Annotated in this window: 49 protein-coding genes, 1 other RNA gene and 1 pseudogene (2 of these 51 running past the window's edge); 30 read left to right on the plus strand and 21 right to left on the minus strand. The window is 41.8% G+C overall.

Features of this window, described 5'->3' with window-relative positions; genetic code table 11:
* Together V7L01_RS08550 and pstS are read left to right on the plus strand one after the other, a co-directional pair.
* A protein-coding gene (locus V7L01_RS08550) for a cytochrome c biogenesis protein (protein ID WP_335033712.1) crosses the window boundary here: on the plus strand, positions 1–1,176 show its 3' portion. Its footprint begins 222 nt before the window's first position; the window shows 1,176 of its 1,398 coding nt (coding positions 223–1,398); its start codon lies off the left edge, out of view; it ends in the stop codon at positions 1,174–1,176.
* Positions 1,177–1,332: 156 nt separating this feature from the next.
* On the plus strand, positions 1,333–2,412 hold the full coding sequence (pstS, locus tag V7L01_RS08555; protein WP_335033714.1) for a phosphate ABC transporter substrate-binding protein PstS: 1,080 nt from the start codon (positions 1,333–1,335) through the stop codon (positions 2,410–2,412).
* A 37-nt stretch (positions 2,413–2,449) separates the two neighbouring features.
* On the opposite strand, the gene queF is transcribed toward pstS, so the two are convergent.
* The 5 genes from queF to V7L01_RS08580 all read right to left on the minus strand — a co-directional run bounded on the left by queF (position 2,450) and on the right by V7L01_RS08580 (position 4,298).
* A complete protein-coding gene (queF, locus tag V7L01_RS08560; protein ID WP_335033716.1) occupies positions 2,450–2,863 on the minus strand; it encodes a preQ(1) synthase in 414 nt (137 codons plus the stop codon).
* Positions 2,864–2,928: 65 nt separating this feature from the next.
* On the minus strand, positions 2,929–3,327 hold the full coding sequence (locus V7L01_RS08565; RefSeq protein ID WP_335033718.1) for a hypothetical protein: 399 nt from the start codon (positions 3,325–3,327) through the stop codon (positions 2,929–2,931).
* A 158-nt stretch (positions 3,328–3,485) separates the two neighbouring features.
* Positions 3,486–3,872, minus strand: a complete 387-nt coding sequence (locus V7L01_RS08570; protein ID WP_335033719.1) for a phasin family protein — start codon at positions 3,870–3,872, stop codon at positions 3,486–3,488.
* A 25-nt stretch (positions 3,873–3,897) separates the two neighbouring features.
* Positions 3,898–3,994: signal recognition particle sRNA small type (ffs, locus tag V7L01_RS08575), an RNA gene on the minus strand.
* Positions 3,995–4,031: 37 nt separating this feature from the next.
* Entirely contained in the window at positions 4,032–4,298 is a 267-nt protein-coding gene (locus tag V7L01_RS08580; RefSeq protein WP_335033721.1) for a YciI family protein, read from the minus strand.
* 118 nt (positions 4,299–4,416) lie between these two features.
* On the opposite strand from V7L01_RS08580, the gene V7L01_RS08585 reads away from it, so the two are divergent.
* The 5 genes from V7L01_RS08585 (at position 4,417) to V7L01_RS08605 (ending at position 12,324) form a co-directional block, all read left to right on the plus strand.
* Positions 4,417–4,968: a 2'-5' RNA ligase family protein gene (locus tag V7L01_RS08585; protein WP_335033723.1), complete on the plus strand. Its 552-nt coding sequence runs from the start codon at positions 4,417–4,419 to the stop codon at positions 4,966–4,968.
* Between the two features lie 510 nt (positions 4,969–5,478).
* On the plus strand, positions 5,479–5,877 hold the full coding sequence (locus tag V7L01_RS08590) for a hypothetical protein (RefSeq protein ID WP_335033725.1): 399 nt from the start codon (positions 5,479–5,481) through the stop codon (positions 5,875–5,877).
* A 469-nt stretch (positions 5,878–6,346) separates the two neighbouring features.
* Positions 6,347–7,078 carry a peptidoglycan-binding domain-containing protein gene (locus V7L01_RS08595; RefSeq protein ID WP_335033727.1) on the plus strand — a complete coding sequence of 244 codons (732 nt, stop codon included), beginning with the start codon at positions 6,347–6,349 and terminating at the stop codon, positions 7,076–7,078.
* Positions 7,079–7,573: 495 nt separating this feature from the next.
* Positions 7,574–8,761: a TRC40/GET3/ArsA family transport-energizing ATPase gene (locus V7L01_RS08600; RefSeq protein WP_335033729.1), complete on the plus strand. Its 1,188-nt coding sequence runs from the start codon at positions 7,574–7,576 to the stop codon at positions 8,759–8,761.
* A 254-nt stretch (positions 8,762–9,015) separates the two neighbouring features.
* A complete protein-coding gene (locus tag V7L01_RS08605) occupies positions 9,016–12,324 on the plus strand; it encodes a GAF domain-containing protein (RefSeq protein ID WP_335033731.1) in 3,309 nt (1,102 codons plus the stop codon).
* A gap of 139 nt (positions 12,325–12,463) precedes the next feature.
* Here the strand turns inward: V7L01_RS08605 and dnaN are convergent, their stop codons facing one another.
* On the minus strand, positions 12,464–13,627 hold the full coding sequence (dnaN, locus tag V7L01_RS08610) for a DNA polymerase III subunit beta (RefSeq protein WP_335033733.1): 1,164 nt from the start codon (positions 13,625–13,627) through the stop codon (positions 12,464–12,466).
* 696 nt (positions 13,628–14,323) lie between these two features.
* Between dnaN and V7L01_RS08615 the strand changes: the two genes are divergently transcribed.
* From V7L01_RS08615 to V7L01_RS08625, 3 genes are all read left to right on the plus strand, one after another.
* Positions 14,324–14,761 (plus strand): hypothetical protein, encoded by a 438-nt coding sequence (locus tag V7L01_RS08615; RefSeq protein WP_335033735.1) that lies wholly within the window; start codon positions 14,324–14,326, stop codon positions 14,759–14,761.
* A 275-nt stretch (positions 14,762–15,036) separates the two neighbouring features.
* The gene (locus V7L01_RS08620; RefSeq protein WP_335033737.1) at positions 15,037–15,276 is read left to right on the plus strand and encodes a hypothetical protein; all 240 of its coding nucleotides are present in this window, start codon (positions 15,037–15,039) and stop codon (positions 15,274–15,276) included.
* Positions 15,277–15,284: 8 nt separating this feature from the next.
* Positions 15,285–15,728, plus strand: a complete 444-nt coding sequence (locus V7L01_RS08625) for a type II toxin-antitoxin system VapC family toxin (protein ID WP_335033739.1) — start codon at positions 15,285–15,287, stop codon at positions 15,726–15,728.
* 321 nt (positions 15,729–16,049) lie between these two features.
* Here the strand turns inward: V7L01_RS08625 and dnaA are convergent, their stop codons facing one another.
* Positions 16,050–17,432, minus strand: a complete 1,383-nt coding sequence (dnaA, locus tag V7L01_RS08630; RefSeq protein WP_335033741.1) for a chromosomal replication initiator protein DnaA — start codon at positions 17,430–17,432, stop codon at positions 16,050–16,052.
* 164 nt (positions 17,433–17,596) lie between these two features.
* On the opposite strand from dnaA, the gene V7L01_RS08635 reads away from it, so the two are divergent.
* The 3 genes from V7L01_RS08635 (at position 17,597) to V7L01_RS08645 (ending at position 19,764) form a co-directional block, all read left to right on the plus strand.
* On the plus strand, positions 17,597–18,862 hold the full coding sequence (locus V7L01_RS08635) for an HhoA/HhoB/HtrA family serine endopeptidase (protein WP_335033743.1): 1,266 nt from the start codon (positions 17,597–17,599) through the stop codon (positions 18,860–18,862).
* Between the two features lie 187 nt (positions 18,863–19,049).
* Positions 19,050–19,580 carry a peptide deformylase gene (gene def / locus V7L01_RS08640; protein ID WP_335033745.1) on the plus strand — a complete coding sequence of 177 codons (531 nt, stop codon included), beginning with the start codon at positions 19,050–19,052 and terminating at the stop codon, positions 19,578–19,580.
* 46 nt (positions 19,581–19,626) lie between these two features.
* Entirely contained in the window at positions 19,627–19,764 is a 138-nt protein-coding gene (locus V7L01_RS08645; RefSeq protein ID WP_335033747.1) for a hypothetical protein, read from the plus strand.
* A gap of 117 nt (positions 19,765–19,881) precedes the next feature.
* On the opposite strand, the gene V7L01_RS08650 is transcribed toward V7L01_RS08645, so the two are convergent.
* Entirely contained in the window at positions 19,882–21,573 is a 1,692-nt protein-coding gene (locus tag V7L01_RS08650) for an NAD-binding protein (RefSeq protein WP_335033749.1), read from the minus strand.
* 270 nt (positions 21,574–21,843) lie between these two features.
* On the opposite strand from V7L01_RS08650, the gene V7L01_RS08655 reads away from it, so the two are divergent.
* The 5 genes from V7L01_RS08655 (at position 21,844) to V7L01_RS08675 (ending at position 28,739) form a co-directional block, all read left to right on the plus strand.
* Entirely contained in the window at positions 21,844–23,736 is a 1,893-nt protein-coding gene (locus tag V7L01_RS08655; RefSeq protein ID WP_335033751.1) for an iron uptake porin, read from the plus strand.
* A gap of 150 nt (positions 23,737–23,886) precedes the next feature.
* Positions 23,887–25,092, plus strand: coding sequence for a hypothetical protein (locus tag V7L01_RS08660; protein ID WP_335033753.1), 1,206 nt, complete (start codon positions 23,887–23,889; stop codon positions 25,090–25,092).
* A 718-nt stretch (positions 25,093–25,810) separates the two neighbouring features.
* Positions 25,811–26,467, plus strand: a complete 657-nt coding sequence (locus tag V7L01_RS08665) for a DUF1361 domain-containing protein (RefSeq protein WP_335033754.1) — start codon at positions 25,811–25,813, stop codon at positions 26,465–26,467.
* A 230-nt stretch (positions 26,468–26,697) separates the two neighbouring features.
* Positions 26,698–27,870, plus strand: coding sequence for a baeRF3 domain-containing protein (locus V7L01_RS08670; RefSeq protein ID WP_335033756.1), 1,173 nt, complete (start codon positions 26,698–26,700; stop codon positions 27,868–27,870).
* Between the two features lie 50 nt (positions 27,871–27,920).
* Entirely contained in the window at positions 27,921–28,739 is an 819-nt protein-coding gene (locus V7L01_RS08675; protein ID WP_335033758.1) for a hypothetical protein, read from the plus strand.
* On the opposite strand, the gene V7L01_RS08680 is transcribed toward V7L01_RS08675, so the two are convergent.
* The gene (locus V7L01_RS08680; RefSeq protein WP_335033760.1) at positions 28,732–31,110 is read right to left on the minus strand and encodes a putative PEP-binding protein; all 2,379 of its coding nucleotides are present in this window, start codon (positions 31,108–31,110) and stop codon (positions 28,732–28,734) included. The genes V7L01_RS08675 and V7L01_RS08680 overlap by 8 nt on opposite strands.
* A 749-nt stretch (positions 31,111–31,859) precedes the next feature.
* Here V7L01_RS08680 and V7L01_RS08685 point away from each other — a divergent pair.
* A complete protein-coding gene (locus tag V7L01_RS08685; protein WP_335033762.1) occupies positions 31,860–32,318 on the plus strand; it encodes an MgtC/SapB family protein in 459 nt (152 codons plus the stop codon).
* A gap of 251 nt (positions 32,319–32,569) precedes the next feature.
* Here the strand turns inward: V7L01_RS08685 and V7L01_RS08690 are convergent, their stop codons facing one another.
* The 3 genes from V7L01_RS08690 to V7L01_RS08700 form a co-directional block, all read right to left on the minus strand.
* Complete coding sequence (locus V7L01_RS08690) at positions 32,570–33,685, minus strand: acyltransferase family protein (RefSeq protein ID WP_335033764.1); 1,116 nt, start codon at positions 33,683–33,685, stop codon at positions 32,570–32,572.
* Positions 33,686–34,225: 540 nt separating this feature from the next.
* Positions 34,226–35,389, minus strand: coding sequence for a DNA replication/repair protein RecF (gene recF / locus V7L01_RS08695; protein WP_335033765.1), 1,164 nt, complete (start codon positions 35,387–35,389; stop codon positions 34,226–34,228).
* A gap of 76 nt (positions 35,390–35,465) precedes the next feature.
* Positions 35,466–38,324, minus strand: coding sequence for a cation-translocating P-type ATPase (locus tag V7L01_RS08700; RefSeq protein ID WP_335033767.1), 2,859 nt, complete (start codon positions 38,322–38,324; stop codon positions 35,466–35,468).
* Between the two features lie 505 nt (positions 38,325–38,829).
* Between V7L01_RS08700 and V7L01_RS08705 the strand changes: the two genes are divergently transcribed.
* Entirely contained in the window at positions 38,830–40,500 is a 1,671-nt protein-coding gene (locus V7L01_RS08705; protein WP_335033769.1) for a transglutaminase family protein, read from the plus strand.
* Positions 40,501–40,587: 87 nt separating this feature from the next.
* Here V7L01_RS08705 and V7L01_RS08710 read toward each other — a convergent pair whose 3' ends face one another.
* The 4 genes from V7L01_RS08710 to V7L01_RS08725 form a co-directional block, all read right to left on the minus strand.
* Positions 40,588–41,280, minus strand: a complete 693-nt coding sequence (locus tag V7L01_RS08710; protein WP_335033770.1) for a hypothetical protein — start codon at positions 41,278–41,280, stop codon at positions 40,588–40,590.
* Positions 41,281–41,356: 76 nt separating this feature from the next.
* The gene (locus V7L01_RS08715; protein ID WP_335033772.1) at positions 41,357–42,055 is read right to left on the minus strand and encodes a hypothetical protein; all 699 of its coding nucleotides are present in this window, start codon (positions 42,053–42,055) and stop codon (positions 41,357–41,359) included.
* Between the two features lie 64 nt (positions 42,056–42,119).
* The gene (locus V7L01_RS08720; protein WP_335033774.1) at positions 42,120–42,788 is read right to left on the minus strand and encodes a hypothetical protein; all 669 of its coding nucleotides are present in this window, start codon (positions 42,786–42,788) and stop codon (positions 42,120–42,122) included.
* 145 nt (positions 42,789–42,933) lie between these two features.
* Entirely contained in the window at positions 42,934–43,791 is an 858-nt protein-coding gene (locus V7L01_RS08725) for a PD-(D/E)XK nuclease family protein (protein ID WP_335033776.1), read from the minus strand.
* A 145-nt stretch (positions 43,792–43,936) separates the two neighbouring features.
* On the opposite strand from V7L01_RS08725, the gene V7L01_RS08730 reads away from it, so the two are divergent.
* The 4 genes and pseudogenes from V7L01_RS08730 (at position 43,937) to V7L01_RS08745 (ending at position 46,052) form a co-directional block, all read left to right on the plus strand.
* Positions 43,937–45,361 carry a phosphoglucomutase/phosphomannomutase family protein gene (locus V7L01_RS08730; protein WP_335033778.1) on the plus strand — a complete coding sequence of 475 codons (1,425 nt, stop codon included), beginning with the start codon at positions 43,937–43,939 and terminating at the stop codon, positions 45,359–45,361.
* A gap of 59 nt (positions 45,362–45,420) precedes the next feature.
* Entirely contained in the window at positions 45,421–45,696 is a 276-nt protein-coding gene (locus V7L01_RS08735) for a LapA family protein (protein ID WP_069068625.1), read from the plus strand.
* 13 nt (positions 45,697–45,709) lie between these two features.
* Positions 45,710–45,912: pseudogene (locus tag V7L01_RS08740) on the plus strand (DUF433 domain-containing protein).
* 5 nt (positions 45,913–45,917) lie between these two features.
* The gene (locus V7L01_RS08745) at positions 45,918–46,052 is read left to right on the plus strand and encodes a DUF29 family protein (protein ID WP_335033780.1); all 135 of its coding nucleotides are present in this window, start codon (positions 45,918–45,920) and stop codon (positions 46,050–46,052) included.
* 61 nt (positions 46,053–46,113) lie between these two features.
* Here V7L01_RS08745 and V7L01_RS08750 read toward each other — a convergent pair whose 3' ends face one another.
* Positions 46,114–46,605, minus strand: a complete 492-nt coding sequence (locus V7L01_RS08750; RefSeq protein ID WP_335033781.1) for a hypothetical protein — start codon at positions 46,603–46,605, stop codon at positions 46,114–46,116.
* 2 nt (positions 46,606–46,607) lie between these two features.
* Entirely contained in the window at positions 46,608–47,579 is a 972-nt protein-coding gene (locus V7L01_RS08755; protein ID WP_335033782.1) for a hypothetical protein, read from the minus strand.
* A 360-nt stretch (positions 47,580–47,939) separates the two neighbouring features.
* Here V7L01_RS08755 and V7L01_RS08760 point away from each other — a divergent pair, with 360 nt between their 5' ends.
* Entirely contained in the window at positions 47,940–48,161 is a 222-nt protein-coding gene (locus V7L01_RS08760) for a hypothetical protein (RefSeq protein ID WP_335033783.1), read from the plus strand.
* Positions 48,161–48,529 carry a type II toxin-antitoxin system PemK/MazF family toxin gene (locus tag V7L01_RS08765; protein ID WP_335033785.1) on the plus strand — a complete coding sequence of 123 codons (369 nt, stop codon included), beginning with the start codon at positions 48,161–48,163 and terminating at the stop codon, positions 48,527–48,529. The genes V7L01_RS08760 and V7L01_RS08765 overlap by 1 nt, the downstream gene beginning before the upstream one ends.
* A gap of 244 nt (positions 48,530–48,773) precedes the next feature.
* Here the strand turns inward: V7L01_RS08765 and V7L01_RS08770 are convergent, their stop codons facing one another.
* Complete coding sequence (locus V7L01_RS08770) at positions 48,774–49,481, minus strand: hypothetical protein (protein ID WP_335034173.1); 708 nt, start codon at positions 49,479–49,481, stop codon at positions 48,774–48,776.
* 150 nt (positions 49,482–49,631) lie between these two features.
* Positions 49,632–50,354 (minus strand): Uma2 family endonuclease, encoded by a 723-nt coding sequence (locus V7L01_RS08775; protein WP_335033787.1) that lies wholly within the window; start codon positions 50,352–50,354, stop codon positions 49,632–49,634.
* Positions 50,355–50,775: 421 nt separating this feature from the next.
* Here V7L01_RS08775 and V7L01_RS08780 point away from each other — a divergent pair, with 421 nt between their 5' ends.
* From V7L01_RS08780 to V7L01_RS08790, 3 genes are all read left to right on the plus strand, one after another.
* Positions 50,776–53,343: an ATP-binding protein gene (locus tag V7L01_RS08780; protein ID WP_335033789.1), complete on the plus strand. Its 2,568-nt coding sequence runs from the start codon at positions 50,776–50,778 to the stop codon at positions 53,341–53,343.
* 254 nt (positions 53,344–53,597) lie between these two features.
* Positions 53,598–54,608, plus strand: a complete 1,011-nt coding sequence (locus tag V7L01_RS08785; RefSeq protein ID WP_335033791.1) for a DUF4351 domain-containing protein — start codon at positions 53,598–53,600, stop codon at positions 54,606–54,608.
* Positions 54,609–54,859: 251 nt separating this feature from the next.
* Positions 54,860–55,321 (plus strand): hypothetical protein, encoded by a 462-nt coding sequence (locus V7L01_RS08790; RefSeq protein ID WP_335033792.1) that lies wholly within the window; start codon positions 54,860–54,862, stop codon positions 55,319–55,321.
* Between the two features lie 87 nt (positions 55,322–55,408).
* Here the strand turns inward: V7L01_RS08790 and V7L01_RS08795 are convergent, their stop codons facing one another.
* Positions 55,409–56,986 (minus strand): NAD(P)H-quinone oxidoreductase subunit 4, encoded by a 1,578-nt coding sequence (locus tag V7L01_RS08795; protein WP_335033794.1) that lies wholly within the window; start codon positions 56,984–56,986, stop codon positions 55,409–55,411.
* A gap of 463 nt (positions 56,987–57,449) precedes the next feature.
* Between V7L01_RS08795 and V7L01_RS08800 the strand changes: the two genes are divergently transcribed.
* A protein-coding gene (locus V7L01_RS08800; RefSeq protein WP_335033796.1) for a hypothetical protein crosses the window boundary here: on the plus strand, positions 57,450–57,671 show its 5' portion. It continues 42 nt past the right edge of the window; the window shows 222 of its 264 coding nt (coding positions 1–222); the start codon lies at positions 57,450–57,452; the stop codon falls past the right edge of the window.

The raw sequence follows: 57,671 nt of genomic DNA on the forward strand, positions 1-57,671 counted from the left end.
TTAACTTGGAAGGTAATTCAGGTAGTTGGGTTAGACCACGTATATCGTACCTGGTGGTTTTTGGCATTACTCATCTTATTTGGTACTAGCTTAACAGCTTGTTCTTTTACCCGTCAGTTACCAGCCTTAAAAGCTGCCCAGCGCTGGAAATATTACGAAGAACCACGACAATTTCAAAAGTTAGCTTTAAGTGCAGAACTAGATACAGGTTCCCTAGATTCTTTAAATCAGATATTACAGAAACGCCGCTATAAAATTTTTCTAGATCGAGAAAAAGAAAATCTTCTCTACGCCCGCAAGGGAATAGTCGGACGCATCGGCCCAATTATCGTTCATATTGGCATCGTCGCTATTCTGATCGGGGGAATTTGGGGGGCGATGACTGGTTTTTTAGCACAGGAAATGGTTGCCAGTGGCGATACATTTCAAGTGACAAATATTGTCGATGCTGGCCCTTTAGCAGCAAAAATTCCGAAAGATTGGTCTGTGCGCGTCAATCGTTTTTGGATTGACTACACTCCATCTGGCGGCATCGATCAATTTTATTCGGATATGTCTGTCTTGAATAAGCAGGGAGAGGAAATTGACCACAAAAAGATTTTTGTCAACGAGCCTCTGCGCTATCATGGCATCACTTTCTATCAAACTGATTGGGGAATTGCGGGTGTTCGCGTCCAATTTAACAACAGCCCGATTTTTCAGCTACCGATGGCGCAATTGAACACCAACGGTAACGGGCGCATTTGGGGAACCTGGGTTCCGACTAAACCGGATTTAAGTGAGGGTGTCTCCCTGTTAGCCAAAGACTTGCAAGGGATGGTATTAATTTACGATCCCACTGGCAAACTCGTTAATACTGTGCGTGCGGGGATGTCCACCCAAGTCAATGGTGTGAAGCTGAAAATTCTGGATTTAGTTGGCAGCACTGGCTTACAAATTAAAGCCGATCCAGGTATACCAATTGTTTATTCAGGGTTTGCCTTGCTAATGCTGGGTGTGGTGATGAGTTACTTCTCGCACTCGCAAATATGGGCATTGCAAAAAGGCGATCGCTTGTATGTTGGTGGCAAAACTAATCGCGCCCAAGTTGCTTTTGAACAAGAGGTTTTGGAGATTTTAGATCGGCTGAGTTCACAGCCAAAAGGTGAGGAGAAAGAAGCGGCGATTGAAGTTTAAACGCAGAGGTAAGCAAAGAAAATCGCAGAGGTACGCAGAGGATTACTTTGCGTACCTTGCGTTTTAAAGTTATTTATAACTAATTACGCCATTTCCACGGTTACAAAATTGCAAATTACTAGAGGTATTTATTCAACATTGGAACAAAAAATTTCTATGTCTGCTCAAGTTCAATTCAAGGGACGCGTTTACCTTCTACCCCTAATCGCTATCTTATTAAGTATCGCTTCTTGCGCTGCCAATAATCGAAACATCAAACATGTTTCTCTTGTTGGTGCTGGGGCAAGTTTTCCCGCGCCTTTGTACGAACGCTGGCTTTCAGATTATAACCAGCAAAATCCCGATGTGGAAATTAACTATCAAGCTATAGGGAGCAGTGCTGGAGTGCAGCAACTCATTGAAGGTACTGTGGACTTTGCAGCTAGTGATGTGGGAATTACAAATGAACAAGCAGCCAAGATAAAACGGGGAGTGATTGCTTTACCCATAACTGCCGGTTCTATTGTACTGGCTTATAACCTCACACCAGCCGCCCGCCAGTCGCCTCAAGTCAATGCGCCAAATGGTTTAAAGCTATCACGCCAAGTTTATGTAGATATCTTTCTCGGAAAAATTACGAATTGGAATCATCCTAAAATAGCCGCAGCTAATCCAGGAGTAAGTTTGCCCAATTTACCGATTCAGGTAGTACACCGAACTGATGGTAGTGGGACTACGAGTGTGTTGACGCAACACCTAAGTGCTATCAGTCCAGAATGGAAAAGCAAAGTTGGGGCTGGTAAAGCTATAGCATGGCGAGTAGGAATTGGTGGAAAGGGTAACGAAGGTGTTACCGCCCTGATTCAACAGATACCTGGAGCTATTGGCTATGTAGAATACGTTTACGCCAAACAAAATAAACTTCCTATGGCAGCTTTAGAAAATAAATCTGGTAATTATATTACGCCGACACCAGAATCTGTAGCTCAAACTTTAGAGACAGTAAAATTACCCGCCAATAACTTGATTGCTTTTATCACCGATCCTACAGGTGCTCAGTCTTATCCTATCGTCACTTACACCTGGTTTTTAACTTATCACCAATATCCAAACCGAGTCAAAGCTCAAGTGCTGAAAAACTTTCTTGATTGGGCTGTGATTGAAGGGCAAAAATCCAGTTTGGAACTCGGATATATTCCTTTATCTAAAAAAGTTGTGCTTCAAGTGCAATCTGCCGTCGAGAAAATTGGTAAATAAAGCCAATTAATGCCATCTGCGTTAATCAGCGATGATATTACTTTTGGTGACGCACTTCAACCACAGTATGTACATTACCGCGAGGCGTGAAATCTGCTTTCACCGTGACTTCTAACGGATCGCAAGCAGCCACAAAATCATCCAAAATTTGATTGGCAGATTCTTCGTGGGAAATGTAGCGATCGCGGTAACTGTTAATGTAAAGCTTAAGCGCCTTCAATTCCACTACCCGTTCATCAGGCACATAGCTAACGTAAATTGTCGCAAAGTCAGGATAGCCGGAAAACGGACATTTACAAGTAAATTCCGGCAAAGTAATGTTAATGTCATATCGCCTCCCCACACGCGGATTCGGAAAGGTAATTAGTTTACCTTCGGCTATGTCGCGTTCGCCATACTTCATTTCTTGGCTTGTCTGGGATACACTTTCAGGTAAATTTTTATTAGTCATTAGTCATTAGTTATTAGTCATTGGTTAAGAGTTAGAAATTCTCCCCCTGCTTCCCCTGCTCCTCTTCAATACTCTTCCTTCTCCCAGTCTGGACAATTCTCATCTTCACAACCGTGGGGATGCATAGCACAAACTAACAAATTACCATTATAAACTTGACCGTGGTAGTGACTACAACCGATACAGGCAGGATTTTTTTCGGCTGTAGGTTCAACTGAATAAGGAAAACCCGGATCTATATCTGTTACGATATCTTCCAGCTCCCAGTAAGCTTCAAACATTGGTTCAGTTAAATCTTGTAAATACTGATCGACACCAATGACAATGTTAGGGGCTTGCTCCGTGATTTCTTCCGTTAGCTCAAAAAAAGCGTCTACCATTTCACTCATTCCCAGGAAGAAACGCTCTACTTCATCAGCCACTGTTTCGACCATTTCTACTAAATCTTTTTGCCACTGTTCCATAAACTTGACGCCCTTAGAGGCTATAAACAGGACGGTTTGTGCTATCTGGCTTGAAGCACTAGAGTACACACTAGGCAATGTATCTTATCAAATTTATATCTGAAGTGTCATGTCAAAATGCCACTTTATTAATAAATATTTCTATCAAACAATGCTTTTTAACGATCGCGTTGCAATCGTTTTAACTCGTCTTGCAGGTCTAGCACTTCCTGACGTAATTTATCCACGTTCTCATCATTTGATTCTTCTTTCACCGTTAGTTCTTCATCTTCCTCTAAAATTTCAATGCGGCGAGGTTCAGAAGAGGGTGGTTTCTCAGAGGTTTCACCAGATACTGGGGCTTGTTGGGCTTGCTTCATCATATCTTCAACGAAGCGGCGGGCTTCTTCTGTGTTCATTTCGCCCTTTGCCACCATTTCATCTGCCAGTTTTTGGACTTGCGATCGCACTTCCGCTAATTTTCCCCCCGCTTTCTCACCTGCGTAAGAAGCTAATCCAACACCGAGGTAAAAAGCTTTTTGAACAATATCTCCAAAACCAGGCATTGTTGCTGAACGCTCCTAAAAATAGGGCGACCCGGAGACTACGCCTATCACAAGCCTCCCGTGTTGCTGCTACCTTCCGGTTCTGACAAGATTTGGGTGTTGCAATCGCATAGATCCAGGTCTTCTAAAAGCATAACATTAAAATTCAGTAAGTGTGTGTTATTCCATAACAATTCGCCATTCATAAAGCTGATAGGTGACGCAGCCGTTTTGCACCAAGGGATCATCAGCTACAATTGCTTCTGCTTCATCCTTTGAGGCTGCCTCAAACAGCAACATCCCGCCTCTTTGCTCTGCCCAATAGCCTGTTCGCGCTTTGTGCCCTTTAGCAATCAAGTCCTGAATGTAGGCTTTGTGGGCAGGTACATATTGGTCAAAGGTAGGTTTATCGACTTTGCCTTCTTCAATCTTTACAAACCAAGGCATTTGCTTACAACCTCTCAAATTTTTGTATCGTAATATAGTTGTAATATTTTCTCGGCGTTAGCGATCGCGGCTTAGGAGTTAGGAGTCAAAATAAAAATAATTAATATAGATGAGCTAGATGAGCCGTTTTTTTGTCGCCCTCTTACCACCGCAAGATATTCAAGACTACGCCAACCAGATTAAGCAGTACTTTGCCGATCGCTATGCTAGTAGCGGGGCGCTAAAGTCTCCGCCTCATATTACCCTGCAACCGCCTTTTGAATGGGTAGATGCTAACTTGCCACAGCTAGAAGCATCCTTGAAGGAGTTTGCTAGTGGACGACAGCCAGTAGCAATTACACTCAAAGGGTTTGATGCCTTTGTGCCTCGTGTTATATACATTAATGTAGTCAGAAGTCAAGAACTTTTTACTTTGCAAGCTGATTTAATGGCTTATATAGAAAGTAACTTGGGAATTGTTGACAAGGTTTCTAAAAGCCGCCCTTATGCGCCCCATATGACGGTTGCATTTCGGGATTTAACAAAGCAAAACTTTAAAGTTGCTTGGCCAGAGTTTGAAAAGCGTCAGTTGCATTTTGAGTTTACTGCCAATAAATTAACGCTACTCCTTCACGACGGTAAGCGCTGGAATATTAAATCGCAGTTTGGTTTTTTAGCTACCGAGCAATGAATAACGTCTAAGCTGTATGGTTACGATGGGAGCGTAAAAAAAGAAGTAACAATAACTAGCGATCGCAGCAGTTCTTAAAATAACAGCGCCTACAGCAGGCTACACCTATGCAAAAAATTTAATTAGTATCAGCTTACAAGTTCTCACTATGCCAAAAACTGTTATCAGAAAAATTTAAGCTTTTGTTACTAGCGCTTAAGCTGTGTTTATGAATGCTGAAGCTGTGATTATTATACCAAAAACTGTTATCGGAAAAATTTAAGCTTTTGTTACTAGTGCTTAAGCTGTATTTATGAATATTGCAGTTGTTGTTACTAACTCTTAAGGTGTTGTTATAAACGCTGAAATTGTCGTTACTAAAACTCGATCTGCCGTTAAACTGAAAAGAAACTACGAGAATTAGCCATTATTTATGTAATCAAAAATACGATATTTTGCGGATTATGCTGAACCCATATCCAGTTACAGTAACGCAAACTAGCCTTATAAGCTTTTGGCACAAGTAAATTTATGTCGCGTAAAAAACTAATATCCCGCATTCTAGAAAAGGCTGAGTTAAGAGCCTGTGGACTGAAGGCGATCGATCCAACCATAGATTTTGGGGATGGTTGCAACTTAAACAACATGACACAACTAATTGAGCAGTTACGTACCAAAATTGATGGGTATAACGACGCTCTAGCCGTGATTGATTCTTCCCGAACTGAGATTGAAGAGTTGGAAACAAGTTTGAGTCATCTTACTGGGAAAATGTTGATGGTAGTTGCCTTAAAGTACGGTAACGATAGCCGCGAATATGAGATGGCGGGTGGTGTTCGCCAAAGCGATCGCATCCGCAAAAGCAGGATAACCCGCTTGAAAGGTGGCGGAAAGCAAACATCAAAAAAGAACGCTCAAAGCGCTAAGTAAATAGTCGGACGGAATTAATTACATAAGATCGTTGCGAGTGTAACGAATTGAAACGTACTCCTACGGAAAGCAAGCTACGCCTAGCGTCTTGTAGAGTTGCAATTGGCTTGCGGTTTGGGATTGCTTTATTTCGTTGGTAATGACTGTAAATATTTTTGTCGAGCTACTTATGATTACAGCAGGAGTTAGGAGTTAGGACTAACTTGAAATCTGCTGTAATAGATGCGATCGCTATTTGGAAGCAACCCGAAGCGATCGCCCACCAAGACTTAAAACCACCTTTCTTTTTACCAGTCTGTAGTTACCTACGCTGAACGTCTCAAAGAGTTGTACCTTGGTGTCACATATTACTTAACTTTTGGAACGCCTTGCAAATTAAGACATGTTAGATTTATTTCTTTCTACTTACATAATTTTTGTAAAGCAAGATACATTAAATGGTAGTTTAATCGCAAAGGAACCAAAAAGTATGGCTGTTAGTAGCCCTGAAGTCATCCGTCATATATTGATTGGACTGGGATATTTAGCTCCTGAGATAGACCCTAAGCCGGATCTGACTAAATTTGCTCCCTGGAAGCGCAATAACAACTCCTTGACAGACGATCCTACCGAAGAAGCGATCAAAAAGCTTCAGAAACAGTACCCACAAAAACTTGTGGTTAATGGTAACGCTGATTCCGAGACTCGAAAGGTAATGGAAGATACAGTCATCGGACTTCAGAATAGATTGAAGTTTCACGGTTTCGCAACCAATGCCGAAATTCCAAAAGACTTGCCTTTTTATGGGCCGGCCACTTATACAGCAGTCAAGAAATTTCAGAAATCTCAGGGTTTAACTGAAAATGGCATTGCCACTATTGAACAGCGTCAAATTCTACAGCAACCTACTTTAACAAATAAGCCCCAGACCCAGATCAAGCTGATAGATTTGTGCTTCCAATTCAAAAAGAATCCTCAAAATCCTTCTTACATCGCAGCCTTAAATAACTTACAACAAAATCTACCCAAGGACGTTTTACACAAAGTTACTAACAAATGGAGAGGGACAAACGATCAAAATCCTGAGATTGTCAAGCTGACAAATGTCTTCACTTATTATGATGACAACAATCAAAACCATCGTGATGCACTAACTCACTTACAAAGTCAGATCACCCCAGCCATCTATAAAGAATTTATTAGTCTCTGGAATAAAAAGTGAAGTACTCACCACTGACTTGCGTTGCATTAGTGGTGACTTCGCGTTTAATTTGCCCTTGTCTCTTAAGTGAGTTCGGCGAACCTCCCCCTGCCTGTCCCTCTCCTAATCGGAACGGGACAGGTTTTGCGTAGTAAAACCTGTTAAAGGTTTTTTATTCGTGTGACCCGTTCCAATACTGCTCGGGTTTTGGTGCATAGTCATCGGAGATCCCCCTTAGTCCCCCTTAAAAAGGGGGAAAATAAGGCATTTTGAGCAAGCCTTTTGAAGGGGGGTTGGGGGTATCGACTCTTAACCGAGCAGTATTGTGACCCGTTGAACTCACGTTATCTTAGAAGAGGTGATAAATCATCGCGCCCTTGGTTAAAAAAGACCGCAATGACTGATGAACAACTCAAACTGTTAACGCCTAAACATAGTGAAACAGCATTTATTTTCTTTAAACAGTCGATAATGTAAATAAATGTAATAAAATCCTCAGGCAGGACAGAAGCATCTATGCGTGTAATTTTAATGACCGGTAAAGGCGGCGTGGGCAAAACTTCCGTTGCTGCTGCAACCGGACTCCGTTGTGCAGAACTAGGCTATCAGACGTTGGTTTTAAGCACAGATCCCGCTCATTCCTTGGCAGACAGTTTTGACATGGAATTGGGACATGCACCCCAAAAAATTCGCCCAAATCTGTGGGGTGCAGAACTGGATGCGCTGCAAGAACTGGAGGGAAACTGGGGTGCTGTAAAACGTTACATTACCCAAGTTTTACAGGCAAGGGGTTTAGACGGCATACAGGCAGAAGAATTGGCAATTTTACCAGGCATGGATGAGATTTTTGGCTTGGTAAGGATGAAACGCCATTACGATGAAGGTGAGTTTGATGTTTTAATTATCGACTCAGCCCCCACGGGCACTGCACTGCGCTTGCTGAGTTTACCTGAAGTCGGTGGCTGGTATATGCGCCGTTTTTACAAACCATTCCAAAACATCTCCGTGGCACTTCGCCCTCTGGTTGAACCTTTTTTTAGACCAATTGCTGGTTTTTCGCTACCAGATAAAGAGGTGATGGATGCACCTTATGAGTTTTATGAACAAATTGAAGCTCTGGAAAAAGTATTAACAGACAATACTCAAACCTCAGTGCGTCTGGTAACTAATCCCGAAAAGATGGTGATTAAAGAGTCTCTGCGTGCCCATGCCTATCTGAGTTTGTATAATGTTGCAACAGATTTAATAGTGGCTAATCGAATTATTCCTAGTATTGTCCAAGACCCATTTTTCCAACGTTGGAAGGAAAGTCAGGAGCAATATCGCCAGGAAATTCATGATAATTTCCACCCTTTACCTGTGAAAGAAGTGCCACTATTTTCTGAGGAAATGTGCGGTTTAGCTGCTTTAGAACGCCTGAAAGAAACGCTCTATAAAGATGAAGATCCGACTCAGGTTTATTACAAAGAAACAACTATGAGAGTCGTGCAAGAGGAAAACCAATACAGCTTAGAAATTTATCTACCTGGGATTCCGAAAAACCAAGTTCAACTGAGTAAGAGTGGGGACGAATTAAACATTACTATTGGCAACCACCGTCGGAACTTAGTTTTGCCACAAGCCTTAGCAGCACTACAACCAGGAGGAGCAAAGATGGAAGAGGACTATCTTAAAATCCGTTTTACTGACAATATAAAAGTTTAAGTTTGTTGCTACGGCAATGCTCGACAAAATTCAAAACCAAAAAACAAGATTTTTTCTTGTAGCTAGTACAGACGCAATTTTTTAGCGTCTGTTTTTGTGATGTTTTAATAAACTTTGATAAAGGCTAAATAAATATTTTTATTTAATGATTTGCCCGTAGTTTTACTGAAGACAATTTGATTAAATAAATCTGAAAATGGCTTTAGCTCTAATTATGTCTCTTTGCAAATTATTTATTGATTTTGCTATAAGCAATGACCTCCAACCCCGAACAAAATTTGCCCTTATGTCGCCATGAAGAAAGCTTACTGCGCCGCATTACAAACCGTATCCGGCGAAGCTTAGAGTTTGAAGAAATTATCACAGTGACAACGGCAGAGGTGCGATCGCTACTAAAAACTGACCGAGTGATGATTTACAAATTTCATGCCGATGGCAGCGGTCAGGTCATTGCTGAGTCAATTTACAACAATCGTTTACCGTCACTACTGGGGCTGAATTTCCCTGCTGATGATATTCCACTAACCGCCCGCGAACTATTTATCAAGTCACGGGTGCGTTCTGTTGTGAATGTTGATACTCAAGAAATTGGTCAAATTCACCTGCGTGACTTGGATAATGGAGAAACTAAATCAGAGGAGATCCGTTACCGCTCTGTAGACACCTGCCATATTGAATATTTGACGGCAATGGGGGTAAAGTCCTCTGTAGTAGCGCCTATTCTCTATCAAGATCGACTTTGGGGGCTACTGGTGTCTCATAATTCTGAAGCAAGTTCGATTTCAGAATATGAATTAGAAGCAGTACAGATGGTAGTCGAGCAACTGTCAGTAGCGATCGCTCAAAGTACCCTCCTCACTCAAGTCCGCAAATCAGCCGAACGGGAAGCGATCGTTAACCGCATTGCTACCTTACTACATTCACTGCCGACGATTGTATTACAACCAGCCCTAGAAGCGGCTGTTGCTGCCTTTAATGGTGTTGGTGGTCGGCTTTGCATTAGAAATGAAGCTTTTGATTTCCACAATGGCAACGTGACCAGCTTAACAGAATGCTTAATACCAGGAAATACTTGTATCAAGCTTTATATCTGTGGACAGCAACCTGTAATGCCAGAACAAACTATATATCCACTAATAGAGCAGTATAGTGTCTGGCAAGAACACCACAAGTCTAGTAACTATGATGTTTGGGCGATTTTAGATATATATAACACTCCCGGTTTGCGAAGTTTGCAACCTGCTTTTCAACCAACTAAAATTCGCAGCATGTTGATGATTCCGCTCCAGTATCGTCAGCAGTTGCTGGGCTACTTAACTATTTTCCGCAACGAAGTAGATACAGAAACTTTATGGGCGGGGCAGTATGACAGCGATCGAAGGCAGCTGTATCCCCGGCGATCGTTTGAGGTTTGGCGCGAATCTAAAAAAGCACAAGCTCAAAAATGGACGGTTGAAGAAATTGAACTGGCTAGAAACCTCGGTAAACACTTTGCTTCAGCAGTTCAGCAGTATGAATTACACCAACAAGTACAAGTTTTCAATGAAAATTTAGAAAAACAAGTTAAAAAACGCACAGTTGAATTACAACGTACATCTGAACAAGAACAGGCTGTGTTTAAAGTTATTGCCGAGATTCGGGAATCTCTAGACACAGATACTATTTTTCAAACTACTACTAAAGAGGTTTGTCAACTAATCAAAGCCGATCGCGTTTCTGTTTATCGTTTTGATTCTAATTGGGGTGGTGAATTTGTCGGGGATTTTGAGGCTGCTAGTCCATACTGGTCGAATGAGTCTGAACTAGGTATTAATACAATTTGGAATGACACCTACTTACAAGACACACAGGGAGGACGTTATCGCTACAATGAAACATTTGCAGTCGATGACATCTACAAGATGGGGTTTGCTCGATGCCATATCGACAATCTAGAGCAGTTTCAAATTCACGCTTTTGTGCTTGCTCCGATTTTTATTGGGCAAAAACTTTGGGGTTTGTTGGCAACTTATCAACACACTGGCCCCCGGCAATGGAAAGCTTCTGAAATTAATTTTCTCAGTCAGATTGCTGCCCAAATGGGGGTAGCACTCCAGCAAGCTGAATTACTGGCTCAGACACGACAACAGACATTAAATTTGCAACAAGCAGCAGAACAACAACGGGTATTGTTTGAAGTTGTGGCGAAAGTTAGAGAATCTCTTGACCTAGATGCGATTTTTCAGACAACTACCCAAGAAATCTGTAAATCATTACAAGCGGAGCGAGTTGCAGTCTTCCAATTCCAGGCTGATTGGAGTGGTGAATACATTGCCGAGTTTGTGGGCGATCGTTGGGTAAAGCTAGTAAGCTCTGATACTAAGACAGTTTGGCAAGATAGCTATTTGCAAGAAACTCAAGGTGGGCGATATCGCCACAATGAAACCTTTGCAGTTGATGACATCTATGAAGCTGGCCACTCTCAATGCCACGTTGCGGTTCTAGAGCAAATTCAAGCAAGGGCCTATGCGATCGCACCCATATTTATTGGGCAGCAGCTATGGGGCTTGTTAGCAGCTTACCAGAATTCTGCACCCCGTCATTGGGAAGCTTCGGAAATTAAGTTTATTACTCAAATTGCTAATCAGCTTGGGGTTGCACTCCAACAAGCCCAATTACATAATCAAACCAAAGAGCAGACTCAAAAGCTAGCTCAAGCTTTGCATGATTTACAGCAAACTCAAACCCAACTGATCCAAACTGAGAAAATGTCCTCATTAGGTCAACTGGTAGCTGGTGTTGCCCACGAAATCAATAATCCTGTGAACTTCATTTATGGCAACATCAATCATGTTAACGATTACGCCGAAGATTTACTCAGTATATTAGACCTCTATTTGCAAGACTGCCCTAATCCTAGCCCTGAGATTCGCGATCGCGCCTTCGAGATAGACTTAGATTTTCTCATGGAAGATTTGCCCAAAACTCTAACTTCTATGAAAGTTGGCATCGATCGCATCCGTCAGATTGTCTTAGGTTTGCGGAATTTCTCCCGCCTCGATCAGGCAGAAAAAAAACCAGTTGATATTCATGAGGGCATTGATAGCACCTTGCTAATTTTGCAGCATCGCTTGAAAGCAAAACCAGAAAGTCCGGCTATTAAATTAGTCAAAGAATACAGCGATCTTCCCTTAGTAGAGTGCTATGCCGGGCCACTAAATCAGGTATTCATGAATGTTTTAAGCAATGCGATCGATGCTTTAGAAGATTACAGAGAATCTCAATCAAATCCTGATACCAGTCAAATTACCATCAGGACTACTCCTGGAGAGCTTGAAGGCAATATCAAGAGCGTAGTAATTCGCATTGCAGACAATGGCCCAGGAATACCGGAGCCTATAAAAGCAAGAATCTGCGACCCATTTTTCACTACTAAGCCAGTGGGAAAAGGCACTGGTTTGGGGTTGTCAATTAGTTACCAGATTGTCGTAGAGAAACACGGTGGTGTGTTTAAATGTGATTCTCAGCCGGGGTTAGGTACAGAATTTTGGATTGAAATTCCGATTAGACAAATTCGTCATTAGTCATTGGTCATTTGTCATTAGGCGTAGGTTGGGTTGAGTGACAGCGAAACCCAACCTACTATTCTTCTTAACTGAACCGTATTGGGGTTAAATGACATTTAATCCTACATTAATTAGATTTTTTCTTGATAAATAACCTCTAACTTCTAAGTTGCACCGGCATAGCTAAATAAGTCATTTTCAAACCCCCCAATGGTGTAAAAATTACTGGAGTTAGGCTTTGATTTAAATGCATTTGAATTTCAGAAGATGGTAACTCTTTCAAACCTTCCATCAAATATTTAATGTTAAAGGCAATTTCTATATTTTCCCCAGAAATTTGCGCCGGCATTGACTCTCTACCACTGCCCACATCTTGAGCTTCACAAGATAAAGTAATTTCCTGAGCTTCGCTGTCAATACTGAGCTTGACAATATTATTTTTCTGATCGGCTAGCACAGCAATCCGCTCTAAAGTGCTGACGAATTGTCGCCGTTCAATTGTCACTTGTCGCTCAAATTGGCGCGGAATTAATTGTCGATAAGCAGGATATTGCCCTTCTAATGTGCGACTAGTCAAGCGTTGATTTTGCCATGAAAATACAACTTGACCTTGATCGAAATATAAAGCTACAGGCTCATCTGATGAGGCGTTATGAGCTAACATTCGTTGTAGTTCGCGTAATGCTCTAGCTGGTACTGTCACTTCTAGTTGACTAGTTCCGCCTAAAGGACGCTCGTTGCTGGTTTCTACCACTGCGAGGCGATGTCCGTCGGTAGCTGCAAATTCTAGGGTGTCTTGTTTAACTGTTAAATGCACACCTGTGAGTACTTGCTTGGTTTCATCAGCACTGGTAGCAAACAATGAACCCCGTAATCCCTCAATTAATGCGGTGGTGGTAAGATGGATTACTTCTGTATTTTCAATTATAGGTAGTTCGGGAAATTCTTCAGGCCCCATTGCTCTGACTTGGTAATGTCCACTCTTGGGTGTGAGTGTGACAATTAAACCTTCTCCACCAGGTGTTGCACCTGTGAGGGCTGATTCATCATCTAAAGTGATTTCGCCTTCTGGAAGACGAGAGGTGATGTCTACAAGTAACTTAGCAGGAAGTGCGATCGCACCACTTTGCCATACCTCTGCGTTAAAGCTGGTGCGGATTCCTAAGCTGAGATCGAAGGCTGTTAAGCTTACTTGGTTAGTTTCAGCATCCGCTTGCAGCAGCACATTGGCAAGTACTGGATGAGTTGGTCGTGAAGGTACTGCACGACTAACGAGTGAGAGGTTTGTACTGAGATCGCTTTGGGAGCAAACTAATTTCATAAGTCAGATTCAGCTGGTGAAAGATATCCTAACACCCTTATTGTTTAGGGACTTGCAAAAAATAAATTATCCCAAATTATTTGTATATTTGTAGGGGCGCAAGGCCTTGCGCCCCTACAATGGGATATTTTTTTAACTGGAAGTCCCTTATAAGCGATCGCTGTTTTCTGGTTAGTGTGTAGGCTAGGTAAAACCGCAGGTATCACTCCTATGCTTGAGATAAGTTTCTGGTTCCATTAAATAAGATGGTGCCATTCGGCTAAAGCCGTAGTGCACCCGATTTCTATCTGTCAAAATTTAAACCTTTGCAACTAGGATCGCTTAATTTATAAGAAACGCTTAATTCATTGCAGCAAATGTATAAGCAATTACTACAAGCGCTTGATACTTTGCAACAATTACTATTTTTTGTATAAGAAACGCTTAATTCATTGCAGCGAAGGTATAAGCAATTGCTCCAAGCGCTTAATACTTTGCAACAATTGCTATTTTCTGTATAAGAAATGCTTAATTCATTGCAGCAATTGTTGTAATGAGCTTATAAAACTATTTGCTACCTGAAATGTAAAAATCATCTCAGTGAAATTAATTAAACTTTTTAAAATGCGATCGCAACATATTTGCAGTATTTTCCCATGACAATCGAATGTATTTTTGTATAAAAAAGTACTATAACCTTAGTAGCAGAGATGCATTATGGCACGTCGTAAAAGAAATTCCAGCGTTTTAGAACGAGCCGATCGCCGGATTGAAAGTTTACAATCTATCAGCGTAGAACTTGACTTTGGCGAAGGACTCACTATACAAGCTTATAATACAACAATTAACGATCTCCGGTCTAAGCTTGCTGCCTACAACACTGCTTTATCTTCCATTGACAAACTCACAGATGACGTAAAGAACGCAGAACAGGTTGTAATAGCAATGTCAGAAAAAATGTTACTAGGAGTTGGCAGCCGTTACGGTAAAAACAGTCAGGAATACGAGATGGCGGGTGGTGCGCGGCGAGGTAATACCAAGAAGAAGCGAGGCGTACTAGGCAATTCCAAAGTCAGCAATCCTTTAGCAGCCGATTCTGTTCAGCCTTCTTCTGTAAATGGATCTATGAATGGGGTGTCGGGTGCGATCGTTTAGTTAGCTAAGATCCAACAGGAAATTTAAGTTGTCAAAAGCCTTAAAGATAATGATAATCAAATAAAGTAGGATGAGGCGAGAAACTCTTGCCTCCTCCCACGTCCTTATGCACGATTATCATTATTATTAAAACTATTTTGAGTATTTTAATTGATGAACCTCCATCGCATCATGCCATAGTCCCATGCAGTTGGATAAGGGTGTTGGTATTGGGATGAGATATATCCAAGAGTTAAAGACGCTAAAATTTACAGCAGTTGATAGGGGTTAAGTTGATGAGTCCGTCACTTGAAAAAATTTTAAGCGAGATTGAGCAATTAACTCCAGAGGAGCAATTGACGGTGATGGGGCATTTGGTGGAGCGTGTAAAGAAACATATCACTCAAGCACAACCAAAACGCAAGTGGAGCGATTTGAAGGGTATGGCATCCTATCCGCTATTGGGTGAGGATGCTCAGGAATGGGTTTCGCGGACTCGACGGGAAGGAGATGAGCATCAAGAACGGTTGTTCTGAGGAGAGGAATGAGAATTAGTGATGCGTTAGCTGGAGTTTCTCGTTTATTTCTTGATACAGCACCCGTAATTTATTTTGTAGAACGCAATCCGCAGTTTGTGGATTTAGTAGATCCAATTTTTGATCGGTTAGAAGCTGACATTGCAGCAGTAGCATCTGCAATAACTTTATCAGAGTGTTTGGTGGGCGCTATACGTCTGGGGTTAGTGGATTTAGAGCAGGCTTTTGTCGATGTGTTGCAACAAGAACAAGTAGTTTTTGTGGAGATTAATGCTAGTCTTGCGCGAGAAGCTGCGAGAATTCGGGTGCGTTATAACCTTCAGTTACCCGATGCGTTGCAGGTGGCGGCGGCAATAATTGCTGGTTGTGAGGCGTTTTTAACCAATGATACAGCTTTGAAGCGAGTGATAGAGTTGAGGGTTTTGGTACTGGGTGAGTTGTCGGTAGAGTGAGTAGAGTATTTGCAATAGCGATGCCAGGAAATTACAGAAAACCTGCCACAATTTCTGTTGAAATCATAAGTTAGGCAAGTTTACATCTGTGGAAAACTTGTGGAAAACTCTCTGATTTTTTCCACAAGGTAATTATACTTAATTAGCTTTTTCCAACAAAATATCAAGTTTTCCACAGATTTTTCCACAAAAAGTAAGATTTTTTCCACAATCTAAGTTAAATTTAATCAATTTTTATACGTTACTTAATATTTTCGACTAATTATTCAGGCGTCAATGCTAACGATAAAAGTGCAGGTTGTGGAAAACTTAAATTTATCATCAAGATGGTTTTTGAGAACGGCTAGTCATATTGATGCGATCGCTCAGTTGGCGGATGGTTTGTGCTAAGGTGCGATCGCTCTCTTGGAGTTGAGTAATTTTATCGCAACTGTAGATCACCGTTGTATGATCTTTACCACCAAATTCTTCTCCAATTCTCGGCAAACTCAGAGGCGTGTGTTGGCGCATGAGATACATTCCTATTTGACGCGCCCAGCTAATCTCTCTTCGTCGTGAGTTACTTTTGAGGTCGTCTATTGAAACATCAAAATTATCCGCCACAACCTTTAAAATTGCTTCTGGGGTAGCTGCCATTTTTTCGTTAGGCGGTTCTAAAACTGGTGTGATATTTTCTACCGTCATCGGTAATCCCCAAATGGAAATATAAGCCACTGCCCGAATTAAAGCTCCTTCTAATTCTCTAATATTAGAAGTATAGTTAGAAGCAATATACTCAATCACATCGCGGGGAAGACGAATATTTTCATCCTCGGCTTTTTTCTGCAAAATTGCCATTCTAGTTTCTAAATCTGGCTTTTGGATATCTGCAATTAACCCCATAGAAAACCGAGAACAAAGCCGTTCTTGCAAGCTAGGAATCTGGTTCGGAGGACGGTCGGAAGCAATGACAACTTGTTTACCAGCTTCATGTAAAGTATTAAAAGTATAAAAGAATTCTTCTTGGGTGTATTCCTTCCCTTCAAGAAACTGAATATCATCAACTAATAAAACATCAGCGGCTCGGTAATGTTCTCGAAAACTTTGCATACTATCCTTACGAATCGCTGTAATTAAATCATTAGTAAACTGCTCAGTAGAAACATAAAATATTTTACAATTAGGAGAAATTTCCCAACGATAATGACCAATAGCCTGCATGAGGTGAGTTTTACCTAAACCTACGCCACCGCATAAAAATAAAGGATTAAACTCCCTACCTGGAGATTCTGCAACAGCCAAAGAAGCAGCGTGAGCCATCCGATTATTGGCACCAACTACAAACCGCGAAAAGACATATTTAGAGTTTAATTCAGTAGTTTTTTGATTGCGATCGGGAACAGCTTCAGAAATATTGCTAGGATTTGATGATTCCCAAGAAACCTCTCGTTCGCTAAAATGAGAAACTTCATCACCTTGAGCAACGGTAATGTAAATTCCTACGGGATGACCGAGAATATCTTGTACTACATGAGCAATGGTGTTGATGTAATACTTTTGTAACCAATTACGAGCAAATGGGTTAGGAGTGCGGATCACTAAGCAATTATTTTCTAATCGCTCCGCACTAGCAGTTTTGATCCAAGTTTCAAAGGTAGGCCGGGATAGTTCAAGCTTTAGGCGCTCTAGTACCTGACTCCACAGATTTTCTATGGAAATTTCCATTATCCACCACCTTTGCTGCTAATCGTCACAATAGAAGAGAAAGCACCAATTTAGCATTGAGACACGCTAGACCTAAAATAAGCTTTTAAGTTGTAATCATTTTGGGACATACCCAGTAGGCAAGATCCTAACACCCACTGACTGACACGGAGAAGCAACGACACATGAAGACAACAAACCATCACTCAGCGCCCAAAAATATTCATCCCAGGCGTTTGCGCCACAGATGGGGGGTAGATAATATTCTAGGGATGCTCTCATCCGGGGTAGCAGTGGTGTTCCTGGGAAGCTGCTCTCTTCTACCTGCTAAAACTTTTGAGACTCGACAAAGCGATACTCAAGCCCAAAGGCAAAGGACAATAGAACCTAATCCAAATATTGTCCCGCCGCCGATTTTCTCTTCGTCTGGAGATCCTAATTTTGTGGTGAAAGTAGTGCAACAGGTGGGGCCTGCGGTAGTTCGCATTGATTCTTCCCGAACAATCACTTCTCGCGTACCAGACGAATTTAACGATCCATTTTTCCGGCGGTTTTTTGGAGAAGCAGCGCCACAGCCTAGACAACGCGTAGAGCGGGGTAGTGGCTCTGGATTTATCATTAATTCTTCAGGTCAAATTGTCACCAATTCCCATGTGGTAGATGGTGCTGATAGAGTGACTGTCACACTCAAAGATGGCCGGACTTTTGACGGTAAAGTGTTGGGTGAAGATCCAGTTACGGATGTGGCTACGATCAAAATTGATGCTAATAATCTGCCAACTCTATCTGTGGGTAACTCCGATGCCTTGCAACCAGGAGAAGCAGTAATTGCCATCGGTAACCCGTTAGGCTTGAATAATACCGTCACTTCTGGAATTATTAGTGCTACAGGTCGTTCTAGTAGCGACATCGGTGCTAGCGACAAGCGAGTTGATTATATCCAAACGGATGCAGCGATTAACCCTGGTAATTCCGGTGGGCCATTGCTAAATGCTCGCGGCCAGGTAATTGCGATGAACACAGCTATTATTCGAGGCGCTCAAGGTTTGGGATTTGCTATCCCGATTAATACTGTGCAAAAAATTGCCCAGCAATTAATTGCTACAGGCAAGGTAGATCATCCTTATTTGGGCGTTCAGATGGTGACATTGACACCAGAAAATAAAGAAAGGATCAAAAATGTAGCTGGCGATCGCTTAAATATTACAGCAGATGACGGCGTTTTGCTGGTTGAGATTGTGCCGCGATCGCCTGCATCTGTAGCTGGACTAAGAGTTGGTGATGTAATTAAAAGCATTAATAGCCAGCCTGTTACTAAAATTGAAGATGTACAAAAGCTAGTAGAAAATAGCAAAATCGGTACTAAATTACCAATAGAAGTGGAACGCAATGGGCAAACTGTCCAAGTAGCAGTCCAACCTGCTCCTTTGCCCATGAGAAGTGAAGGATGATGTTAGTCATTAGTCATTAGTCATTAGTCATTAGTCATTAGTCATTCTTTCCTTACCTCCCCTGCTTCCCCTGCCTCCCCTGCTCCCCCTGCCTCCCCTGCTCCCCCTGCCTCCCCTGCTCCCCCTGCCTCCCCTGCTCCCCCTGCCTCCCCATTTCCCATTCCCCATTACTTAAAGGAGTTTTATCATGACTGAGTTAGCGCCAATAATTCAATTAGGTAATCCAACATTGCGTCAAAAAGCTGCTTGGGTTGAGAATATTCAAGATGAGCATATCCAAAAATTAATTGAAGACTTAATCGCCACTGTTGCTAAGGCTAACGGCGTGGGAATTGCTGCGCCTCAAGTAGCACAATCCTATCGTTTATTTATTGTGGCTTCCCGTCCTAATGCCAGGTATCCTAACGCTCCAGAAATGGAACCTACTGCGATGATTAATCCCAAAATCATTGCTCATTCAAGTGAAGTTGTCAAAGATTGGGAAGGTTGTTTAAGTGTTCCAGGAATTCGGGGGTTAGTTCCTCGATATCAAGCTATTGAAGTGGAATACACTGACTCTCAAGGCAACTTACAAAAGCAAGAATTAACCGATTTTATCGCTCGGATTTTTCAACACGAGTACGATCATCTCGACGGTATCGTATTTGTAGATCGCCTAGAAAACACTCTCGACATGATTACTGAGCAAGAATATCAACAACGAGTAGTTAACAAATAAGTGGGAGTGGGAAGTAGGGAAAATACGGTTTGGTTAAAGTTTTTTGATGAAAATTTTAGATCGTAAAGACGCGATAAATCATCACAAAGACGCGATAAATCGCCGTCTCTACAAAAGAGTAATTATTGTAGAGACGGCGATTCATCGCGTCTCTTACCTTAACCGATGGGAAGTAGTCTATTAATTACGAATTACGAATTTAGGACTTACGCACAGGTAACGGAAAATCGAACCACAGAGAACGCAGAGGGCACGGAGGAATAAGAGTTTCAAAGGGTTTTTGCGTAAGTCCTAGAATTATTTAAGCGTGTGATTCGCAAACTTGCTCGCCCCGCCACAATTGATACAACCGCGTCGCTGGCATAGTCATATATAAAACATCACCAGCGCTGAGGTTGGTTTCTAATAAATCCCAACCGTGAAGGGTTTGGTGGTTAGTTTCTACGTATAAAGGTACACAATCAGCAGACATTGCTACATCTTTGACCCACTGACCACAAAAGACGTGTGAAGGTGTAATCACAGTCGCAAAAGCCACCCAAAGACTATCGGCTGTGATGCCGTTACCGAGGATGCGTCCCCCTAGTGCAGCGGCAGCAAAAGCTGGGGCTGCTAGTTCAGCCGGACTCAGTACGGCCTCGAAGCCAAATAGCTGTTGCGCTATGCCAGCAAAATCGGGATCGGCATAATGAACAATCACCGGAATGCTGGGTGTCAGGCCCTTGGCTTTGAGGGCAATTTCTAGATTGGTAGCATCATTGTTAGTAACAGCAAGCACTGCGGCGGCAGATTCTATATTGCTGGCTTTGAGTATTGTGCGGAAGCTGGCATCGCCCTGAATGACGGGGATACCCAGTTCGCGGGCGGTGTTGATATATTTGCTGTTAGAGTCTGGTTCAACTACTACAACTTCATGTCCACTGGCGTGGAGTTGCTGGACAATTCTCACTCCAATACCACTCAAGCCACAGACAATGTAGTGCGATCGCTGGGGAATTCGGGCTGCATCCCAAAATTGCTTAAAGCGGCTTCCTAAGACAAAATCAGTGAGCATGGCATACCAAATACCAATCACCACTGCTCCAATCAGCATCATCACAACAGTAAATAACTTAATACTGTTAGGAGCATTTTCTACTACTTTGTCATTACCACCGGCTCCTGTAATCATGCCGACAGAAAAATATAGAGCATCGACAGGAGACAAACTCAACTCAGCCGACATATAGGTGAATGTAGCAATCAGAATAACTGCCAATAGTACAACAGCACCCATTAATACCGATCGCCCGTGTTCCTGAAACTGCCTAAAATTGGTGAGGGCTTTCAGCAGTTTTTTAATTAACGATCTTCGGGGGGAACGGATGCGGGGTTGTGTACCAATAATTAAGCGATCGCCTACTTGGATCTCTTGCCCAGATATTACAGCTGACACCAAATCCGTCTCACCTTCTACTGGCAAGTAATAAATCAGCATCCGCGATCGGTCTTCCCACAATTCACTCAGCTTTAAACCTCTCCAGAAGTGATTTTCATCAATATATTCTTCGTGAATTGGCCAAGTTTGCTGAAATAATTTGATTTGTCCGATCGCTCGGTTTCCCAACGCTGCAAAGGTGAATACGGGTGCTGCTAATCCCACAACACTCATACTCAAATGATCTGGCAAACTTTGATCTAGGCGCTCCCCCAAATTTGTATTATAAAAACGGTTGATAATCCGAATCTGGGGATTCAGCACCCGCGCTTGCATCATAATAGACAAATTCAAAGCATCTTTAGATCCGGCGATGACTAAAGTGTGTGCCTGTTGAATTCCTGCTGCTATTAGGGTGGCAGCTGCTTGTAAATCGCCAACAATTACATCTCCTGCTGTTTCGCCAGGGATAGATTGGTGATGAATACCAACAACGAAGGCTCCCTGGTGTCTCAACAGACGAAAAGTTTTATATCCGGTACGTCCTAAGCCACAAACAATAATTCTGGGTTTCATGAAACGGCAGCATCTTTTACAGGTAGGGCTGCATTTCTAGTTATTTATCAATATTGTTGCCCATTTTCCTGGAATATAACTGTAGCTCACAGCACGATTGTTTCAATTGCAGGCAAGAGGCAAGAGGCAGGAAGTAGTAACTCCGGTGGTAGCCGTTGGAGCGCTTCTCAGCACATTAGTAACTTTTATCACTTCTTTTATAAAAATTTTCCTGATATACACCAACTTTGTCTGTCAAAAGAAATGTTGGTGCAAGTCAAATGAAATACCATGAGTGATATAAGTCTACTGATGGCGAGTGTGCTAGTAACAGCGCCAATCTCTGTGCTAAATTCACCAGAGCAACCTGTAATTTCCTCAGATAAGCTGGTACAGCAGTCAACACAGGAAAATTCATCTCAAGTTGTCTCGCCTGCTGAAATTACACCGCCTGAATTCGTGCAGCCAGATATAACCAGTTCGCCAGCGATAAATAAAAAGTACGAAAATATACTTAAAAAAAGTAGAGAAAAAATTCAATTCATAAGTTCCCCTAACTTACCTGAATTAAAAGTTACTCAACCTGTAACAGAAGTTGCACAAAACCAGGAAACCACAGAAGAATTTTCCCTATCTCCCCAATCTCCAGACTCAGACAACCAAATGTCTCAAGTCACCTCGGTGTCACAACTTAAGGACGTGCAACCCTCTGACTGGGCTTTTGATGCTTTGCAGTCTTTGGTAGAACGCTATGGCTGCATTGCGGGATACCCTGATGGGACTTATTTAGGAAACCGCACCATCAGCCGTTATGAATTCGCGGCTGGTTTAAATGCTTGTTTAGAGAAGATTAACGAAGCGATGCCTGCGGCGGGCTACGCCTACACTAACAATAAAGTTAATACTGTTAATAACGAAGATTTAATCTTGCTGCAAAGGTTGCAAGGCGAATTCAAAGCAGAATTGCAACAATTACAGCAACGTGTCGAGGTTGTGGAAAACCGGAGTAGCGAATTACAAGGTAATCGGTTTTCCACAAATACCAGATTATATGGTCAAGCCATTTTTAGCGTTCAGGGAACCAATAGCCCCGATGTGGATTTGTTTCCTAGAGATGGAGTACCTGAACGCCAGGGAAAAACCAATCTGACTTTCACAAGTAGCGCCCAACTAACCCTAGCAACTTCATTTACAGGGCGAGATTTGCTGTTAACAGGGTTGTCTGCGGGCAATTTAGGTTCTACTGCATCGTTGCTATCTACCAATATGGGGCGGTTGGGTTTCGAGTCAAATACAGACAACAATTTAGTTATTAGTGACTTATCTTATCGATTTCTCGCTGCGGATAACTTGGGAATTGTCGTGGGTACGGCGGGAGTCAACCCCATCAACACCTTTCGCGGTATTAGTCCTTTAGAAGGTTCTAGTGACGGTGCAATTTCTCTATTTGGTCAACGTAACCCGATTTTAAGTATTGGCAACGGCACTGCTGGTATAGGCTTTGACTGGCAAATTAGCGATCGCATCAGTTTGCAAGGCGTTTATAGTGCAGAAATCGCCAGTTTTTCCAGCAATATCAAGCAAGGCGGACTATTTGGCGGTAGATTTACTGCTGGCGCTCAGTTAAGTGTAGCACCCACTAATAACGTCGATATCGGCGTGCATTATCTTTATTCCCACTCCCCAGATGGTTTACTGGGAAGTGGTATTGGCGATTCTCAATTAATTTCGCCTTTTGCAGATCCTAAAGCTTTCGATACCCAAGCAATTGGTGCTACCGTTGCTTGGCGAATTAACCCTAACTTGCAGTTGGGCGGTTGGGGTGGCTTTACTTCCTCGAAACCATTCAACCTTTCTGGAAGTGTAGAAACTACAAACTGGATGGTGTTCGCAGCTTTTCCCAATTTACTGCGTTCTGGAAATTTAGGGGGCGTTCTCGTCGGACAACCGCCCAAAATTACTTCGAGTACTTTACCCGATGGCTTCAATTTCCCCAACTTTTCTGATGGGGGGACAGCAGGCGGACGTAGTGACACATCAATTCACGTAGAACTTTTTTACCGCACCCAGTTGAGCGACAACATTGCCTTGACTCCGGGCTTATTCGTTATTTTCAATCCCGATGGCAATGCTGCTAACGATGCATTAGTCGTTGGGACATTAAGAGCAACTTTCCGGTTTTAGTTTTCTACTGATGTAGATGTAATAAAATACGCTATTTTCATACTGCCTTGCTCAGTGTTACATGCTTTCATTATCCAATGGGAGCAAGGAAAAATCGTGCGTTAACTATGCGTATTTTTTTTAATAGGTGATTAAAGGAGCAAAATTTTCATGAAATTAAATTCATTAACTAAGTTGGGTTGTACAGTTGTTGGCAGCAGCAGTTTAGCCGCAGTCATGATTGCTTTAGCTGGAACAAGTGCTTTTGCTCAAATCACAATTCAAAGCACTGGCACATTATCAGGCACTATCCAACTTCCCAGCATTAATCCCAATTTCAATGGCAGCATTACTCGTGTTGATACAGACGACACGGGAACTTACTCTCGGAACTTAGGTACTAAGAACAATCCTAATTACGTTCCTGTATACAAGTCAGACTATGTGCAGGTAAGAACACGCGCTGATGGAAGTCTACATTACTATGTTGACTTTAAAGGTATTCCGATTGTCTCCTTTAATGGGGTTCTCACTTCGCCGATTCTCTCCGAAGGTGAATTGACACCTTATAAATACCAGGGAAAATTGGCAGGAACCACATTTCAAGGAGTAGTTCAGGATGAATTTAATCTCACAAAAGCCTTATACACTGGTACTGTCACCGATCCAAACACTGGAAACCAGTATCAGGGCACTTTTGAAGTAAGTGGATTTGGAGTGCGATATAGCGATCGCAATGGTGGTGCAACCCCCACAGTTTTTGATTTCAAGTCCGATCTCCCAGGTTCGCCAAAGGTAACATCTTTGGAAATGACTAACTCTCCCCTAGCGAGATTAACAATCAAAGTACCTGCAACTGCAACTCTCATCACTCCCACACCCGTAGTTGGTGGTGGTAGCACGCCCACTCCCACACCAGTAGTTGGCGGTGATAGCACACCCACTCCCACACCAGTAGTTGGTGGTGGTAGCACGCCCACTCCTGCACCCGTACTTGGTGGTGGTAGCACACCCACTCCTGCACCCGTAGTTGATGGCGGTAGTACACTGACTGTTACGCCAATAGTTGATAGTGGTAGCACATTTACTGTTGCACCTGTAGTTGGTGATGGTAGCACGTTGACTGCTGCACCAATAGTTGATGGTGGCGCTTCCTCGACACCTACAACACATACATCTGGATCTAATTCTCCATCGCTCTCCACTACACCTAATATGGAATTCAGTAGTGGTAATTCTCCAGCGGTTAATCAAGTAGTTATCAACCCTGCAACCCTTGCTCAACCTGCTTGTTCGCAGGATTCTGCCAATAACTGTACAATACCCGCTTCACCCAAACAAGCGATCGGCCCCCGTAGTCGAGTACTACTGCATTAGTTATTTGAGAGAGAGCCTCTCTATATTGCTCCCCTTTTTAACGCTACCGCCGGCAGACCATCTCCCCAAACCCCTCTCCGACGCGGAGAGGGGCTTTGAAGATTGACTCCCCTTCCCTCTCTTCGAGACGCTGTGCGAACGCAGGGAAGGGGCTGGGGGTTAGGTCTGAGAGTGTGTACGCGGTATTTAAGGGGGATTAAAAGACTGTATACACCGTAGCCCCTTAGCAAGGGGAGAGGTTAGGGATGGTGTTAGAAACTATTTAACGTGAGTTAATTCTCAAGGTATAGCACAAGTAATTTTACACTCTTGGCAAAAACTTTAGGCTGCTTCTGGAACTCTAGCAGGGCAAAATGAAATCAATATAATAGCTAGGACAGGGGCAACATTCCCATAAAAAAGTTTACAGGAAGTTATTCAGCAGCGTTTTTGCTGCTCAGACTTTCTTTGTGTGGTAGATTTTACCCCGATCGTTTTCTGGCTATACTAGTGATTTAAACCGATTGATAAATTTCATCCCCCAGTATGAAAGACATAAAAACTTTAAATTTCAGACATATATTCAGTGTGCATTTACTTTTAAGCCACACAAAAGCCTTGTCTGGTTTTGGAGTAAATAAATTTTCTTGAGGGTACAAAATTTTTATCAATCACTGAGGTTAACACTAACACTACAGAGTGAATCTAGATCGATCAAACGTCTTCTAAGTTAGCACCTATGAAAGAAGAATTGATAGCCAGAGTTGTGCAGGTCTTGCGAATTAATATGAGTTGGATGACTTGGAATTTATTTCTGGCTTTTATACCTTTAGCTTTGAGTGTGTGGCTATTTCGCTTTAGGCGTGGTGGCTCTTGGCTTTGGTGGCTAGGATTCTTAGTTTTCTATGCTTTCTTACCAAATGCACCGTATTTGTTGACCGATGTTATTCACTTAATAGATGATATCCGCACGATTCAATCGGTTTGGATGATTACTTTGGTACTCATTCCTTTATATTTATTAGTAATTATTGGTGGATTTGAAGCTTATGTAATATCGTTAATTAATTGGGGTTACTATTTACATCGCATCGGTAAAAGCCAATGGATTTGGCGCGTTGAGTTGATTACACATTTTCTTTGCGCTGTTGGGGTTTATTGGGGGCGATTTTTGCGTTTCAACAGTTGGGATTTTATAACTCAACCCGACGCCGTATTAACCAAAGGGGTAGAAGAAATTCTGGGAAAACAGCCCCTAGTAATTATTGCTATCACCTTTGTGGTACTTGCCGGTTTGTACTGGATTATGAAACGAGTAACTTTAGGTCTTAGCCAACGAGATAGTAGAATAGGCGTAAACTCAGGACGCGCAAACTCTAACACGCCAAACATTTGATAAATGTGGCGATTTTGGCTTTTAAATTTGGGCTTTTAATTAGTAATTCTCAAATATGAATATTGCCTATCAAAAGAAAGATGCAACTAAACCCTCCTTGAGGTGAAATAAATTCAGAAGCAAACGGTTGGACTTCAACCGCCACAATCTGAGAATAACGTCATATCAGATCGTTGAATATCGATGGTCTGGTCTGATGTATCTGGTCATGTTGATAGGAGGGATATAATATGCAATTAATCTCTAGAGAGGAAATAAAGACATTAATAGAACAGCCAAAAGGAAATTGTGTTTCAATTTATATGCCAACGCACTCAGCCGGGCCAGAAGTGCGACAAAACCCAATTCGCTTTAAAAATTTGGTCAGGGAAGCAGAGGCTCGTTTAATTGATGCGGGTTTGACACAGGAAGATGCGATCGCATTATTGGAAAAATCCCAGGAAATTGATAACCAAGAGTTTTGGGAGCAAATAGGAGAGCAAGGCCTGGCGATTTTTATTTCTGACAATATTTTTCGCTATTATCCTCTGCCAATTGATTTTCAAGAGTTGGTCGTGGTTACAGACCGATTTCACATCAAACCACTGCTGCCAATTTTAAATGGCAATGGTCGTTTCTATATCCTGGCTTTGAGCCAACAAGATGTTAGGTTCTTTGAAGGAACACGCTACAGCGTCAAAGAGATAGAAGTAGAAAATCTCCCTAAAAGTGTAGATGAAGCTCTGCAAAGAGATGATACTGCTAAAGAAGGTCAGTTTCGCATCGCAACATCAAAAGGGGGAACCTCCAATCCTTTTTCGCAACCAGGTTCGTTTCACGGACAGGGAAGCCCTGACAGGGATAAACGCCAAGAAGACATTCTCCAATTCTTTCAAATTGTCGATCGCGCATTATACGAGAAACTGAAATTGCAAAAAGCGCCTTTGGTGCTGGCTGGGGTAGAATATCTCTTGCCTGTGTATAGACAAGCAAATACTTACCAGCATTTGATGGATGAAGCTATTATCGGTAATCCAGAAATTCTCAGCGCCCAAGAGTTACATGACCAAGCTTGGCCGATTGTCGAGGCTAATTTCCAAAAGTCACAGCAAGCAGCTTTGGAGCAATTTCACGAATTGTTTGGTGGCGATACTGGTAAAGCATCTAACAACCTCCAAGAAGTTGTCTCAGCAGCTTATTACCAACGAGTCGATTCATTACTAGTTGCAGTTGGTCAGCAACAGTGGGGTTTATTCGATCCAACCTCAGAAACGGTTTATTTGCATCCAGAAAAAGAAACTGGTGATGAGGATTTGTTGGATTTTGTCGCTGCTCATACCTTATTAAATGGTGGCACGGTTTACGCTGTTCCTTTTGAACAGATTCCATATAGCACAGCCGTTGCGGCAATTTACCGATATTGACATTTTGATGGTGTTGTATAAAGTTGAATCTGCTATATACAACACCATCGATGATTACTATTCGCTCCTTTATCAGTCAATCTTTAATCGGTTTAGCTGTTTTGAGTGCTGCGGCTGTATTTACCCAGACTGCAACAGCAGAAACAATAACTGGGCAATCGGGTAATGTCCGGGCAGAAATATCTTATGAGAAGCCAGAGGAATATCAGTATAAAAATGTCCGGTTGAAAATTATCCGAGCGGGTAAAACTGTTTTGGATCGAGAACTGCCGCAAGAAAATGAATATGACAGACCTGTGGGGAATATATCTGGACAAGAAAATAACTTACCAGTGCGAGACTTGGACGGTAACAAAGAACCAGAAATAATTGCCGATTTCTTTACAGGTGGAGCGCATTGTTGTACTTATTCATTAATTTATCGCTACGACAGCAAATCCCAAAAGTATCTTAAGATTCGTCATGAATGGGGCAATGGTGGCTATCAACTCAGAGATTTAGACAAAGATGGACTGCCAGAGTTTGATAGCCGAGACGATCGCTTTGCCTATGCTTTTACAGCTTATGCTGCTTCTGCCTACCCTCTGCAAATTTGGCATTATCGCCAAGGGAAAATGGTTGATGTGACTCGTAGCTATCCCAAATTAATCTTCAATCATGCCTCAGAGCTATGGCAAAGTTATACTCAGGCACGGCAACAAGGCGATGATGGCAAGGGCTTTTTGGCAGCTTATCTGGCAGATAAATATCTGCTGGGTCAAGGACAGGATGGCTGGGGGCGAGTGCAGCAAGCTTATAAAAAAAGCGACCGCACCAAATATTTCGCCGATTTACGGAAGTTTTTGCGCGAAACTGGCTACATTAAATAAAATTACTTTTTCCCTCTTTTAATTCACGTCGTGCAGCTTCCAAAATTAGGCGTTGTTCGGCACGAGCGATCGCTTGATATGTTCGCTCGACTGCTTCCGGTTCAACGGAAATGGAAGTTATGCCCCATTCCACTAACTTATCGATGATTTCTGGATAGAGGGCTGGTGCTTGACCGCAGATTGAACAAGGTATGCCAGCACTTTTAGCCATTTGGATCAGTTGAGCGATCGCACTCATAACTGCCGGATGACGCTCATTAAATACTTTTGCTAGCTGTCCTTGCTCTCGATCCACTCCGAGCAATAATTGGGTCAAATCATTTGTACCAATAGAAATTCCAGCTGCACCTGCTTTGACATATTCTGGCAGCAAAAACAGGACGCTTGGCACTTCTGCCATCATCCACAATTGAAACTGCGACACCTCAGTTAAATGAGCTTGCTCAACTTTGCGACGGCAAAAGACGAATTCTTCCACAGTTCGCACAAAAGGCAACAGTAGATTGACATTGCTATAGCCAGCTTGCTGTACACGCGCTAAAGCTTGCAGTTCCAACTCAAAGACTGCGGGATTTTGTAAATAGCTGAATGTACCACGTTCGCCCAACATCGATTGTGGTGAAGATTGTAAATTATCACTCAATGATGTTAAATCTTGCGCCCAATCTAAAGAGCGATAAAAAACTGGTCTTGGTGCAAAGGCACGGGCAAACTGCATAATCTCCTCAGACCATTGCTCTAACAATTCTGCCTGACGCCCGCTTAAAATCCAACTATTGGGATGTTGCCCGGACAACATTTTTAGTACCATCAATTCTGAGCGCAACAATCCCACTCCATCCACAGGGAAGCTTTGCACTTGTTCTATTAAACTGGACTGACTTAAGTTAACCAGCAGTTGGGTAGCAATCATAGGTAGATCGGCAGTAAGAGCAGGAGAGCGGGATGAGGAGATAGGCAAATGGAGAGACAGAGGATTTTCTGCCACTTTCCCCTTTTCCATTTCTGCCGTTTTCCCACTTTCGCCTTCTCCTTTAATCCGATAAACTTCTCCTCTGTCGCCATCGAGCAGTAGCCGTTCGCCAGTTTGGATTAAGCTTGTAGCAGATTTTGCGTTCACTACTGCTGCGATCCCTAATTCTCTGGCAAGAATTGCAGCGTGGCTGGTTAATCCACCTTGTTCAGTAATAATACCAGCAAGTTGGTGCAGTAATGGTAACCAATCAGGTGCGATCGCTGGTATTACTAAAATCACTCCCTTGGCTAGTTGTTCGGGTTTGTGTTGGGGATTTTTAATTACTAGGGCATTCGCAACAACACGTCCTCCTGCTGCCCCTAGTCCCCTGATCGGGTGTCCGTGGGAAATTACATGAGGAGAACTAACTTGCGTGATGTAGAGCTTGCCAGAAATAGTTTGCGCGGCGATAGTCCATTTAATCGTAAAGATTTGACCTAGTTCGCTCACCAGTTGAGTTCCCAGAGCAATTATTTGTTGTAAATAGTCTTCTTGTAAAGCGTACTGTTTTTGTTGGGCTTCTTGAATTAGGTAGGTACTCAGACAAGTAGGATCTGGTGTTAGCGCTGACTTCGGCACTGGTTGCGAAAGAGCTTCCGGTGCTGCATCATCAACACCATAAGCCAGCATTTTATTGCCGAGCTGTCGCTTCAGCACAATGCCAGTTTCCTGTTGAATATAGTAAACATCTGGCTGGACTTCGCCAAGAGCGATCGCAATTCCTAATCCCCAAGTAGCTTCAATTTCCCACCCTGAGGAGTTGGCTCTGAGCAAACCACTGGCGATCGCATTTTCAACCGGTTGAACCAAAACTGCTAAACTAATTTGTTGCAGGTTAATTCCTGCTTGTTGCCAATATAGTAGACTTCTGGCACGAAATATCTGGCTCCAGGTACGCTTGAGGGCAAAAGCGATCGCTTCGGGTTCGCACTCGCAAAACACCGACTCCAGCAAACCAGATATATTCTTCATACTTGGGGTAGCAGCTGATACTGCCAAAGTAGGTCGAAGAATCAAACAGCCAGTTTGCCATTCTCTAGCTGCTTGGAAAATTTTACTCACCCACTGCTGTGGCACAGTCGCAGTCAGTATTTCTTGGCGTAAGCGACCAGCTACCTGCTGAAGTTGACGCCAATTAGCTACATTCAGGTGTAACGAAGAATGGGGTAAGTCAGCCACTAATGACTCTGAACTATTGAGATTTTCGAGAAATTGTCGCAAAATTTCTGCCGAAACGACAAAACCAGGCACCACTGGATAGCCACGCTGCATGATTCTGCTCAAGTAAAACGCTTTGTCACCTACTTTGGCGCGGTCTTCTAGTTTAATTTGGTCTAGCCAGTAGAGTTTGTCCACTCAATTTGTTAGTTATCAGTTGTCTATTTGTATCCACAGCCATTTCCTCTTGGTACGTTATCAGCCGTAAATCCACTAACTCCCTACTAAAAGAGGAGTTTCCAGCATTTACGTTTAATTTGCTGACCTTATTAGTAAGTTAATTGCTAGTTACACGATCTATTGCTGTAATTCGACTCCTTTGTAAATCAAATATTTTCCTTCATTTAGCCTCTCTTGCCTGAAACCGAGGGGTTTAGTTGTTCGATTGAGTAGTAGATGGCTGTATCTAATTATTGAGTGTATGGGTTAAATCTAGCAGTTTGATGTATAATTTTATAGTTTAGTCATTTTTAGATAGTTAAAAAACTATTTAATTAAGTGAAAATTCATGTAGTTTGCTTAGAGCGCGATCGTTGTCATAATTTAGCAATGCAAACCTTAATTTATTATTGGCAAACATAATATTTTATTGGGAAATAATCCTAACAATGGAATATATTAATTTGCACCTAAAAAATATTCCAGAATTGATAGAATCTAAATATGATGTAAGCTATTAAATTACACCCGTCGAATTTGACTCCATCAATAAAAGATTAAAATATTTTTGCACTATTTTTGTAAAAATATTACTAATTAACCTAATATCCTATAGTGGAATGCCTACCTTTAACCAGTTGCTCAGAGCTACTTGTCTGGGTAATTGAGATGGTAGCTTAATTTGCTACGTGCTGTATTATAAAAAATTATCTATACCAGACGAAGCATTGCCAAACACTTACTATCTTGCAACTAATGATTGGCTAAATATCAGCCTCAGGCTATGCATTGCACTGCTTATTGGAGCAATTATCGGCTTAGAACGCCAAATTAAGCACAAACCAGCGGGTTTAAGAACTCATATGCTCGTGAGTTTAGGTTCAGCTGTGTTTGCTCTCATAATTATCCAAACAGGTGGGTCACAGTCCAGTCATGATGCACTCAGCCGCGTGATTCAGGGGATTGCAGCTGGTGTAGGATTTCTCGGTGCTGGAGAAATTGTGCGTCAATCTTCTGAAGAATCACACCAACCTGAAATTCACGGACTTACCTCAGCAGCGGCTATTTGGGTTTCGGCAGCTTTGGGAATTGCTGCTGGCTGTGGTTTGTGGCAGTTAGGATTAATCGGTGCTCTGCTGACTTTTTTGGTTCTCAAAGTTTTTAAAAGGTTAGAAAAACGTCCATAGTCAGACGATTTGGGATTTTGGAGAGGCAGCGCGGTCAAAAGAGGCAAGGGAGCAGGGGGAAAACTGAGACGGATAAATTTGCTTGCTTTGAAACCTTTTTAGATTTTAGATTTTCAAGCTAAAATCTAAAATTCGGTCAATAGGAGGTGATTAAAATTTTAGGTTGAGACATAAATTTTTAATCACCTGATTTTTTTGCTAATAACCCTTGTAATTCAGACCATCTCTAGGAAATTAAAAAAGGCTGTCTTTTATGCTCGTGAAAACTTTTTGCGTACCTGTCTCAATGGAAACTCTATAAACAGGTAAATCAGATAGGCTAATCCAAAAGAAATTAATAGAGCAATTCCTGCTTGGGGTACTTTATGCAATTGGGGAAAATACTTCCAAACACCGAATAACACAGTATAATGGACAAGGTATAGTGAATAAGAAAGTATACCGAGAAAGCGCATCCACTTGAAATTTAGCGCTGCGAATAATCCCCAAGTGGGAAAGCGAATAGCGGTAACAAAAATTGGGTATAAGGCAATTCCTTGTATGGTATAACGAATAGTTCCTCGAAACTCAGGTGAGCGAGATACGCATGTGAAAATAATCACGATTATTCCTATAGGCAACAAGAAATACTTCCAGAGTTTGTTAGAGTAATCTTGTTTATCCAGCATTGGATTACCATTTACTGCCAATGCACAACCAAAGAGAATACTATCTAGCCGGGTATCTGTTGCACAAAATATACGTAGTTCAGGTACTCCAAAACCATAAACTAAAACACACCGCCAAAGTAAGACAGCTAAACATAATCCCCAAAAGATTAGCATTTGTCTGCGCGAACTCACACGCAGTTTACGTAGAGCTACATAAAACAGTGGAAAAAGTAAATAAAAGTGCTCTTCGACAGCGAGAGACCAATATACCCAACTACCGGCAGTTATTCCCTCGCCAATAAAAATTCCATAGTAATTGGTATAGTGCAGAAACTGAGCCAAGAAGGCTGATAGGATAATTTTTCCCGGAAGTAATTCTAAGACAGTTAAGACGGCTCCTATCCCCAAGACTAGATAAAATGACGGCCAAATACGCAGGATTCGTCTTAGATAGAAGAGCTTAAAATCAATAGTCTCATAGCGATCGTACTCTTGTCTGAGAAGAGTTGTAATTAAGTAACCGCTGAGAAAGAAAAATACTGTTACGCCGAAACTTCCGGGAAAAACCTTCGCAAGTCCTGCATGGGATAAAAAAACAATTACGAAAGCAACAGTTCTTATGCCATCAAGAGATGGTATGTAAATTCTTGAGTGTGCATTCACACCGGACGAAGCCTCTGGATTAGTTCCAGACGAAGATGTTAAGGATTTTTCCACAAATATTTACTGAGTGACGGTGCGACAAACAGTTTGTATTATCCCTTTTTTTTTACTTTTGGCAAAGAATAATCTTAAACCCTGGTTTTTACATTTTTTTTGCAAAGAGGCAATTTAAATGAAAAAATGAGGATGCGATCGCTGAATTTTTGATTATGTGTGAATCTCAAGATAAGCGTCAGATTTTTTTCTCGGCAGAGTTATCACATAGGTGTTAGATAATACAATGAACCAAAAAATTTTGAAATCAGCAACCGACCAGCTAAATAATAGTGGTTAAGCCTTCCAAACAGGAATTATTTATATTAGTACTGAAGCCCAACTATATAGCGGTTCTCAGTTGAGTGAGGTACAAGAACCCCACCCCCAACCCAGGGGGCTATGATGTACCTTTCTTAAACCTGTAATCGGATTTAAGGTTAATTTTTAACAGCATTAAAAAATTAACAGGATGTGTAAAAATAGAGTATCAACTGTAAATTAAAATTTCTTAGCAGTTTGCCATCTCGACAACAAACAGCAGAATTTCAACCGCAATTCTTATAAATTTGGGATTATTTCCCCTGCTTTCACAAAAAGAATTTGGGAGGACTTCAACCATTGGGAATCAAAAGAACCCAAGTGAGTAGTAGTAATTAAGGTCTGAAAGCGGTCTTGAATGGCATCAAGCAATTGATTTTGGCGCGATAAATCTAGTTCGGCAAGAACATCATCAAGCAATAGTAGCGGTGGCTCTTTGACGACTTCTTCAATTAATTGTAATTCTGCTAATTTTAAGGCTAGAACCAGAGTTCGTTGTTGACCTTGAGAACCGTATTGACGAGCGGGTGTCTGGTTAATAGTTAATTCTATTTCGTCTCGATGCGGGCCGACAAGAGTAGTGCCTTGGTGCATTTCAGCAATAGCTCGCTGCTGAATTTTTGCTAAAAAAGCTTGCTGCACTTCTTCTGGATGGTTATCTTCTAAAGGAATATTAGGCACGTAGTTGATTTGCAGAACTTCTGTACTGCCGCTAATACTGGCGTGCCAAGCGGTAGCAATAGGAGCTAATCTTTGTATGGCGCGATCGCGTCGTCTAATTACCCTGGTTCCTGTGGTAGCTAACTGTGCATCCCACACCGCTAGTTCTGAGGAATCTGCACCGGGTGTATTTTCAACCAGTTGAGGCGACTGGCGTTGCTGATTAGTGGGTGCATCTTGAGTTTTTTTTAAAAAAGCATTGCGCTGACGTAACACATGGTTATACTGCTGCAAAATGTGAGCATAAACTGGTTCGAGTTGAATTAAGAGTGTATCTAACCAGTTGCGACGACCTTCCGGGCCGCCGCGGACTAATTCTAAATCTAGGCTGGAAAATTGGACTGCATTCAGAACGCCAAGAAAATCCATTTGACGGCGGATAGATTCACCATTGAGAGCAACGCTACGGCGACCATTGCGGCGCAAGGTTAAGGTAAGGTCGCTAACGCCTGTTTGCCGCTCAAGGGTGGCATTAATTTGGGCTATGGCTTCCCCTTCTTGAACTAAATCGCGATCGCGGGTCATTCGGTGCGATCGCAATGTCGCCAACAACTCCACCGCCTCCAACAAATTCGACTTTCCTTGAGCGTTATTACCTACCAAAATTGTTTTGGCAGCATTAAACTCAACGTTCTGGTCTTGATAATTGCGAAATTGTCGGAGGTTTAGAGTTTTGAGGTACATAAGTTCAATTTTGGATTTTAAATTTTAGATTTTGGATTGAAGATAAATCTAAAATCTAAAATCTAAAATTTCCTTTTCAGACGGCTTTCTTACCCACAATTCGCAGAAATATCTTCTCCGCTTCAATCCACACAAACATTAAAGCACTGAAGCCAATACAAACCCCCAACTCTTGCAGATTCAGGTAGTGAGTACCAAAGAAATCTCGCAGGGGTGGAACGTAAACTAGCATCAACTGCAAAATCGTGGTGACGACAACAGCCGCTAGTACAAATATATTAGAGAAGGGATTCATCTCTATAGTCAGTCGGTTGTTAGAGCGAATGGCGATCGCATGACCCATTTGGGCAATACACAAGGTAGTAAATACCATTGTTTTCCAAGTATCGGGATCTCCTTGATACCCAGCTGCATGGGTATGTTGATAAGCCCACCACATCAAGGCAATGCTGATAATGGCAAAAATGATCCCAATGCGAATCATGTAAGAACCTAATCCCCTAGCGAAAATACTTTCGCGGGGACTAAAAGGCGGACGTTGCATCACATCTGGTTCTGGAGGTTCCACAGCTAATGCCAAAGCTGGTAAACCGTCTGTTACCAAGTTCATCCACAAAATTTGTAGGGGAGTAAGGGGAACGCCTCCTAAACCAATTAGGGGTGCAGCTGCAATTGTCAGAACTTCGCCAATGTTACTGCCCAGGATGTATTTAATAAAGCGGCGAATATTCGTGTAAACAACTCGACCTTCCTTGGTGGCGCTGACAATGGTGGCAAAGTTGTCATCAAGTAATACCATGTCACTGGCTTCTTTACTGACATCGGTGCCAGTAATGCCCATTGCGATACCGATGTCGGCTTGTTTGAGGGCTGGGGCATCGTTGACACCATCGCCTGTCATCGCCACAAATCTACCCCGGCGTTGCAGTGCTTGGACAATTCGCAGTTTGTGTTCTGGGGAAACCCTGGCATAGATGCTCACCAGGTCAACGTTTTGCTCTAATTCCTGGTCGCTCATCCGTTGCAATTCTTGACCTGTGAGGACGCGATCGCCTTCTTGGGCAATTCCTAAATCGGTAGCGATCGCTCGTGCTGTTAACTGGTGGTCGCCAGTAATCATCACTGGGCGAATGCCTGCATCCCGGCACTCTTGCACAGCTGCCCTTACCTCTGGGCGTGGCGCATCTAGCATACCCACCAATCCCAGCCACACCAAGCCTTGCTCGGATGCTTCGTCTGAACCTTCCGGTGGAATTTCTGCTAGGGGTTTGTAGGCAAAACCTAGCACCCGCAAACCTTTACTCGCCATCAGGTCATTTTCTGCCAAAATTTTCTGGCGTTGTGCTTCAGTTAAGGGGGCTGAACGATCGCCCAAATGAATCTGAGTGGAGCGTGCCAAGGTTAATTCTGGAGAACCTTTGGTAAACATTAGGTAAGGTTCAGATTGGAGGAAATTAGCGATCGCTGGGTCAACGCCTCTGGAAGACGCGTCACCTGTGGCGACTCCCTCCACCTGCGAAATCACGCTCATCCGCTTGCGTTCCGAGGAAAAGGGAAACTCTGCAACGCGAGGTAATTTACTGTTCCACTGGTCTTTTTCGATTCCCGCTTTTCCCGCCAGTGTTAACAATGCCCCTTCTGTAGGATCTCCCAAAATTGCCCATTCACCTTGTTCTTTTTGCAATACCGAATCATTGCAAATAGCACAGGCGACTGACAACGCTGAGATTTCTGGGGACTGCTCTAGGGAAATTTTTTGACTATCTAACTGGAAGTCCCCTGTGGGAGTATAACCTTCGCCGGTGACGCGAAAAGTTTTGTTATTGGTGGAAAAAGATTGCACCACCATTTTATTTTGAGTCAGGGTGCCGGTTTTATCAGAACAGATGGTGGTTACAGAACCCAATGTTTCTACAGCTGGCAGCTTGCGAATTAAGGCGTTCTGGCGCACCATTCGCTGAGTTCCCAGTGCCAAGGTGACGGTGATTACGGCTGGTAACCCTTCTGGCACCACAGCAACCGCCATACTCAAGGAAACTTCCAAGAGTTCTTGGATGTTTTTAAAACCTCCGTCCTTGATTACACCGCCGACAACGACGATCGCCACCAGAATCAAAGAACCCGTAACTAGGACATTACCTAGTTGAGTCATCCGTTGCTGTAACGGCGTCGGCTCGCTTTCCACCGCCTGCAACATGGTGGCAATTTTGCCTAGTTCTGTAGTCATTCCGGTGTTAGTCACCAGAACCTTGCCTCGTCCTTGAACTACTTCAGTTCCTTGAAACACGACATTGAGGCGATCGCCTAATGATGTTTCTTCGGCCAATTTTAGTGATGCCTGTTTATTCACCGCTTCGGCTTCACCAGTCAGTGCTGACTCACGCACTTGTAAATTAGACTGTTCTATCAAGCGTCCATCTGCGGCTATCTGCATCCCAGCTTCCAGCAGCATTACATCTCCTGGAACTAGTTCCTTGGCTGCTATCTCCACCAGTCTGGCGTCGCGGATGACGCGCACTAAGGGAGAGGTCATTTTTTTCAGGGCTGCCAAGGCTTTTTCGGCACGGCTTTCTTGGACGTAGCCAAGTATGCCATTGAGGATAACAATTGCTAAGATAGCGATTGTATCTTTAAATGGCACTTCACCGGGCTTCAAACTGCCCGCCCGTAAAGCCATTAGGTCTAAAAACCCAGAAATCAAAGCCACGCCAATCAGCATCAACAACATAATGTTCTTGAACTGATCTAGCAAAATTTCCCAAGCACTACGGCCAGCAGTTTCTTCAAGTTCGTTGGGGCCGTACTTTTGTAATCTCTGTTGAATTTCTTGGGGTGTTAAGCCGCTGTCTGCATTACTATCGAGCAGGTCTAGCGCTTTATCAACTTCTAAACTATGCCAAACGGCGGCACCTTCAGGCAGAGAATTAGCAGACATCGTGTACGTCACAGCAAATGGTTACAAAATTCGATCATAATTTAGTGATGGCAGGAATTCCATCTTTTAAAGTTACATTAAGGCGATCGCCCAGTTGCAGTCCTTCTATCTGTAATTCTTAACATTTGTAAATTTATACTTTTTTGAGGTAGTGTTATTTCTCACGAAAGAGTTTTTCCGAACACATTGTACCGATAATTATGAGTTATAGAGGTTTAAAGCTTAGTTACAGAGCATATGCCACAATTAATTTTAGGCTGTCATTGCTTTAATTTATATCTCGTCAATAGCCAGAATGCATGGCACGATTGCATTTCTCCTCTACGAGACGCTACGCGAACATTTGAAATTTTGCCCAAAGTTGAGTCAGTCGCTTGTGTATTTCCCCGCTCAAGCGAACTAATGTGCCAGTAGGATTTCCCAATCTAGCCAACTTGTCAAGCTAAATTTTGAATTTTGAATTGCTTAAGCGTGCTAAACCATTCAAGAAATATGATTAATTAATATGAGTTTTGCACTCCCCACTTTGACCGTTAGCCAGATGTTTGGGCAAAAGACAATTCGACCGCTTACTGCTGCTACCCTGTGTGGCATTACTTTCATTAAAGACAGATTGATTGCCATTGACAGTCTTAAAGGGCATCTACTAGAAATCGATCCTACTTCTGACAACAGCAAAATTATTAATCCGCATCAAGTTAAAGAATTTACTGATGTCACTGGTCTAGCTGCGTGGGAAGATACCCTGTGGGTGAGCCGAGAAAATAGTGTTTACTTGTGCAATCTCAATGCTTTGGGTCTGGAACATTTTGTAACATTGCCTTATCCTGCTGACGGCGTTGCTGTTTGGGAAACAACAGTTTATGTCAGTTGCCAAAGGTTGGGCTACATTCTGATTTATGACCGCGAAACGCGAAAAGAGATTACTAGGTTTTATGCCCCAGGCGTTGGGATAGAGAATTTAGCAGTCACCCAAGAAATGCTGTGGATTTGCGATCGCACCGAACAATCAGTTTACGCGATGGATAGGGCCACAGGAGAACTGCAATTCAGCGTTCTGACACCCTTTGAATGTCCCACAGGCATAGCAATACGTAAAAATGCCGAAACAGGCGAAGAAAGTATTTACGTCGCTTATGCCTCAGAGGAGGCTTATATTCGGGACAACCCAAATGCCGATCCGAGTCATGAGCTAACGTTCCGCGATCGCACTTTTATTCACCCTCTGTATTATCATTACGATCCAGATAAGCGTTACGCCCTCTCTAACGGCTATCTCATTGAAATGTCTTATGCTGAGGAAATTGCACCCTTAGACGAGGTTTATTTACCCGATGTCGAATGGCGCATCGCCTTACCATCGGAAACTGAGCGTCAAAAGGTAAAACACGTTGAACCCATTGGTATACCCTTTACTGAAGAAGTGGTACAGGGGCAACGTGTAGCTGTCTTTAAATTTGATTCTCTTGCCCCAGGTGAACGACATATATTTGGCTGGAAAGCACTTTTGGAAGTTCGCGGGATTAAGTATCGCATCACACCCAGAGATGTGGAAAATATACCCGAACTTTCCCCAGAATTAGAAACACGCTACCTAGTGGATGACGACGATTTAGCAATGGATACTACCATTGTTCGCCGTGCCGCCAGAGAAGCGATTGGTTCTGAAACCAATGTACTGCGGAAAATGCACAGCATCCGCAACTACGTTTATGATGAGTTGTCTTATGGTATTAAACCTTACATTGACACGCCAGATACAGTTTTAGAACGGGGCGTTGGTTCCTGTGGCGAATATGTCGGCGTTTTACTTGCCCTATCCCGTTTAAATGGAATCCCCTGCCGCACCGTAGGTAGGTACAAATGTCCTCCCCATAGTGACTTAGTAGGAGTACCGCTACAACCAGACTTTAATCATGTTTGGCTAGAATTCTACGTCCCAAATTTTGGCTGGTTGCCAATGGAATCAAATCCTGATGATGTGAGTGAAGGTGGCCCTTATCCGACGCGCTTTTTTATGGGCTTATGCTGGTATCACATTGAAATTGGCAAAGGTATCACCTTTGAAACCGTGACAAGTCAAGGTGAACGGTTAAGCAAAGAAGATATCCCCATCGGTGATTTGGCGATTAATCATATTCGGTTCACAATTCTTAAAGAATTACCGCCTTTTTAAATTAGGGCATTGGTTATTGGGGAAAGACCCTGAGAAAATGAGTAGGGTGTGTCATGCCGTAAGCTAACGCACCTTAATATTCTCTGTTTAACCACAAATTTCGTCTACTTCTGAACTCTTGTTGCTATTCAAGTATTCTTCAAACAATTCAAAAAATTTCTGTAGTGCCTCATGCTCGTCTACAGAATAGAAAAGAATTATTTTAGACCATGATTGACCTGAGTTAATTCCATATTTTTCTTCAACCCATGATTGAAAACCTTGAAATTCCCTTTCTGGCTCAGTTGGAGGTACATCAACTTCTTTTCGAGCCAGACTATATCCTCGCAAAAGCATATCAAGTCTAGTGATTGAATTAGTCCCTAAAAACATTCCTGGTCTTTTCTTTATGTTACTTAGAATCTCGTTGTAAATATCAAACCGAGGAAACATCAAATCCTGACGAAGCCTTAAAACGTCTTCACTTCCTTGAATTTTTGAATCATTTTTCTGTTTTATAAATTTTTCAAATAGTTCAAAAAAACGATAGAAAGCATTTCTGTCACTACCACAGGAAAATATAAGTATTCCAGCCCAAGATTGAGTCAAATTAGTTTTTGCTCTTTCTTGTATCCATTCTTGAAATCCTTCCATTGGGTAGCCTTCTGGAGTTAATCCTAAATCACTTAGTTGACCTAAATACCCCCCGACAAAGGATTTAAGGCAAGTAATTGATGGCTTATCTATGTACATAACGGGATTTTCTTTAATCTTTTGGAGAAGCGTAGAAAGATTCATCATATTAATTACTCCAATTTAATTTAGGGACTAGGGTGTGTTATTATGCCGTAGGCTAATGCACTTTTATACTTCCTGCTTAACCACTAATTTCGTCTACATCTAAACTCTTGTTCCTATTCAAGTATTCTTCAAACAATTCAAAAAACTTATGTAGTGCCTCATGCTCGTCTACAGAATAGAAAAGAATTATTTTAGACCATGACTGACCTGAGTTAATTCCATATTTTTCTTCAATCCATGATTGAAAACCTTCAAATTCCCTTTCTGGCTCAGTTGGAGGTACGCCAACTTCTCTTCGAGCCAGACTATATCCTCGCAAACGCATATCTAGTATAGTAATTGGTGAATTAGCTCCTAAATACATTCCTGGTCTTTTCTTTATATTAGTTAGAATCTCGTTGTAAATATCAAACCGAGGAAACCTCATATCCTCACTAAGCCTTGAAATGCCTTCACTATTTTGACTTTTTGAATCATCTTTCTGCTTTAAGAACTGTTCAAATTCTTCAAAAAACCTATTAAAAGCAGCTCGTTCACTTCCAGAGTAAGAGAGAATTATCCCAGCCCAAGATTGAGTCACATTAGTTTTTGCTCTTTCTTGTATCCACTCTTGAAACCCTTCCATTCCACAAGAGCCTATTGTAGTAAATCCGAGTGTGATTAGACTACTTAAATACCCAGTTAAGAATGAATGAAGACAAGTAATTGATGGCTTGTCTATGTAGATAACTGGATTTTCTTTAATCTTTTGGAGAAGCGTATAAAGCTTATTCATGCCAGCAACCTCTAATTTGATAAAGATTTATTAATTGAACAGCCACATCGCGCTTTTATTGAAGTCAATCTTTACTATCATGAGGGGATGAATTATCTAGCTGTATATCAGCACGAACCACATCACTAATCCATTCTCCTTCAACATTATTGTTAGAATAATTTGCATAATCATCCCATGTCATGGTGTCGCCAGTTGAGTATTCATAAACGACTCCACGAGTTTGATTATTACCATCTCCATCATTTAAATGAATCCACGTTACATAATCACCAGATTGAGGATAACCACCACCAAATTCAATACCTGGATATTGAGCTAAACTTCTAATTGCCCCTGGTACAGGTCGCCAACTTCGATAATGATGAGTTACAAATTTGTCGGGAGAGCCAGGACTCCTATAATGTACTGTTTGGTGAAATTTGTAATTATAAAGAACTGAAGATTGACCTTGTGGGCCACAAACCAAATTAAGTGGATAAAAAGAACAATATCTCTCCTTAGCTTTATTTGGAGCCTGCTCATTTTGAGCTTTATTTGTGCTAATTGCAGCCTTCGCAGTAGAAGCTAATTCCGAGCCAGCAGCAGCACATTCAGGTTGAACAGCACAAGCGTTTAGAGACGACAGCAACGCATAAACAGGTTTAGGTAAAATTCCCTTAAATATTAGAAGTAAAAGAAACGTCCAAATTCCTACTAATCTAAATACAGATTTATTTGTGGTTAATCGCACTAGTCTTAACTCCTTACAACCAAAGATAAAAATCGGTGTATCTGACATCTAGGTTGTCTGATAGGAGTAGAGAATAAGGTCAGTAAAAATACGAGTATTTAGTAGATTTGTTTGAAAACTGAACCAAGCTACATAGGTAAATCAATTAGCTATTAACTCTTAAACTGGGCAATGGATATGATTGATGCTGCTTAAAATCGGCAAACTCACAAATCGAGTTAAATGGGCAAAAGCGGCAATGAGAGCCAGGATTTGGAGGGAATATTTTACTGAAATTACTAGTCTCTTCCTGATATTTTTGCAAATCGTGCTGGTGCTTGTGGGCAATATTCGCCAACTCAAATTTTAAAGATTCTAATTCACTATTATTATTAATAGTAATTAACTCAGATTTTTTACAAATTTCCAAATTATAAAATGATGCAACAGCTTCTCGCCCAGGATAAAGATAACGAGCAGCTAGCAAATAAACTAATGCCTGTCGTTTGTCAAAAGCTGATTTACCAGTTTTGAAATCTAAAATATGTAAAGTTTTATCAGACTCAATAAAAACGCAGTCCATAGCCGCGTATAAGCGAAAGCAATAGTCTTCTTGTTCAACTACTATCGGTTTAGGAAAGCCTTCATCACCCGGAGTTAATTGGATAATATCTTTATCCAAAAGCAACGGCGAATTGTGATATTTTTGCAAAATTTGCAGCACGCGTTGCTGGACTTGAACGCTTGAGTTGCTTAATTTAAGTAGCTGTGCAACTCTTTCTACACCATCTGCTTGCTTCAACAGATGCCTGTGATGATGAAACTCATAAATGCCTTTTTGGGCGAGTATGCCAATGCGCTGGGGTGCGGTGGCTTGCCCTAAAAGCGCTTTGACTTGTGGTTCGTGTTGCCGCGCTTTGATAAACCCCCGTCTCATCTGGCAATGCCAGCGTTCTTGCCCGGTCGCTGGGGCAACTAGAGACCAAAGGTGATAACTGGCAAAAGGTCGATCGGGGGTTGACATTGCTCAGAAACAGTGAGAGAAAATACGGTGGGGAGAAGTTTAAGCTAAGGCTTTCTTAGAAAAGAACTTCGGGGATACTTGCTGCTACACACGCTTTGCGGGAAGCTTTAATAGTACTGATGATGTACGGGAGCAAGTAGCAAAAATGTCCAGCAAGATAAAATTTGGCACTGATGGATGGCGAGGGATTATTGCCGATGACTTTACTTTCCCCAATGTGCGAAAAGTAACAAGAGCAATAGCCACTTACTTGGAAACAGCTTACACAAAAGATAGACCAGTACTTATTGCCTACGATACTCGCTTTTTAGCTGACCAGTTTGCCCAAACAGCGGCCCAAGTTTTGGCAGACTTGGGTTGGACTGTGAAAATTACCGATCGGGATTGCCCCACACCAGTAATTGCCTACAACGCCCGTCATTTAAATTCTGCTGGGGCATTGATGTTTACTGCTAGCCATAATCCAGCACCCTACTGTGGAATTAAATATATACCTGATTATGCTGGGCCTGCCACTCCAGAGATTACTGATACTATTGTGGCAAATATAGAAAGTGCATCGGATGAGTTACCTGGGAATAACCCATCAGGTTCAATTTCAATTTTCGATCCGAAACCAGATTACCTGCAATTTATCTACACTCTACTTGATATAGAAAAGATTAAAAGCGCTAATTTAAAGGTAAAGTACGATGCTTTGTATTCTACCTCTCGCGGCTATTTAGATGAAGTTTTGCAACATAGTGGCGTTCAGTTAGAAAGTTTCCACGATTGGAGAGATGTTTTATTTGGGGGTGGAATGCCAGAACCCAAAGGAGAACAATTAGTTGAGTTAGTGGAAGCAGTAGTTCGCGATCGCGCTGATTTGGGTTTGGCAACGGATGGAGATAGCGATCGCTTTGGTATTGTTGATGAACAAGGAACCGTCCTGACTCCTAATACTGTGCTGTTGGTTCTAGCACGTCATTTAATCAGAAATAAAGGTAAAACTGGCGCGATAGTCCGCACTGTGGCCACAACTCACTTGCTGGATAATTTCGCGGCTAAAAATGGACTGCAAATTTACGAGACAGCAGTCGGTTTTAAATATATCGGCGAAAAAATGCGGGAAACTGCCGTGTTAATCGGTGGAGAAGAATCAGGTGGTTTGAGTATTATCGGGCATATTCCCGAAAAAGACGGGATATTAGCCGATATGCTGGTGGCAGAAGCGATCGCCTATGAAGGTAAACCTCTGAGTCAGATGGTTAAGGAAGCGATCGCCGAAGCCGATGGGCCACTTTACAACAACCGCCTAGACTTGCACCTCACAGAGGCGCACAAAACCGCTGTCATCGACTCCTTTACTAAAAATCCACCAACAGAGGTAGCAGGAATTAAAGTCAAGGAAGTGGGGCGTAAAGATGGTATTAAGCTGTATTTAGAAGAAGGTAGTTGGGTTTTACTGCGTCCTTCCGGTACAGAACCACTGGTGCGCGTCTATCTAGAAACCAATACTCCCGAAAAACTCACCCAAATCGCCCAAGAGCTAGAGAGAATCATTGCTAAATTAGAGGCAGTAGCAGTTTAATTCAGTCAGAATTAGGAGTTATAAGTTAATAATTATTAACTCCTGAGTTTTATCAAACTATGAAAATCGCTCCTTTTTTGACATCTCTAGTTGTAGCGGTTTGGGTAATTGCGATCGCAATTATTTCAGTCCAAAATGCCACACCCGTATCGTTAAAATTCTTAACATTCCAATCTATTCAGATCCCAATGGGTTTAGTGTTGGCTTTTAGTGCCGTTGTCGGGTTAATTGGTATGGCATTGCTGCAACCTCTTTGGGGACTTGCTGGTATTGGCCAGCGTAATTCTCGATTAGAAGACGATGCGGAGTTTTTTGTTGATGATGAAGATTTTTGAGGTTTGAATAGCTGTGCAGTATCAAAACATTATTACAATCGAACCAGGAAAACGAGGTGGTAAGCCTTGTATTCGAGGAATGCGAATTACTGTATACGATGTTTTATCTTATCTTATCTTGCCTCTGGCATGACCTACGAGGAATTGCTTGATGACTTTCCTTATTTGACACAAGAGGATATTTTGGCTTGCCTAAGCTATGCAACCGATCGATAAAGGCTATGAGCGCAACTTATAAAGCAGATTTTAACTTGTGGATTGAACAGACAGCCCAACTATTGCGATCGCATCAAGTGCAGCTTTGCGATCGCTATTATCTCAGAGCGCCTCTAGCCTGTAAGTCTCACACTACATAAAAAAGCCTACGTTGGCAGGCTTTTTAGAAAGTTTTAGGAGAGCGATCGCACTTTTATAAAATCAAAATGTCCATTCGTGATCTGGATCATCTAGGGCGGCGCGAACAGAAGCTAAATTTGCAAGGTCTTTGAAAGGGCTTGATTTAGCAATTTCTGTGATTGAATTTAAGGTAAGGGCTAGTTGCTCATTATTGCCAGATGCGATCGCATTATCAACGACAACAAATAAAGCGCGAAAGTTTTCTGCACGTTCATCAAAAGAGCGATCTAGATACGCCATCAGCAACTCTCGCTGGGCGTTTATCTTGGTGATTGTTTCTTTTTCCCAAGCCTCAATCTCTCGTCTTTTTGTCTTTTCTTGTTCGGCAATTATTTTGTATTCAGTATAGGCTGAAGAAACTGCGTTAACACATTGTGTTTTTTCTAAAGCTGCTATCTCACGCCTTTTAGTCTGTTCTTGCTCTCCAATTTGCTTGTAACTGGAAACAATGCTTACTAACGATTTTGTGGCGTTAACCGCAGTACATATTGTACCGACACTTGGTAAAACCATTGTTAAATACCTCCCAGAGTTTTGTATTTAGCTTGGATGGTTAAAGTAGAAGGATTTAACAGTCCTTGATTATCTAAAATAGGAATTTTCATAATTTCTGCAAGTGCTTTAATTAAAAGTGCTACCTCTTGAAATTTGCTAGCATCGCGATCGCGATTAAAAGGTTGGGCTTCAAGCTTCTGAAGTGCAGATTTAGCACGGTTGTTTAAATTACACACTAAATTTGCTAGTTCCACTGTTCGCCGTTTAACCTGTAAGAGAAAATATTGAGCTGCTTCAATATTGGCAATCTCTACATTGACATTAGCTTCATACTCTCGCGCTTTAGTCAAAGCTTCCTCACCCTTACCAGCAAGTTGAAAACCCCCAACCATCAACGCGGGGCCAAGTGTAATACCTCCCAATACAGCACCACCAACCGCCATACTACCACCGCCTAACCAACCTATGGCTCCAGTCAAAGCCGCAGTACCACTAAGTTGTGAGATAGCGACATTAGTATTCCACAATCCAAAGAACTGGGAAACAGGAACTTTACCAACACTTCTTGCTAAGGTAATTGCACTAGAACCTGCTGCTGAAGCTGCAACGGCTGCTGACACACCACCTTTCACCCACTGTTCAGCTTTGATAACTTCTGTTTTGTACTCCTGAATTTGCTGAGTGGAGATGTCTAATCCAGCTACAATGTCCAGATTGTTTTGGGAAGCTCGCTGACCAATTCTCTCAATAAAAGCTATAAAGTTTGAAATTGTACCCTGCTTGATACGAAGCTGCATTTGACCATAAACTTCTGCTGACTGGTTGGTAATTTCCCAGGCTGCTTTTAAGTTTTGCAAGGTACTTTCGTGTTTTTGTTGAGCCTGTTCACCAATTTCCTTTGCCTGGTTCATATTGCCAATGCCTTTAGCACTTTTTACTGCTCCGAAGGCTCCAGTAGCCAAAGCAGCAGCACCCAAAATCAATGGAATCATGAAATACTCCTGATTGTAATTAGTATTTGGTTAGTACTTGTCTACGGGTTAAGCATAAGTATAAGGCATCACCTTATACTTATGCTTCCCGGAGATACTCACTAAAGAACATTCAGAAGGTATAAATTTGAGACTGCGATGAATACAGTTGTCAATCCTGCTCGTGTTGAGTGCGATCGCTGTGGGAGGCTAACACCTCAATGCAATGGATAAGCGATCGCTCATGACTGTAGATTGATTTGAAGTGAGGAAACCTAAAAATTTATGTATCTTCAGCAACTACACGACTTGTGCATAGTAGCTTTTTAACGCCTTGCCGCAGGCATCACAACTGTTAGGATAAGACACAGGAGGTTAATTATGTCCAATACTGCCCAAGAGATATACAGCCAAGTTGTTTGTAACTTGTCACCAACTGAGCGGCTACGTTTGGCAACCCTGATTCTAAATGAGCTAGTCGAGCAAAACTTATCTATCATCGACCAAAGTGATACCTGGACTGAACAAGATCGGCTTGATTTAGCATCCTTCTCCTTAGAGTATGCAGCTTCAATTTTCCCTGAAAGCGAGGAGACAGTTTAGTGACGTTCAATCCCGGTGATGTAGTCACAGTTGATTTTCCCGGTGTCACTGGTATTAAGCGTCGTCCTGCTGTAGTTCTGTCATCTGCCACTTATCACGCAACTCGTCCCGATGTGATCATTGGACTCATCACTACTCGGACAACTGCCCTTGGAATTACTGATTACACACTTCAGGATTGGGCAGCAGGTTTGCGGGTTGCGTCTGTTTTCAGAAGTTTTATCGTCACCTTACCACCCTCTGCTAATTTGGTTTGGATTGGTCACTTATCAGAACTTGATTGGAAAGGTGTTCGTGCGTGTGTCAAGATAGCTCTGACTGAATTAGATGATTCTAAACCATCATCGAATGCATCATCTAACTCATAGAAATTTATGTATCTTTAGCAACTACACTACTTGTGCGATCGCACAGGGGCTAAAATCTCAATGCAATGGATAAGCGATCGCACATCACTGTAAATTGATTTGAAGTAAGGAAACCCAACAATTACTGAGCATCAATCCAAATTTTCATGCTATCAATAGAGGAAAGTCTGTTCGCTGTGCTGCAAACAATAGACGTTCATGCAAGTATTTTAATATCACGTACTTTTATTTAACTCTAGTTATTTTAGGTTAGTTGTAGCTTCAGATAATCAATAAAGTCCAAAATTTCTATATCAGTGAGTTGTAGACGCGATCGCTTGCCATATTTTTGCTGTAAATACTCCCTTCCCTGCTCTGGAGTCCAATTTAATTGAGCTAAATATGTGTCAGTTTTAGCTATAAAAACATCACGAGGTTCAACCGTTTTTATACTGTCAGCTATTTCTGGTTGAGATTGATTTTTATCTTGATTAAAATTGTGAATTTTATTAATTTTTAAACTTACTTTTTGCCCTAAAGCTTGCCAGTCTAATTCCTTATGCCCATCCCAACTAACACCTACAGAACGATAAGTTATTGGATCGTAAATATTACAGAATACTACTTTTTTATCTCCAGGACTAACGGCAATAGTAAGTGGATGAAGCAATTGTTCAAGAGTAAGAATATCTAAAGATAGCAATAAACCTTTACAAAAATAGGTATCACTTCCTGAGCGGATAATATAAGGTTTATCTGCCAAAACATTTAAATCTGTTCTGATAACTTCTCCGAATGTATTTTCAACTTTTTTATTAACTTCTATCCCTGTAATTACCCCAGTCAAGGCTCTTTCATAAATTGGGATACGTTTTTCATCTTCAGCAAGCATATACCAACAATGATCGGATTCTCTGCTAACAAAGACATATTGAGGTTTTGGGACTGCTCCAAATCCTAATTTAACTTCCATATTTTTGATGCAGGTTTTGGTAAATATATTTATTGAGCAACAAGCCATGACGATTTGCACCATCAAGCTATGAGTTGCTTTATAGATATAATTCCCTACCCAGGAAGCTAATTAACATTAAGGCAGCAAAAAATACAAAATTTGGTGAATCTATAACAAACTTTCGGGATCGACACCTAGCGCATTCAACCTTTCAATTAACATTTTCACCTGTTGTTCTGCTTCCACTCGTCGCTGTTCTTCAAAAGCTGTGCGTTCTTCCGCTTCCCTGATGCGTTCTTCTGGTGTCAGCAATTTTTGCCCTTCCTCGTCATACCAGTACAGCCACTCCCGCACTATACCCTGATAAATTCCCCGTTCTCGCCCAATTCCTAAACCAATTTCTGGCAGCCAAACGGGATTTCCTGACATTAAGATATATTCCCCATCAACTAGGTGATACACCTCCAAAGGTGTCTTTCTACGCCGAAGCGGACTATATACAACGTAGTACAAAATTCCTAATTCTTTGGCATAGAATTCTTGCTTGCTGCTATATTCTTCCCGATATATTTGGGAAACAACTTCTAGTGCTAAAATTGGCTGCTTCTTTTCTTCCCACAGCACATAACTTAGGCGTAAATCCTCATCGATGAAGCGTTTAACTCCTAAGCTAAGAAACCCATCAGGGACGATGGCTGGTTTGTCTGGGTGATAATAAATACCCATATCAACACCAAAGAACCAATCCCAACGATCGCACCAAACCAAAGCCAGTGTCGTTTTCAGCAAGCCGGGAATTAAATTTTGGAGTTCATTATCCACAGCAGTATCATCTGAGTCGGGTAGTTCTTCGGAAGATGGCAAACAATGCAGTGGATTGTAGTTTAACATGAGCGGTTTTGCCAAATCTGATTCTAGATAGATTGTAGGTAATCTATTGATGTGCGATCGCAGCGCAAAAATGAAAAACCATTTTTAGCGTGGGTGTAGCCCATCATAGACATCGCCTTCTGTCTTTCTTCTCAGTAATTAAGTACTTGAAGTGTAAAATCTTTACATTAAATTCGTGGTTTTTCGGTACTGACTACCAGAGTGTCTAACTGACAATAGCAAAAAAGGGTGGAATATTGTTCAACTAGAACATTCCAGAAGTCGCAGAGTATTCAATTTCATGGTGAATTTGGTAGCTGGGCTGATTACCTATATCTACCAGGAGAAAAAGTCTTCTCTCAACCTTGACTCAGAAAATGTGGCGCGGCTGGAACTTAGCTGATTTTTAGCCCGATTTTTGAGTCGTACTTAAGTATCAGATATGTCACCACAGATCCATTCACGAATTTTAATCAAAAATTTTTTAACTGTTTTTTTGCCATTGTCAGCGTTAGTTGGGGGTATTTTAGGGGCTATCTACTATCAGCAGCTACAAACTGAGAAAGTTTTATTAAAAACGAATGAACTCGGCAAGGTAGATTTACAAACAAAAGTAATTAGCGCAGATTTTCACTCCGTTGTTTCAGATTTGATGGTTATCTCTGGAGAAAACGAGTTACAGGGAATTTTAGAAGGAGTGGATGGACAACAACAAGCACTTTCCAAAGAATTTTTATTATTTTCTCGATATAAAAAACTTTACGATCAAATTCGCTTTTTGGATCGATCGGGTAAGGAAGTTGTCAGAGTCAACTTCAAACAAGGTGAACCAGGGATTGTCCCCGAAGAAAAGCTGCAAGTGCAAGCCAAGCGCTATTGGTTTAATGACACTTTGCGGCTGAACCAAGGACAAGTGTTTGTCTCTCCCCTTGACCTAAATATTGAACGAGGTCAGGTTGAACAACCCCTCAAGCCAATGATCAGGTTTGGCACTCCTGTTTTTGATAGTCGTGGACAGAAACGAGGCATCGTGGTGTTAAATTATTTCGGCAGCAAACTGCTGGAAAATTTTAATCAAACCCTCGGTAACGCCCCTAGCCAGGGAATGCTGATAAATGCCGATGGCTACTGGTTAAAAGGGGCGAAATCTGATGATGAATGGGGATTTATGTTTCCCGATCGCAAAAACCGGACTTTTGGCAAAGCTTTTCCCCAAGCATGGCAACAAATTTCTCAAAAAGAATCGGGACAATTCCAAATTGCTGAGGGAATGTTCACTTTTACCACAGTCTACCCGCTTGTCGAAGGGCAAAAATCTAGTACGGGAGCAGGACAGGCTTTTGCACCAAGCCAAAATCAAATTGACACCAAGTCGTATTACTGGAAGATTGTCTCATGGGTGTCGCCAGAGACGTTGACGACCAAATCAAACCGATTTTTGAGTCAATTGCTACCGCTATATGCTGGGTTGGTAGGACTAATTGGCATTGGTTCTTGGCTACTAGCAAAAGCTAGTGTCAATCGTCAGATGGTACAGCTAGAGTTAAGGCAGTCTGAAGCTCAGTTGCGAGAGCTAGTTGAGCGGGAAAAAATTCTTAAAACTTGTCTATCTAGTCAAATTCGGAACTCGCTGGATCTAAATACGATTTTGAGTACAGTAGTGGGTGAAGTTCGGGAACTGCTCCAAATCGATCGATGCCAGTTTCTTTGGTGCGATAAACAAGATGAATCTACTAGCTTTGAACTCAGTCAGGAAGCCTGCGCTCCCGATTTGCTAAATTCCTTGGGCTATTCTCCTATTCAGAAGGTGGAAGTGCTGAGTGAGGCTGTTCTACGAGGGGATTTGCTTTGCTTAGATGACATTGCTACAGATTCCTGGCTTGATTCCAAAAATCGGGATTTACTAGTGACTTGGGGCTTTAAGTCTCTATTAACAGTTTCGGTTCAAACTCAGTCGGGTCGCTTGGGTGTAATTGTCTGCGAACATAGTAGAGCGCTTCGTTGCTGGAGTGATGATGAAGTGGAACTGATTCGAGGTGTGGCTGACAAGTTAGCGATCGCTATTGACCAGGCACAATTGTATAATCAAAGCCGCGCTGCTACTGCTGCGGCTAATGCCCAGGCAGAACAACTCAACCAAGCTTTGCATAATTTAAAACAGACTCAAGCTCAACTGATTCAGACCGAAAAAATGTCCAGTTTAGGTCAATTAGTGGCTGGTGTAGCTCATGAAATCAATAACCCAGTTAACTTCATTTATGGCAATCTAACCCATGTAAGTGAATATACGTTGGGCTTGTTGAAACTAGTAGAACTCTATCAAAAGTCCAATACTAATTCAGCATCGGAAGTGCAAGCTCATATAGAAGCGATCGACCTTGACTTTATGGCTGAGGATCTACCTAAAATATTAGTTTCAATGAAAATGGGAGCTAATCGCATTCGTGAAATAGTTCTATCCTTGCGGAATTTTTCTCGACTTGACGAAGCGGATATGAAGCCTGTCAACATTCATGAAGGTATTGATAGCACATTACTAATTTTACAAAATCGCTTCAAACAAACGCCTGGAAATGCCGGAATTGAAATAGTCAAGGAATATGGTGATATTCCCTTAGTAGAGTGCTATGCCGGACAACTGAATCAGGTGTTCATGAATCTCATCAGTAATGCTATTGATGCCCTGGATAGTTACAACAATCAGCGAACTCCTGAGAACATAGAAGCTAACCCCAGCCAGATTGTAATTCGTACTGATTTACGCAATTCGGATCGCATAACTGTACAAGTTGCAGATAATGGCCCCGGCATGACCGAAGTAGTAAAGCAACGACTATTTGACCCTTTCTTTACCACAAAACCCGCAGGTAAAGGCACAGGATTAGGACTGGCAATTAGCGCTCAGATTGTCGCAGAAAAACACAATGGAGCAATTTGGTGCATTTCAGAACTAGGAAAGGGAGCAGAATTTTGGGTTGAGATTCCGATTAAGCAGAATTCTGATAATTAAGCGATCGCCTTCAAGTAATCTACATCAAAAAAGGGCAGGTATAAAACCCGCTCTTAAAATAATAAGTATTTAAATTAAACTAGCGATCGCAACTTAATTAGCGATTCAGAGCGCATTCAAAGAAACCTTTGGTGCTTCTTTTTTTTCTGTGCTAATGTCGCCCAGCTTTTACCGAATGACTTCTGAATGCTATGGTTGAGCGACGCAAAACTTAATGTTAGGATTTTTAAAAAATTATCATCTGCAATCAATTCATGACTAATGTTAGCGATGTCTACGATGGGCTACGCCTACGCGCTGATTTTGATAGCCCTTGGAAAGAAATTATAGAAGCTTATTTTCCCCAAGCAATGCATTTCTTTTTTCCCGAAACTTCTGCATTAATTGATTGGGAACGTCCCTATGAATTTCTAGATAAAGAATTTCAACAGATAGCTCGTGAAGCTGAACAGGGTAAAAGATATGCCGATCAATTAGTCAAAGTTTGGCAAACCCAAGGCGAAGAACTTTGGTTATTAGTCCATGTTGAAATTCAGGCACAAAAAGAAGATAACTTTGCCAAGCGGATGTTTACCTACAATTTTCGCATATTTGACCGCTTCGATCGACCAGCGATTAGCCTTGCAATTCTCTGCGATTCAAACCGCGAATGGCGACCAAGCAATTACAGTTACAATTATCCTAATACTCGCTTAAATTTTGAATTTGGTAGTGTTAAACTTTTGGATTATGAAAATCGCTTTCACGAGTTAGAAAATAGCGATAATCCATTTGAAACTGTCGTCATGGCGCATTTGAAAACGCAGCAGACACGTTCATCAGCCGAACAACGCAAAATATGGAAATTTAGTTTAATTCGCAGACTATATGATTTGGGCTTAGAAGAGCAGGATATTCGTAATCTGTATCGATTTATCGATTGGGTTATGATATTACCAAAGGCATTGGAAAATCAGTTTTGGGAAGAGTTTAAACAATTTGAGCAGGAGCGGACTATGAGATATGTAACGACAGGTGAGCGCATCGGCTACGAGCGCGGAAAACAAGAAGGTAAACAAGAAGGTAAAGAAGAAGGTAAAAAAGAAGGTGAACAACAGCTTATTTTAAGGTTACTACAAAGACGAGTGGGAGAATTATCACCAGAATTGCAAGAGCGCATCAAATCTCTTTCTTTAAATCAATTAGAAACCCTTGGCGAAGCTTTGTTAGATTTTACTGCTATGGAAGATTTACTTAACTGGTTGCAAACAAATCAATCAGCTTAAAATCTATTTTTATGAAACCTGTAAAAAATACATCTACTCACTTACCCCATACAGGATTTTTTGGACTTAGTTCGATGAGTTTTTCTAGTTTACTAAATCAGAGGTTGACTTGGCCAAAGAATTTTAACCTTAACCCCGAAGATAACAAATAGAAAAGTTTAATGAATCATTTAGGATTGCTATATATTTTGATTAGCCAAGTTCATCTTGCAAATCCCTCGAAAAAACCTTAAAAAGTAGGGCTGTTTAATTTGATAGAAAATTATTACCCAAGTTCGGTTTCTCAAAACATTATTAATAATTGCTTACCTTGGCAGTCAGGGAAAAATATGAGCTTTGGAGATTTTAATGAACAATATACATTACATGATTCTTATTGGATAGGTATTTTCTATAACATTGGATATGAACAAGCCATAACTTTAGCTATTGGCTGGGATTCTGTTTGGTTGCCTGATGAAATAAAAAAAAGTATTACAGTCGGTGAACCCTATATTTTCATCCGATTAACGGGTGTTGAACAGATAAGTACGGCTAATTATATTGATATTGGAAATATTTCTAGAGTCATAGTGGGTTGCGAATTTGAAAAGATAGAGGGCAAGAAGTTTTTGGCTATTGATGATGTGTTTGGAGGACAAATTAATATTCTCTACAAAGGTGAGGAAACCTTCTTGGCATTAGAAAAAAATAGAAGGATTTTGAATATTTAAACTATCTAAGTAATGTACATAAAAAAGGGCAGGTATAAAACCCGCCCTCAAAGCAATAAATATTTAAACTAAAGTAGCGATCGCAACTTAATTACCAATCTCCGGCGCACTCAAAGAAACCTTTAGTGCATCGTCTTTTTGCTGTGCTAATGTCGGCACGGAATCACGCAATCTTGCCGTCAATTGTACAGTTGTAGCGTCGTACATCTGAGTCAGCAATTTTGGATAGAAACCAATACCAATAATTGGAATTAACAAACAGGCAATGATAAATACTTCACGGGGTTCGGCATCTATCAAGGCTTGGTGAGAAACTAATTCCTCGTTCTCTTTACCGTAGAAAATTTCTCGCAACATCGACAGCAGATAAATCGGAGTTAAAATTACTCCCACTGCCATCAAGAACACCACAATTACTTTGAAGGTAGAGCTATAAGCATCGCTAGTAGCAAAGCCCACAAATACCATCAATTCTGCCACGAAACCGCTCATCCCTGGCAATGCCAAAGAAGCCATCGAACAGGTGGTGAACATGGCGAAAATCTTCGGCATTCTCTTAGCGACACCACCCATTTCATCCAACATTAGGGTGTGGGTGCGATCGTAAGTTGCGCCAACCAGGAAGAACAAACTCGCCCCAATTAACCCGTGGGAAACCATTTGTAACACTGCCCCACTCAATCCCAAATCGGTGAAGGAGGCAATACCAATCATCACAAAGCCCATGTGAGAAATTGAGGAGTAGGCAATTTTTCGCTTCAGGTTGCGCTGGGCAAAGGATGTTAAGGCTGCGTAGATGATATTAACTACCCCCAAAACCACCAAAACTGGTGCAAAATAAGCGTGGGCATCGGGGAGCATTTGGGCATTCATCCGAATTAAGGCGTAACCGCCCATTTTCAAAAGAATACCTGCCAATAACATATGTACGGGCGCTGTAGCTTCACCGTGGGCATCAGGTAGCCAGGTATGCAAAGGAATAATCGGCAACTTGACGGCGTAGGCAATCAGGAAGCCAGCATAGGCAGCAAGTTGGAAATTGAGGGCGAAGTCTTTTAAAGCGAGCGATCGCATGTCAAACGTCACCGTATCGCCGTAAAATCCCATTGTCAGGGCAGACAGCAAAATAAACAGCGAACCGCCTGCTGTGTATAAAATAAATTTGGTCGCTGCATACTGCCGTCTTTTGCCTCCCCAAATCGACAGCAGAAAGTATATCGGTACTAGTTCCAGTTCCCACACCAGGAAAAACAACAGCATATCCTGGACAGCGAACACGGCAATTTGACCGCCATACATCGCCAAAATCAAGAAGTAAAATAGCTTCGGCTTGAACGTAACAGGCCAAGCTGCTAATATCGCCAGCGTGGTAATGAATCCAGTCAAAATAATTAGGGGCATGGATAAGCCATCTGCCCCTACTGACCAATTCAAATCTAGTTGGGGTACCCAAGGGTAACTCTCCACCAACTGCAAATCTGGATTGGAGAAATCATACCCAGTATAAAAAGCATAAACAATTAGTGCAAAATCTATCAGCCCTACGACGAGGGAGTACCAGCGCACTGTTTTGCCTTCTTTATCCGGGATGATGGGAATCAGTAGTGAAGCGGCTATCGGCAACAGAATAATCGTCGTCAGCCACGGAAAATTAGCTGTATTCATCACAATTCGTCTGCTATCAAAATCATGTTTGGCAAAAAGTCACTAGTTATTAAGTAACAGCTTTTTAGGGATTTCGTCTTCCTCGTTAGGTTGATTTAATTAAATTGTTAATCCTCTATTTTTTCTTTTGAGAGTCTTTTTTGACAGTTGCGGGTGCAGGATGTGCGTTGTGATACTCCCAGTCAAGTCAAAAATTTACCCTAAAAAAGTTGGTAAAATTATAGATTAGGGGTGCGATGTCTACGACAAGCCGCTTTGCGTCTACGCGTAGCCCAACCTATCGCTAAAAATACACGATGCTGTTTGGTGGTTGTTGAAAAAAGCGATTTTGTGCAAAAAAAGCATACCAGGAGAACTAAGCATAATTAGGACTTACGCAAGAACTCTTTGAAACTCTTATTTCTCCGTGCCCTCTGCGTCCTCTGCGGTTCCATTTTCCGTTACCTGTGCGTAAGTCCTGATAATGATAATCGCACAAATTGAAAGTCAAATTCGCTATGTGACCAACATAAATGGAGAAACAACAGATGTACTCGTCCCTGTAGAACTTTGGCAACAGCTTATAAGTTCCATAAATTCTGATAACGTCAGTGGTTTAGCTTGGATTGATGAACAAGAGCCAAAAGCACAAATATTAGCCGATTTGCAAGCGTCAGTGCGACAAGCAGCAGCAGGACAAACTTTC

This window comes from Nostoc sp. (assembly GCF_036917095.1).
Taxonomy (GTDB): Bacteria; Cyanobacteriota; Cyanobacteriia; order Cyanobacteriales; family Nostocaceae; genus Nostoc.

Excerpts from the sequence above, each read along its gene's own strand:
- pstS (WP_335033714.1), top strand. The coding sequence starts at position 1,333 with ATGTCTGCTCAAGTTCAATTCAAGGGACGCGTTTACCTTCTACCCCTA.
- queF (WP_335033716.1), bottom strand. The coding sequence starts at position 2,863 with ATGACTAATAAAAATTTACCTGAAAGTGTATCCCAGACAAGCCAAGAA.
- V7L01_RS08565 (WP_335033718.1), bottom strand. The coding sequence starts at position 3,327 with ATGGAACAGTGGCAAAAAGATTTAGTAGAAATGGTCGAAACAGTGGCT.
- V7L01_RS08570 (WP_335033719.1), bottom strand. The coding sequence starts at position 3,872 with ATGCCTGGTTTTGGAGATATTGTTCAAAAAGCTTTTTACCTCGGTGTT.
- V7L01_RS08580 (WP_335033721.1), bottom strand. The coding sequence starts at position 4,298 with ATGCCTTGGTTTGTAAAGATTGAAGAAGGCAAAGTCGATAAACCTACC.
- V7L01_RS08585 (WP_335033723.1), top strand. The coding sequence starts at position 4,417 with ATGAGCCGTTTTTTTGTCGCCCTCTTACCACCGCAAGATATTCAAGAC.
- V7L01_RS08590 (WP_335033725.1), top strand. The coding sequence starts at position 5,479 with ATGTCGCGTAAAAAACTAATATCCCGCATTCTAGAAAAGGCTGAGTTA.
- V7L01_RS08595 (WP_335033727.1), top strand. The coding sequence starts at position 6,347 with ATGGCTGTTAGTAGCCCTGAAGTCATCCGTCATATATTGATTGGACTG.
- V7L01_RS08600 (WP_335033729.1), top strand. The coding sequence starts at position 7,574 with ATGCGTGTAATTTTAATGACCGGTAAAGGCGGCGTGGGCAAAACTTCC.
- V7L01_RS08605 (WP_335033731.1), top strand. The coding sequence starts at position 9,016 with ATGACCTCCAACCCCGAACAAAATTTGCCCTTATGTCGCCATGAAGAA.
- dnaN (WP_335033733.1), bottom strand. The coding sequence starts at position 13,627 with ATGAAATTAGTTTGCTCCCAAAGCGATCTCAGTACAAACCTCTCACTC.
- V7L01_RS08615 (WP_335033735.1), top strand. The coding sequence starts at position 14,324 with ATGGCACGTCGTAAAAGAAATTCCAGCGTTTTAGAACGAGCCGATCGC.
- V7L01_RS08620 (WP_335033737.1), top strand. The coding sequence starts at position 15,037 with ATGAGTCCGTCACTTGAAAAAATTTTAAGCGAGATTGAGCAATTAACT.
- V7L01_RS08625 (WP_335033739.1), top strand. The coding sequence starts at position 15,285 with ATGAGAATTAGTGATGCGTTAGCTGGAGTTTCTCGTTTATTTCTTGAT.
- dnaA (WP_335033741.1), bottom strand. The coding sequence starts at position 17,432 with ATGGAAATTTCCATAGAAAATCTGTGGAGTCAGGTACTAGAGCGCCTA.
- V7L01_RS08635 (WP_335033743.1), top strand. The coding sequence starts at position 17,597 with ATGAAGACAACAAACCATCACTCAGCGCCCAAAAATATTCATCCCAGG.
- def (WP_335033745.1), top strand. The coding sequence starts at position 19,050 with ATGACTGAGTTAGCGCCAATAATTCAATTAGGTAATCCAACATTGCGT.
- V7L01_RS08645 (WP_335033747.1), top strand. The coding sequence starts at position 19,627 with ATGAAAATTTTAGATCGTAAAGACGCGATAAATCATCACAAAGACGCG.
- V7L01_RS08650 (WP_335033749.1), bottom strand. The coding sequence starts at position 21,573 with ATGAAACCCAGAATTATTGTTTGTGGCTTAGGACGTACCGGATATAAA.
- V7L01_RS08655 (WP_335033751.1), top strand. The coding sequence starts at position 21,844 with ATGAGTGATATAAGTCTACTGATGGCGAGTGTGCTAGTAACAGCGCCA.
- V7L01_RS08660 (WP_335033753.1), top strand. The coding sequence starts at position 23,887 with ATGAAATTAAATTCATTAACTAAGTTGGGTTGTACAGTTGTTGGCAGC.
- V7L01_RS08665 (WP_335033754.1), top strand. The coding sequence starts at position 25,811 with ATGAAAGAAGAATTGATAGCCAGAGTTGTGCAGGTCTTGCGAATTAAT.
- V7L01_RS08670 (WP_335033756.1), top strand. The coding sequence starts at position 26,698 with ATGCAATTAATCTCTAGAGAGGAAATAAAGACATTAATAGAACAGCCA.
- V7L01_RS08675 (WP_335033758.1), top strand. The coding sequence starts at position 27,921 with ATGATTACTATTCGCTCCTTTATCAGTCAATCTTTAATCGGTTTAGCT.
- recF (WP_335033765.1), bottom strand. The coding sequence starts at position 35,389 with ATGTACCTCAAAACTCTAAACCTCCGACAATTTCGCAATTATCAAGAC.
- V7L01_RS08700 (WP_335033767.1), bottom strand. The coding sequence starts at position 38,324 with ATGTCTGCTAATTCTCTGCCTGAAGGTGCCGCCGTTTGGCATAGTTTA.
- V7L01_RS08705 (WP_335033769.1), top strand. The coding sequence starts at position 38,830 with ATGAGTTTTGCACTCCCCACTTTGACCGTTAGCCAGATGTTTGGGCAA.
- V7L01_RS08710 (WP_335033770.1), bottom strand. The coding sequence starts at position 41,280 with ATGATGAATCTTTCTACGCTTCTCCAAAAGATTAAAGAAAATCCCGTT.
- V7L01_RS08715 (WP_335033772.1), bottom strand. The coding sequence starts at position 42,055 with ATGAATAAGCTTTATACGCTTCTCCAAAAGATTAAAGAAAATCCAGTT.
- V7L01_RS08725 (WP_335033776.1), bottom strand. The coding sequence starts at position 43,791 with ATGTCAACCCCCGATCGACCTTTTGCCAGTTATCACCTTTGGTCTCTA.
- V7L01_RS08730 (WP_335033778.1), top strand. The coding sequence starts at position 43,937 with ATGTCCAGCAAGATAAAATTTGGCACTGATGGATGGCGAGGGATTATT.
- V7L01_RS08735 (WP_069068625.1), top strand. The coding sequence starts at position 45,421 with ATGAAAATCGCTCCTTTTTTGACATCTCTAGTTGTAGCGGTTTGGGTA.
- V7L01_RS08745 (WP_335033780.1), top strand. The coding sequence starts at position 45,918 with ATGAGCGCAACTTATAAAGCAGATTTTAACTTGTGGATTGAACAGACA.
- V7L01_RS08750 (WP_335033781.1), bottom strand. The coding sequence starts at position 46,605 with ATGGTTTTACCAAGTGTCGGTACAATATGTACTGCGGTTAACGCCACA.
- V7L01_RS08755 (WP_335033782.1), bottom strand. The coding sequence starts at position 47,579 with ATGATTCCATTGATTTTGGGTGCTGCTGCTTTGGCTACTGGAGCCTTC.
- V7L01_RS08760 (WP_335033783.1), top strand. The coding sequence starts at position 47,940 with ATGTCCAATACTGCCCAAGAGATATACAGCCAAGTTGTTTGTAACTTG.
- V7L01_RS08770 (WP_335034173.1), bottom strand. The coding sequence starts at position 49,481 with ATGGAAGTTAAATTAGGATTTGGAGCAGTCCCAAAACCTCAATATGTC.
- V7L01_RS08775 (WP_335033787.1), bottom strand. The coding sequence starts at position 50,354 with ATGTTAAACTACAATCCACTGCATTGTTTGCCATCTTCCGAAGAACTA.
- V7L01_RS08780 (WP_335033789.1), top strand. The coding sequence starts at position 50,776 with ATGTCACCACAGATCCATTCACGAATTTTAATCAAAAATTTTTTAACT.
- V7L01_RS08785 (WP_335033791.1), top strand. The coding sequence starts at position 53,598 with ATGACTAATGTTAGCGATGTCTACGATGGGCTACGCCTACGCGCTGAT.
- V7L01_RS08795 (WP_335033794.1), bottom strand. The coding sequence starts at position 56,986 with ATGAATACAGCTAATTTTCCGTGGCTGACGACGATTATTCTGTTGCCG.